The organism is Streptomyces sp. NPDC002467 (assembly GCF_042889825.1).
Lineage (GTDB): Bacteria > Actinomycetota > Actinomycetes > Streptomycetales > Streptomycetaceae > Streptomyces.
This window is the reverse complement of the sequence record NZ_JBIARJ010000009.1, coordinates 153218-209852: the sequence shown is the minus strand read 5'-3', so window position 1 is coordinate 209852 and position 56635 is coordinate 153218. Positions and strand designations below refer to the sequence as shown.

The following is a 56635-nucleotide window of genomic DNA, read 5'->3' as shown; positions in this document are numbered from 1 at the left end:
GGCCCGAAGATCTCCGTGCAGGCGCGCGACGCCATCGGCCGTACCTGGCAGATGTCGACCGTGCAGCTCGACTTCAACCTGCCGGAGCGCTTCAATCTGGAGTACACCGCGCCCGACGGCACCCGTCAGCGGCCGGTCATGATCCACCGTGCGCTGTTCGGCTCCATCGAGCGGTTCTTCGCCGTGCTGCTGGAGCACTACGCGGGCGCCATGCCGCCGTGGCTGGCCCCGGTCCAGGCGGTCGGCATCCCGATCGGCGACGGGCACGTGGAGTACCTCCAGGAGTTCGCCGCCGAGGCGAAGAAGCAGGGCCTTCGGGTCGAGGTGGACGCCTCCTCCGACCGCATGCAGAAGAAGATCCGCAACCACCAGAAGCTCAAGGTCCCGTTCATGATCATCGTCGGTGACGAGGACATGGCCGCGGGCACCGTCTCCTTCCGCTACCGCGACGGTTCGCAGGAGAACGGCATCCCGAAGGACGAGGCGCTGGCCAAGCTGGCCAAGGTCGTCGCGGACCGCGTCCAGGTCTGACGGACCCGCACGACCCGAGAAGGCCCCCGGAAAGTGATCACTTTCCGGGGGCCTTCTCCGTCCGTACCGGCAAGGTCATATGCTTGCCGCCATGACGAGTGAGCCGGAGCAGCAGAACGGCGTTGGCACGCATGACGGGTTCCAGCGCCTGTGGACCCCGCATCGGATGGCCTACATCCAGGGCGAGAACAAGCCCACCGGCCCCGAGGCCGGGGACGGGTGTCCCTTCTGCGGCATTCCGGAGATGTCGGACACGGACGGGCTGATCGTCGCCCGCGGCAAGCACGTCTACGCGGTGCTCAACCTGTACCCGTACAACGGCGGGCACCTCATGGTCGTCCCCTACCGGCACGTCGCCGACTACACCGACCTGGACGCCCCGGAGACCGCCGAGCTGGCGGACCTCACCAAGCGGGCCATGGTCGCGCTGCGCAAGGCCTCCGGGGCGCACGGCTTCAACATCGGCATGAACCAGGGCAGTGCCGCAGGCGCCGGCATCGCCGCGCACCTGCACCAGCACATCGTGCCCCGCTGGGGCGGGGACACGAACTTCATGCCGATCGTCGGTCACACCCGCGTCCTGCCGCAGCTCCTCGCGGACACCCGGCAGATGCTCGCGGACGCCTGGCCCACGGACTGACCCGCGGCGGGCGGCGGGGGAGCGCTCAGCCGGCGCGCGCCGCGCGCCACTCCTCCACTACGGCCTCGACGTCGTACTCGGTCAGGTTCAGCGGCGGGCCCTGCGGCGGCATGCGCAGGGCCGCGGCGATCTTCTCGTTGATCTCGGTGAGGATCGCCCGTACCCGCCGCTCGGAGCGGGCCGCGCGGGCCGCCTCCAGCGCGTCCTCGGCCTCCTTGCGCAGCGCCAGCGCGGGCGGCAGGGCGGCGAAGCCCTCGCGGTGCATCTTCCCCTTGATCCACCACATCTCGTCGTAGGGCGCCTCCAGGGAGGCCAGCGGCTTGCCGAAGCCCGGCAGCTCCTCGAACTCGCCGCGCTCGGCGGCCTCCCTGATCTGCCGGTCCACCCAGGATTCGATGTCCACGCCAGGCGGTTTGCGCTCCGTCATGCTGCCTCCTCCGGGGATCACTTCAGCCTAACCGGGTGTCCGGGCTACGCGTCGTAGACGTCCGCCTTGCGCGGGGCCGGCTCCTGGATCAGGCCGCTCATGATCGAGGAGCGGTTGGTGAAGCGGTCGATGTCGACGCCGTTCTCCTCCAGGACCTTGAACGTCGCGGCGTGGACCGCGCGCAGCACCGGGGCCACCGTGCGCAGCGCGTCGTCGGCCATGAAGCGGTGGCGCCACATCGAGCCGGCCCACACGTGCCGGATGCCGAAGGGTTCGGGCAGGACCAGCTTCCCGCCGAGGAAGTCCAGGATCGGCGGGAACCAGGTCAGCGGCGCCCGGACGGCCAGGCGTACGACCTCGCTGGTGTCCACCAGCGGCTGCGGGCGCTCGACGGTCTCCCAGAAGCGGATGCTCTTGGGGACCTCCACCACCGGGGCCTTCGACTTCGTCGTGAAGAGTCCGTGTACGGGGCCCAGCGCGTGCGCGGTGACGTCCACGCGCAGCGTCTTGTAGAGCACGGTGACGGTGACCAGCATGTTGATGACGAGCTGGCCGTCCCAGAGCGGGTACTGGATGCCCAGGTAGTGCCGGTTGCCGGAGCTGAACTGCTGCTCGTTGCAGATCCGGGTGATCTCGTGCGACTTGATCAGGAAGTTGTCGATGTTCTCGCCGGAGGGGCGGGCCACCTCGCCGGCGCCCTCGCCGATCGGCGTGACGATCCAGTGCTGGATGGCGGCCGTCGGGAAGCCACCGGTGTGCAGGGGGCCGCGCTCCAGCTTGCGGAGCTGGGTGTCGATCGCCCGAATCACGTCCCAGCTGCGGAAGGGGTGGATCTCGGCGCCCTCGCCGGTGGGCGCGAGTTCCTCGGCCATCTGCCAGCTGCCCCAGCGGGTGCCCATGCCGAGGATGCCCTTGGGGCCCGCGTAGAAGACCTGGTTGCTCCGGTCCTCGGCGGTCAGCTTGGCGAGCTGGTGGCGCAGGTCCTCGCGGGCCTTCTCGTCGGGGTTGCCGGGCACGGCCTCGGGGATCTTGGCGCCGATCCCGTCACCCGCCAGCAGGCCGTCCCAGCGGGAGCGCAGGTCGGCGGCGGTGGACTCGCACAGCCGGCGGGCGAGCAGCCAGCCCAGGGCCGGGGCGAGCACCATGCCGCGCAGGTAGAGGCCGAGGAAGCCGGTGAGCGGCAGCCGGAACATCAGGACCGCCACCACCAGGGCGATGCCGACCAGCACCGCGGTGCCCATCCACGAGGCGCGCTTGCCCTCGTTCTTGGCGAGCGTCTTGCGGAGCTGGAAGAGCCCCAGCCACAGCAGCAGGCCCGGCAGGAACAGCACACCGCAGACGAGCATGATCAGCCTGAGCTTGCCGTCGCGCTCCTTGCGGATGCGCGTCGCGGCCAGGCAGTGCTCGACGACCGTCTGCGGGTCGGCTCCGAAGGACTGGATGAGCGGCTTGCGGGCGGAGCCGAGGGTGCGGGCTTCCACGGCCCGGCAGAAGGCCTCGCCGAGGTTCGGCTCGAAGAGCGATATCTTGCCCGCCTTGACCGTGGCGGGGTGGTTCTCGCTGTTGGCGGTGAGGATCGTTGCGAGTTTCGTGTCGCCGCCGCCGTCGCGGTACGCGGCCGAGGCCAGCGCGTTGGTCGCCGCCGTCTGCCCGCCACCGCCCTGGAGAGGAATCTGCGCTCCGGGCCTGAAGTCGAATCCGTCGTCCGCCACCGCTGCCCCCACCCCATCGCTGTGCGTTCGTGCTCTTTGGTGCGCCGACGAGCCTATCGGCGGATCCCGCCCCATGGTCATGGGACAGGGAAATGCCGCCCACCGCAAGCGGGTTGGCGGGCGGCCCTTCCCGACGCTATGTCAGTTTGCTTCCCTTCTCGGTCTGTTCGCGAACCTTGTCCGCGATCTGCGGCGGCATCGGCTCGTGCCGGGCGTAGGCCCGGGCGAAGCGGCCCGTGCCGTGCGACACGGAGCGCAGTTCGACCGCGTACCGGCCGATCTCGATCTCGGGGATCTCGGCGCGGACCCGGGTGCGCCCGGGACCTGCCTGGTCGGTGCCCACGACCCTGCCCCGGCGGCTCGCGAGATCGCTCATGACCGGGCCGACGTACTCGTCCGGGACGAGGATCGCGAGCTCGGCGACCGGTTCGAGCAGCTCGATGCGGGCCTCGGCGGCGGCTTCGCGCAGGGCCAGCGCGCCGGCCGTCTGGAACGCGGCGTCCGAGGAGTCCACCGAGTGCGCCTTGCCGTCGAGGAGGGTGACGCGCACGTCGACCAGCGGATAGCCGGCGGCCACCCCGCGCGCGGCCTGCGTCCGTACGCCCTTCTCCACGGACGGGATGAACTGGCGGGGCACCGCGCCGCCGACCACCTTGTCCACGAACTCGATGCCGCTGCCCGGCGGGAGCGGCTCGACCTCGATCTCGCAGATCGCGAACTGGCCGTGGCCGCCGGACTGCTTGACGTGCCGGCCGCGCCCGGCGGCCTTGCCGCCGAAGGTCTCGCGCAGGCTCACCTTGTGCGGTACGGCGTCGACCTGGACGCCGTAGCGGGTGCGCAGCCGTTCCAGGGCGAGGTCCTGGTGGGCCTCGCCGAGGCACCACAGGACGACCTGGTGGGTGTGCGGGTTCTGCTCCAGCCGCATGGTCGGGTCCTCGGCGACGAGCCGGGCCAGGCCCTGGGAGAGCTTGTCCTCATCGGCCTTGCTGTGCGCCTCGATGGCGAGGGGGAGCAGCGGGTCGGGCATGGTCCAGGGTTCCATCAGGAGCGGGTCGTCCTTGGCGGAGAGGGTGTCGCCGGTCTCCGCGCGCGTGAGTTTGGCCACGCAGGCCAGGTCGCCGGCGATGCAGTGGTTCAGGACGCGCTGCTGTTTGCCGAAGGGGGAGCTGAGGGCGCCGATCTTCTCGTCGACATCGTGGTCCTCGTGCCCGCGGTCCTCCAGACCGTGGCCGCTGACGTGCACGGTCGCCTCGGGGCGCAGGGTGCCGGAGAAGACGCGTACGAGGGAGACGCGGCCGACGTACGGGTCGGAGGAGGTCTTGACGACCTCGGCGACGAGCGGCCCGTCGGGATCGCAGGTGACGGCGGGGCGGGGGGCGCCGTCGGGGGCGGTGACGTTCACGGCGGGGCGTTCCGGGGGAGTGGGGAAGCCGCCGGTGACCAGTTCGAGGAGTTCCACGGTGCCCAGGCCCTGCTTGCCCCCGTCGGCGGCGGGGGCCGCCATCAGGACGGGGTGGAAGGTGCCGCGGGCGACGGCCCGCTCCAGGTCGTCCACGAGGGTCTTGAGGTCGATGTCCTCGCCGCCGAGATAGCGGTCCATGAGGCTCTCGTCCTCGCTCTCGGCGATGATCCCCTCGATCAGGCGGGAGCGTGCGCCCTCGATGAGGGCGCGCTCCTGGGGATCCGGGTCGCGTTCCACGCGGGAGCCGGAGGAGTACTCGTACACGCGCTGGGAGAGCAGGCCGAGAAGGCCGGTGACGGGGGCGTGGCCGTCGGCTCCGGCGGGGCCGTGCAGGGGCAGGTAGAGGGGGATGACTGCATCGGGGTCGTCGGCGCCGAAGATCTCGCCGCAGACGGCCGTCATCTGCGTGTAGTCCGAGCGGGCCGCCTCCAGGTGGGTGACGACGATGGCGCGCGGCATGCCCACGGCCTCGCACTCGTCCCACACCATGCGGGTGGCCCCGTCGACGCCGTCCGAGGCGGAGACGACGAAAAGGGCCGCGTCCGCGGCGCGCAGACCGGCCCTGAGTTCTCCGACGAAGTCGGCGTATCCGGGGGTGTCCAGAATGTTGATCTTGATCCCGCCCCATTCGACGGGGACGAGGGAGAGCTGGACGGAGCGTTGTCGGCGGTGCTCGATCTCGTCGTAGTCGGAGACGGTCCCGCCGTCCTCGACGCGGCCCGCCCGGTTGACCGCTCCGGCGGTCAGGGCGAGGGCTTCGACCAGCGTGGTCTTGCCGGATCCACTGTGGCCGACCAGCACGACGTTCCGTATGGAGCTCGGCCGGTCGGCCGTCAGTGCCCTGCCGGCGGCTCCGGCTTGGTGTGATGTGGCTCCCATGATTCTCGTGCCTCCCGGTGGTGACGGTGAGGAGGTGGGTGTCCTTCGAGCTTTGCACCGCTGTCACACCGCGTCCATACGTCGTACCCGGGAGGGCCCCGCGGGGGGCCCGGGGAGCGGCGGGCGGTGCAACCGGAGGTAACCGGTGGGTGCGCGGCGTCCCGGGGGCGACGTGCCGGCTACGATGGGCCAGCCGGTGGCCGTGGTGGCCGCGCGGCCCAGCGACCCTCCGGGAAGGCCATGCTGAACAAGTACGCGCGTGCATTCTTCACGCGTGTTCTCACGCCATTCGCCGCTTTTCTGCTCCGGCGGGGGGTGAGCCCGGACGCGGTGACCTTGATCGGCACGGCCGGAGTGGTGGCCGGAGCGCTGGTCTTCTTCCCCCGGGGAGAGTTCTTCTGGGGAACCATCACCATCACCGTCTTCGTCTTCTCCGACCTGGTGGACGGGAACATGGCCCGCCAGGCCGGGATCTCCAGCCGCTGGGGCGCCTTCCTCGACTCCACCCTCGACCGCGTCGCGGACGCGGCGATCTTCGGCGGCCTCGCGCTCTGGTACGCGGGCTCCGGGAACGACAACGCGCTGTGCGCGGTCGCGATCTTCTGCCTGGCCAGCGGGCAGGTGGTCTCGTACACGAAGGCCCGCGGCGAGTCGATCGGGCTGCCGGTCGCCGTCAACGGGCTGATCGAACGGGCCGAGCGCCTGGTGATCTCGCTGGTCGCGGCCGGTCTGTCCGGACTGCAGACCTTCGGTGTGCCCTCCTGGATCGGGGTGCTCCTGCCGATCGCGCTGTGGATCGTGGCGGTGGGCTCGCTCATCACGCTGATCCAGCGCATGGTCACCGTACGCCGCGAGTCGGCGGAGGCGGACGCGGCCTCTCCCGCCGAGGGAGGTGCCGCCTGATGGGCAAGGCACAGGACAAGCTGGTCGACGCGGTGTACGGGCTCGGCTGGGCCGGCGTGAAGAAGCTGCCCGAGCCGGCCGCCGTGGCCCTCGGGCGCCGCATCGCCGACTACGCGTGGAAGCGGCGCGGCAAGAGCGTGCTGCGCCTGGAGTCGAACCTGGCCCGGGTGGTGCCCGACGCCACGCCCGAGCGGCTGCGCGAGCTTTCCCAGGCGGGGATGCGCTCGTACATGCGGTACTGGATGGAGTCCTTCCGGCTGCCGACGATGGACCCGAAACGGTTCGGCGAGGACGTCCAGCTCAAGGACGACCACATCCTGCGCGAGGCCATCGCCTCCGGGCGAGGGGTCATCGCGGCCCTCCCGCACCTGGCCAACTGGGACCTCGCCGGCGCGTGGGTCACCGGCCACCTCGGGGTCCCCTTCACCACGGTCGCCGAGCGCCTCAAGCCCGAGAGCCTCTACGACCGCTTCGTCGCCTACCGGGAGAGCCTGGGCATGGAGGTGCTGCCGCACAGCGGCGGCGCCGCCTTCGGCACCCTCGCCCGCCGGCTCCGCTCCGGCGGTCTGATCTGCCTGGTCGCGGACCGGGACCTGTCGGCCTCCGGGGTCGAGGTGGACTTCTTCGGTTCGACGGCGCGCATGCCGGCCGGGCCGGCGCTGCTGGCGCAGCAGACGGGGGCGGTACTGCTCCCGGTGACCCTGTACTACGGGGACTCGCCGAAGATGTACGGCCGGTTCCACCCCGCGGTGGAGGTGCCGAAGACCGGGACCCGGGCCGAGAAGACCGACGCCATGACGCAGGCGCTCGCGGACGCCTTCGCCGAGGGCATCGCCGAGCACCCGGAGGACTGGCACATGCTGCAACGGCTGTGGCTCGACGACCTGGAGGAGCGCCCGTAGTGAAGATCGGCATCGTGTGCCCGTACTCGTGGGACGTGCCGGGCGGCGTCCAGTTCCACATCCGCGATCTCGCGGAGCACCTGATCCGCCTCGGCCACGAGGTGTCGGTCCTGGCCCCGGCCGACGACGAGACCCCGCTGCCGCCCTACGTGGTCTCGGCCGGTCGGGCCGTCCCCGTCCCGTACAACGGCTCCGTCGCCCGTCTCAACTTCGGGTTCCTCTCCGCCGCCCGGGTGCGCCGCTGGCTGCACGACGGCACCTTCGACGTGATCCACATTCACGAGCCCGCCTCCCCCTCCCTGGGGCTGCTGTCCTGCTGGGCGGCGCAGGGGCCGATCGTGGCGACCTTCCACACCTCGAACCCGCGCTCGCGGGCGATGATCGCGGCCTACCCGATCCTCCAGCCGGCGCTGGAGAAGATCAGCGCGCGGATCGCCGTGAGCGAGTACGCGCGGCGCACCCTGGTCGAGCACCTGGGCGGGGACGCGGTGGTCATCCCCAACGGCGTCGACGTGGACTTCTTCGCCAAGGCCGACCCGAACCCCGAGTGGTCCGGACAGACCCTGGGCTTCATCGGCCGCATCGACGAACCCCGCAAGGGCCTGCCCGTCCTGATGGCGGCGTTCCCGAAGATCGTGGAGGCCTGCCCGGACGTACGCCTCCTGGTGGCGGGCCGCGGTGACGAGGAGGAAGCGGTGGCGTCCCTGCCCGCGGACCTCCGCGCCCGCGTCGAGTTCCTCGGCATGGTCTCGGACGAGGACAAGGCCCGGCTGCTGCGCAGCGTGGACGTGTACGTCGCCCCGAACACCGGCGGCGAGAGCTTCGGCATCATCCTGGTCGAGGCCCTCTCGGCGGGCGCGGCGGTCCTCGCCTCCGACCTGGACGCCTTCGCGCAGGTCCTGGACCAGGGCGGCGCGGGCGACCTCTTCGCCAACGAGAACGCGGCCGCCCTCGCGGAGGGCGCCATCGCCCTCCTGCGCGACCCGGCCCGCCGCGCGGAACTGAGCGCCCGCGGCTCGGCCCACGTCCGCCGCTTCGACTGGTCCACGGTCGGGGCGGACATCCTGGCGGTCTACGAGACCGTCACGGACGGCGCGGCGGCGGTGGCCACGGACGAACGCGTCCCGCTCCGCACCAGGCTGGGCTTCTCCCGCGACTCGTCCTCCTGACGGGCGGGAGGGCTCACCAGCCGGTGGCGGCGACCCGGTCCGGGCGGCCGTCGGGGGCGACGGTCACCTCGAAGACCCGGCCCTCCCCGGTGGTCATGCGGATCCGGTCGGGGGCCGTCCACACCGCCTCGCGCAGTCGGGCGCGCCCGCGAGGAGCACCCCGCAGAGCAGGACGGGTCGTGGCGGTCACTCCCTGATCCCCGGCACGATCGCCGCCGCGAACGCGGCCAAGGCGGTCCATCCCATGGCCACGGCGTGCTCGGAGGCATCGGCGCCCCACCCCACGGTCCCCCCGCGGAGGGCGGATGAGGGGCCCGGGCCCGCCGGGCGGTAGTGTCGCCGCCCGTGATCGAAACCCTTGTCTGGATTGCCCTCGCTCTCGGAGTGGTCGGGGTCTACCTCAGTTGGACCGCAGGGCGGCTCGACCGGCTGCACTCTCGCATGGACGCCTCGCGGGCCGCGCTCGACGCCCAGCTCGTACGGAGGGCCTCCGTGGTGCTGGAGGTGGCCACCTCCGGGGCACTGGATCCCGCGTCCTCCCTGGTGCTGTACGAGGCCGCGCACGCCGCGCGACAGGCCGACCAGGAGAACCGGGAGGTCGCCGAGAGCGAGCTCAGCCAGGCCCTGCGGGCGGTGTTCTCCGACGCCGACCAGGTGGAGGAGCTGAAGGCGGCCCCGGGGGGCGTGGCGGCCGCGGAGGAGCTGGCCGAGGCCGTGCGGCGGGTGCCCATGGCGCGCCGGTTCCACAACGACGCCGTACGGGCGGCGCGCGCCCTGCGCAGGCACCGCAAGGTGCGCTGGTTCCGGCTGGCGGGGCACGCCCCGTTCCCGCTCGCCTTCGAGATGGACGACGAGCCCCCGGCCGACCTCGCCGACCGGCCCGCGTAGCGGATCCGTACCGGGCCGCGACAGGCCGCAATGGACCGCAATGGACCAGTAGAGGAGCCACCTGCTCCATATTGGCCCTTGCAGTGGACTGGTCCCCCGGGGTTTCCTCTGCCAGTAGTACCCGCCCCCTTCCGAGTTCCCTTCGAGTGAGGTCAATCCGTGAGCACGCTTCCCACCACCCCCCAGTCCGCCGAGTCGGCCATCGGCACCTCGCGCGTCAAGCGAGGCATGGCCGAGCAGCTCAAGGGCGGCGTGATCATGGACGTGGTCAACGCCGAGCAGGCGAAGATCGCCGAGGACGCCGGCGCCGTGGCCGTCATGGCCCTGGAGCGGGTTCCCGCCGACATCCGCAAGGACGGCGGCGTCGCGCGCATGTCCGACCCCAACATGATCGAAGAGATCATCGAGGCCGTGTCCATCCCCGTGATGGCCAAGTCCCGCATCGGCCACTTCGTCGAGGCCCAGGTCCTGCAGTCCCTCGGCGTCGACTACATCGACGAGTCCGAGGTCCTGACCCCGGCCGACGAGGTCAACCACTCCGACAAGTGGGCGTTCACCACCCCCTTCGTCTGCGGTGCCACCAACCTGGGCGAGGCCCTGCGCCGCATCGCCGAGGGCGCGGCCATGATCCGCTCGAAGGGCGAGGCCGGCACCGGCAACGTCGTCGAGGCCGTCCGTCACCTGCGCCAGATCAAGAACGAGATCGCCAAGCTGCGCGGCTTCGACAACAACGAGCTGTACGCCGCCGCCAAGGAGCTGCGCGCCCCGTACGAGCTCGTCAAGGAAGTCGCCGAGCTCGGCAAGCTCCCGGTCGTGCTGTTCTCCGCCGGTGGCGTCGCCACCCCCGCCGACGCCGCGCTGATGCGCCAGCTCGGTGCCGAGGGCGTCTTCGTCGGCTCCGGCATCTTCAAGTCGGGCGACCCGGCCAAGCGCGCCGCCGCCATCGTGAAGGCCACCACCTTCTACGACGACCCGAAGATCATCGCGGACGCCTCCCGCAACCTGGGCGAGGCCATGGTCGGCATCAACTGCGACACGCTGCCCGAGGCCGAGCGCTACGCCAACCGCGGCTGGTAGTCCCGACATGACGAACACCCCCGTGATCGGTGTCCTGGCACTCCAGGGCGACGTACGGGAGCACCTGATCGCCCTGGCCGCGGCGGACGCCGTGGCCAGGCCGGTCCGGCGCCCCGAGGAGCTCGCCGAGGTCGACGCCCTGGTGATCCCCGGTGGCGAGTCCACGACCATGTCGAAGCTCGCCGTGCTGTTCGGCATGCTGGAGCCGCTGCGCGAGCGCGTGGCCGCGGGCATGCCCGTGTACGGCACCTGCGCCGGCATGATCATGCTCGCGGACAAGCTCCTGGACGGCCGTGAGGACCAGGAGACCCTGGGCGGCATCGACATGATCGTCCGCCGCAACGCCTTCGGGCGGCAGAACGAGTCCTTCGAGGCGAAGATCGATTTCGCCGGCATAGAGGGCGGTCCCGTCGAGGGCGTCTTCATCCGTGCCCCCTGGGTCGAGTCCGTCGGCGCCCCGGTCGAGGTGCTCGCCACGTACGACGGCCACACGGTCGCCGTGCGCCAGGGCAACGTGCTCGCGACCTCGTTCCACCCCGAGCTGACCGGCGATGATCGCGTTCACGCGTACTTCGTCGACATGGTGCGCGCGGGGCTGTGACCCGGTCCCGGTAGGATCGGACACGAACACTGTTGGTTACGCGAAGGAGACAGGCGGATGTCCGGCCACTCTAAATGGGCTACGACGAAGCACAAGAAGGCCGTGATCGATGCCAAGCGCGGCAAGCTCTTCGCGAAGCTGATCAAGAACATCGAGGTCGCGGCCCGTATGGGCGGTGCCGACATCGACGGCAACCCGACGCTCTTCGACGCCGTTCAGAAGGCCAAGAAGCAGTCGGTCCCGAACAAGAACATCGACTCCGCGGTCAAGCGCGGCGGCGGCCTCGAGGCCGGCGGCGCCGACTACGAGACGATCATGTACGAAGGCTACGGCCCGAACGGTGTCGCGGTGCTCATCGAGTGCCTCACCGACAACCGCAACCGCGCCGCCTCCGACGTCCGCGTCGCCATGACCCGCAACGGCGGCTCCATGGCCGACCCGGGCTCGGTCTCGTACCTGTTCAACCGCAAGGGCGTCATCCTCCTGCCCAAGGCCGAGCTCGCCGAGGACGACGTCCTGGACGCGGTCCTGGAGGCCGGTGCCGAAGAGGTCAACGACAACGGCGAGACCTGGGAGATCATCAGCGAGGCCACCGACCTGGTCGCGGTCCGCACCGCGCTCCAGGAAGCCGGCATCGACTACGACTCCGCGGACTCCAGCTTCGTCCCGACCATGCAGGTCGAGCTCGACGAAGAGGGCGCCCGCAAGATCTTCAAGCTGATCGACGCGCTCGAGGACAGCGACGACGTGCAGAACGTCTTCGCCAACTTCGACGTCTCGGACGAGGTCATGGAGAAGGTCGACGCCTGAGTCGACGGACTCGCGCTGACGACGGCGGGCCGACAGGACACACCCTGTCGGCCCGCCGTCGCATTGTCAGTGGGGGCGGATAGCCTGCACGGACGGATGAAGTGACCTGAATCAGGGGGTGCGGTGCGCGTACTGGGTGTGGACCCGGGGCTGACGCGGTGCGGCGTCGGAGTCGTCGAAGGCGTCGCCGGCCGTCCCCTGACCATGCTCGGGGTCGGGGTCGTACGGACGCCCGCGGACGCGGAGTTGGGACACCGGCTCGTCGCCATCGAGCAGGGCATCGAGGAATGGCTCGATGCGCACCACCCCGAAATCGTCGCCGTGGAGCGGGTGTTCAGCCAGCACAACGTCTCCACCGTGATGGGCACCGCCCAGGCCAGCGCCGTCGCCATGTTGTGCGCGGCGCGCCGAGGGATACCGGTCGCCCTGCACACCCCCAGCGAGGTCAAGGCCGCCGTCACCGGCAGCGGCCGGGCCGACAAGGCGCAGGTCGGGGCCATGGTGACCAGGCTCCTGCGGCTCGCCGAGCCGCCCAAGCCCGCCGACGCCGCCGACGCCCTCGCCCTCGCCATCTGCCACATCTGGCGGGCCCCCGCCCAGAACCGCCTCCAGCAGGCGGTCGCCCTGCACGCCTCCGGCTCGAAAGGCCGTAAGTAGATGATCGCCTTCGTCAGCGGCCCCGTCGCCGCGCTCACCCCCACCCTGGCCGTGATCGAGGTCGGGGGAGTGGGCATGGCCGTGCAGTGCACGCCGAACACCATCGCGGGCCTGCGGACGGGCGAGCCGGCCCGGCTGGCCACCTCGCTCGTCGTCCGGGAGGACTCCCTGACCCTGTACGGCTTCGCCGACGACGACGAGCGGCAGGTCTTCGAGCTGCTCCAGACGGCGAGCGGGGTCGGGCCCCGGGTGGCCCAGGCGATGCTCGGGGTGCACAGCCCGGACGCACTGCGGGCGGCCTTCGCCTCAGGGGACGCGAAGGCCCTGACGGCGGTGCCGGGCATCGGGCCGAAGGGCGCGCAGAAGCTGCTGCTGGAGCTGAAGGGCAAGCTGGGCGCGCCCGCCGTGGTCGGCGCCCAGCGTGCGCCGGTGGCGTCCGGGCCGGCGCCGTGGACGGAGCAGCTGGCGGCGGCGCTGATCGGGCTCGGCTACGCCTCCCGCGAGGCCGAGGACGCGGTGGACGCGGTGACCCCCCAGGCGGAGGCCGCCATCGCTGCCGGTGGCTCGGCCCCCGTGCCGCAGCTCCTGCGGGCCGCCCTCCAGTCCCTGAACCGGGCCCGCTGACGGCTCGCCGCTGCGCGGGGCCGTCCCCTACCCTCCCTTCCACCGTTCCCTGGGGCTCCGCCCCAGACCCCGGTCCTCAAACGCCGGACGGGCTGAAAATCCAGCCTCGCCGGCGTTTGAGGCGCGGGGTCCGGGGCGGAGCCCCGGGAAACGGCGAAAGGGCGGGGCGGGGAGCAGCTCCGCGCAGCGGGCCGCCCCCGCACCCCGGACAGACCACCGGAACGAACCAGAAGGCAGACTGACACCGTGAACTGGGATGACGAGAGCGACCGCATTGTCGCGCCCGCGGCGGACGGCGAGGACACCGCCGTCGAGGCGGCGCTGCGGCCCAAGGACCTCGGGGAGTTCGTCGGGCAGGAGAAGGTCCGCCAGCAGCTGGACCTCGTCCTCAAGGCAGCCAGGCAGCGCGGGGCCACCGCCGACCACGTCCTGCTCTCCGGCGCGCCCGGCCTCGGCAAGACCACCCTCTCGATGATCATCGCGGCCGAGATGAACGCGCCGATCCGCATCACCTCCGGCCCCGCCATCCAGCACGCCGGCGACCTCGCCGCCATCCTCTCCTCCCTCCAGGAGGGCGAGGTCCTCTTCCTCGACGAGATCCACCGCATGTCCCGGCCCGCCGAGGAGATGCTCTACATGGCCATGGAGGACTTCCGGGTCGACGTGATCGTCGGCAAGGGGCCGGGGGCCACCGCCATCCCCCTGGAGCTGCCGCCGTTCACCCTCGTCGGGGCGACCACCCGGGCCGGCCTGCTGCCGCCGCCGCTGCGCGACCGCTTCGGGTTCACCGGGCACATGGAGTTCTACGCCCCCGAAGAGCTGGAACGCGTCATCCACCGCTCCGCCGGACTCCTCGACGTCGAGATCGACACCGCCGGCGCCGCCGAGATCGCCGGCCGCTCCCGCGGCACGCCCCGCATCGCCAACCGCCTGCTGCGCCGGGTCCGCGACTACGCCCAGGTACGGGCCGACGGGGTGATCACCCGCGAGGTCGCCGGTACCGCGCTCCAGGTGTACGAAGTGGACGGACGCGGGCTCGACCGGCTCGACCGGGCCGTGCTGGAGGCGCTCCTCAAGCTGTTCGGCGGCGGGCCCGTCGGACTGTCCACCCTCGCCGTGGCCGTCGGCGAGGAGCGGGAAACCGTGGAGGAGGTCGCCGAGCCCTTCCTCGTGCGCGAGGGGCTGCTCGCGCGCACCCCCCGCGGGCGGGTCGCAACCCCCGCCGCATGGGCCCACCTGGGGCTTGTCCCGCCGCAGCACGGCGCCAGTGGATCAATCAGTGGATCAAGCGGACAACAGGGCTTGTTCGGGGCCTGACGGCGCGGAGGTTCGCCCCCTCAGGAACTGCGGTGCCATGCTGGGCGTTGTTCCATCGGTGCGGACTCGCCTAGACTCCGCCGATGCCGACCCTTCGGGTCGGTGTGCCCACCCCCGTAGAAAAGGCCGCCGTCCGCGTGCGGTCGTGCGAAGGAACTCCGTCCCGTGAGTCTCATTTCACTCCTCCCGTTCATCGTGATCATCGGTGCGATGTTCCTGATGACCCGCAACGCCAAGAAGAAGCAGGCCGAGGCCGCGCAGATGCGCGACCACATGACGCCCGGTACCGGGGTCCGCACCATCGGCGGCATGTACGCCACGGTGAAGGAGGTCGGCGACGACACCGTCACCCTCGAGGTGGCTCCCGGCGTCCACGCGGTCTACGCGAAGAACGCCATCGGCGCCGTCCTGGACGACGCGGAGTACAACCGCATCGTCCACGGCATCGGCGACGACCTGTCGGACACGCCGGTCGTCCCGGACGACGCTTCTTCCCTCACCGAGGCCCCGGCCGAGGACGAGGCGCCCAAGCTCGACCTGGGCAAGAAGGACGAGCCCAAGAAGGACGAGCCCAAGGACGGCAAGACCGACGGCGAGGCCGACGCGAAGTAGCGCGCGGCCGGGGACCGCGAAGGCGCCTGATCGGCGGCCGTCGCGGTCCTGGTCAGTGACCCACTTCTGCGGGGGGCAGGGGTCCCCACCACACATTTCGTGGCCGTCCGCGCGCTGACCCGGCGCGGGACGGTTGGACAGGGAGAAACGACAAGGTGGCAGCACCGAAGAAGGGCCAGCGGCCCACGGGGGCGCAGGGGAGGCCGGGGCGCGCCCTGGCGATCATCCTGATCGCGATGGTGGCGCTCACCGCGGGGATGTTCGTCTCCAAGCAGACGACTCCCCGACTCGGCATCGACCTCGCCGGCGGCACGAGCATCACGCTCAAGGCCAAGAGCGAGCCCGGCAAGCCGGACGCGATCAACGAGACCAACATGAACACGGCGGTCGGCATCATCGAGCGCCGCGTCAACGGTCTCGGCGTCTCGGAGGCCGAGGTCCAGACGCAGGGCCGCGACCACATCATCGTGAACATCCCCAAGGGGATGAACGAGAAGCAGGCCCGCGAGCAGGTCGGCACCACCGCCCAGCTGTACTTCCGCCCGGTCCTCGCCTTCGCGGACGGCGCTCCCGCCGCTCCCGAGGGCACGCAGAGCCCGAGCCCGTCCGCGAGCGGTTCCGGCGCTCCCAAGGCCGAGGGCAGCAAGTCCCCGTCGGCCACCCCGTCGTCCAGCGCCACTTCCCAGGGCCGCGCGGTCAGTGAGGCCCTCAAGGCCCCGGCCGCGACCCCCTCGCCCTCGGCGAGCGAGTCGAAGAAGGCAGACGACAACAAGGCCACCCCCTCCGCGTCGCCGTCGGCGACTCCGGGCGCCACTCCTCCGGGTGACGCGGCCGCCGCCGACCTCCAGGCCAAGTTCGCGGCGCTCGACTGCACCGACGAGAAGCAGCGCGCCGCCATCAAGGGCGCCAAGCCCGGCGAGCCCACGCTCGCCTGTGGCAAGCGCGGGAACGCCTGGGGCAAGTGGGTGCTCGGTCCGGCAGCCGTCGAGGGCAAGGACGTCAAGAGCGCCAAGGGAGTCATCGACCAGCAGGCAGGCGCCTGGATCGTCACGATGAACTTCAACGACAAGGGCGCCGACGCCTTCGCCAAGGTGACCGGCGAGCTGGCGGCCAAGCAGTCCCCGCAGAACCAGTTCGCGATCGTGCTCGACGGCGACGTCGTCTCCGACCCGTCCGTCAGCGGCGCGATCCTGGGCGGCAACGCCCAGATCTCCGGTGGCTTCAACCAGCAGTCCGCGCAGGACCTGGGCAACATGCTCTCCTACGGCGCCCTGCCGCTCTCCTTCAGCGAGGACAGCGTCACCACCGTCACCGCCGCCCTCGGCGGCGAGCAGCTGAAGGCCGGTCTGATCGCCGGCGCCATCGGTCTGCTCCTCGTGGTGATCTACCTGGTGATCTACTACCGGGGCCTGGCGCTCGTCGCGATCGTCAGCCTCATGGTCTCCGCGATCCTCACCTACACGATCATGGCGCTGCTCGGGAAGGGCATCGGCTTCGCGCTGAACCTGCCCGCCGTCTGCGGTGCCATCGTGGCGATCGGCATCACGGCGGACTCGTTCATCGTGTACTTCGAACGCATCCGCGACGAGATCCGCGAGGGCCGCACCCTGCGTCCGGCCGTCGAGCGCGCCTGGCCGCGTGCCCGGCGCACCATCCTGGTCTCCGACTTCGTGTCGTTCCTGGCGGCCGCGGTGCTGTTCATCGTCACCGTCGGCAAGGTGCAGGGCTTCGCCTTCACCCTGGGTCTGACCACCCTGCTCGACGTGGTCGTGGTGTTCCTCTTCACCAAGCCGATCATGACGCTGCTGGCCCGTACGAACTTCTTCGGCAGTGGCCACCCGTGGTCCGGCCTCGACCCGAAGCGGCTCGGCGCCAAGCCCCCGCTGCGCCGGTCCCGCCGTGCCGGCTCCGCCCCCGTCCCCGTCGACGCAAAGGAGGCGTGAGAGATGTCGAAGCTGGGAGATCTCGGCGCCAAGCTGTACCGCGGTGAGGTCGGCTACGACTTCGTCGGCAAGCGCTTTCTCTGGTACGGCGTTTCCATCCTGATCACCATCACGGCGATCGTGGCCCTGGCCGTTCAGGGCCTCAACATGGGCATCGAGTTCAAGGGCGGTGCCGTTTTCACCACCCCGAAGACGGCCGTCTCCGTCGCCAAGGCGACCGAGGAGGCGGAGAAGGCCTCGGGCCACGACGCGATCGTCCAGGAACTCGGCACCGGCGGCCTGCGCATCCAGATCTCCGGTCTGGACACCAACGCCGCGGCCGACGTGAAGAAGGCCCTCGCCACCGACCTCAAGGTCAACGAGGCGGACATCAACGCGGACCTGGTCGGCCCCAGCTGGGGCGAGCAGATCGCGAACAAGGCCTGGACGGGCCTCGCGATCTTCATGGTCCTCGTGGTGATCTACCTGGCCATCGCCTTCGAGTGGCGGATGGCGGTCGCGGCGCTGATCGCGCTGATCCACGACCTCACCATCACCGTCGGCATCTACGCGCTCGTCGGCTTCGAGGTCACGCCGGGCACCGTCATCGGTCTGCTCACGATCCTCGGTTACTCCCTCTACGACACCGTCGTCGTCTTCGACGGTCTCAAGGAGGGCTCGAAGGACATCACCAAGCAGACCCGCTACACGTACAGCGAGATCGCCAACCGCAGCATCAACGGCACCCTGGTCCGTTCGATCAACACCACGGTGGTCGCGCTGCTCCCCGTCGGCGCGCTGCTGTTCATCGGCGGCGGCTTCCTGGGCGCCGGCATGCTGAACGACATCTCGCTGTCGCTGTTCGTCGGCCTCGCGGCCGGTGCCTACTCGTCGATCTTCATCGCGACCCCGCTGGTCGTGGACCTGAAGGAGCGCGAGCCGGCGATGAAGGCCCTGAAGAAGCGGGTGCTCGCGAAGCGCGCGTCCGCGGCGGCCAAGGGCGAGTCCGCGGAGGAGGGCACCGACTCCGGCGACGAGCCGCAGGTCGTGGCCCAGGGCCGGTCGGGACGGCGCCGGTGACGGCGCCCCTGTCCGAGTCGGTACGGGAGCTGCTCCTCAGCCGCATCAAGGACGTGCCGGACTATCCGAAGCCGGGCGTGATGTTCAAGGACATCACCCCGCTGCTGGCGGACCCGAAGGCGTTCGCCGCGCTGACGGACGTCCTGGTGGAGCTGGCCGCGCGGTGCGGGGCGACGAAGATCGTCGGCCTGGAGGCGCGGGGGTTCATCCTCGCGGCTCCGGTGGCGGTCCAGGCCGGGATCGGCTTCGTGCCGGTCCGCAAGGCCGGGAAGCTGCCGGGGGCGACGCTGGCCCAGGCGTACGAGCTGGAGTACGGGACCGCGGAGATCGAGGTCCACGCGGAGGACCTGGCGGCGGGTGACCGGGTCATGGTCATCGACGACGTCCTGGCCACCGGTGGCACCGCCGAGGCCTCGCTGTCCCTGATCCGGCGGGCCGGGGCCGAGGTCGCCGGCGTGGCGGTCCTGATGGAGCTGTCGTTCCTTCCGGGACGGGCCAAGATCGCCGATTCCCTGGCGGGGGCTCCGTTGGACGCGCTGATCGTGGTCTGACCACCTTGTTCGCCGAGCGGCGGGTATCCGGGTTCGCCCCGGGTGCCCGCCGCTTCCGTCTGCGGCGCCGCTGCCGGGGGCCAGCCCCCGGACCCCCGCTCCTCAAACGCCGGAGGGGCTGGAATTGGCTGAGCTGCGTTCGCAAGTGCTGCCCGACAGGGGCTGATGCCGCCCTGCGGGCACTCCAGCCGCACCTGGCGGACGGCAGCAGCCGAAATCCAGCCCCTCCGGCGTTTGAGGAGCGGGGTCCGGGGCGGACCCCCGGCAGCGGACCCGCACCGGAATGGCCGAGGGGTGGGCGCGGGGAACGGGGGAGCGGAACCCTCGCTACGATGGGTTATCCGGACCGTACACGGGCACCGGATCCCGCTGAGGAGCGCTCTTGCCAGACGAGGTCCAGCCACTTTCCGCCGCGCAGCCCGACCCGCAGGCCGAGCAGGCCACGGCGGCATCCGCCACGCCCCCGCCGGCCCCGCCGGTCAAGCCCGCGCCGGTGAAGTCGGCCGGGTCCTCCAACCGGGTGCGTGCCCGCCTCGCCCGGCTCGGCGTCCAGCGGTCGAACGCGTACAACCCGGTGCTGGAGCCGCTGCTCCGCATAGTCCGCAGCAACGACCCCAAGATCGAGACGGCGACGCTGCGCCAGCTCGAACAGGCCTACCAGGTCGCCGAGCGCTGGCACCGCGGTCAGAAGCGCAAGAGCGGCGACCCGTACATCACCCACCCGCTCGCGGTGACCACCATCCTCGCCGAGCTCGGCATGGACCCCGCCACCCTCATGGCCGGTCTCCTGCACGACACCGTCGAGGACACCGAGTACGGCCTGGAGGACCTGCGCCGCGACTTCGGCGACGCCGTGGCCCTGCTCGTCGACGGCGTCACCAAGCTCGACCGGGTGAAGTTCGGCGAGGCCGCGCAGGCCGAGACCGTCCGCAAGATGGTCGTGGCCATGGCCAAGGACCCGCGCGTCCTGGTCATCAAGCTCGCCGACCGGCTCCACAACATGCGCACCATGCGCTACCTCAAGCGGGAGAAGCAGGAGAAGAAGGCCCGCGAGACCCTTGAGATCTATGCCCCGCTGGCGCACCGCCTGGGCATGAACACGATCAAGTGGGAGCTGGAGGACCTCGCCTTCGCGATCCTCTACCCCAAGATGTACGACGAGATCGTCCGCCTCGTCGCCGAGCGCGCGCCCAAGCGGGACGAGTACCTCGCCGTCGTCACCGACGAGGTGATGGTCGACCTCCGGGCCGCCCGGATCAAGGCCACCGTCACCGGCAGGCCCAAGCACTACTACAGCGTCTACCAGAAGATGATCGTCCGCGGCCGTGACTTCGCGGAGATCTACGACCTCGTGGGCATCCGCGTGCTGGTGGACACCGTCCGGGACTGCTACGCCGCCCTCGGCACCGTGCACGCGCGATGGAACCCGGTCCCCGGCCGGTTCAAGGACTACATCGCGATGCCCAAGTTCAACATGTACCAGTCGCTCCACACGACGGTCATCGGACCCAGCGGCAAGCCCGTCGAGCTGCAGATCCGCACCTTCGACATGCACCGCCGCGCCGAGTACGGCATCGCCGCGCACTGGAAGTACAAGCAGCAGACCGTCGCCGGCACCTCGAAGGTGCGCACCGACGTGCCCCAGGCCGCCAAGGGCAGCGCAGGCCAGGACACCGTCAACGACATGGCCTGGCTGCGGCAACTCCTCGACTGGCAGAAGGAGACCGAGGACCCGGGCGAGTTCCTCGACTCGCTGCGCTTCGACCTCTCCCGCAACGAGGTCTTCGTCTTCACGCCCAAGGGCGACGTCATAGCGCTCCCCGCCGGCGCCACGCCCGTGGACTTCGCCTACGCCGTCCACACCGAGGTCGGCCACCGGACCATAGGGGCCCGGGTCAACGGCCGCCTGGTCCCGCTGGAGTCCACCCTCGACAACGGCGACCTCGTCGAGGTCTTCACCTCCAAGGCCGAGGGCGCCGGACCGTCCCGCGACTGGCTGGGCTTCGTCAAGTCCCCGCGGGCCCGCAACAAGATCCGCGCCTGGTTCTCCAAGGAGCGCCGCGACGAGGCCATCGAGCACGGCAAGGACGCCATCGCGCGGGCCATGCGCAAGCAGAACCTGCCGATCCAGCGCATCCTCACCGGCGACTCGCTCGTCACCCTCGCGCACGAGATGCGCTACCCCGACATCTCCTCCCTGTACGCGGCCATCGGCGAGGGCCACGTGGCCGCGCAGGGCGTCGTCCAGAAGCTGGTGGCGGCCCTCGGCGGCGAGGAGGCCGCCAACGAGGACATCGAGGAGTCGATCCCGCCGGCGCGCGCCCGCAGCAAGCGGCGCAGCAACGCCGACCCGGGTGTCGTGGTCAAGGGCGTCGACGACGTGTGGGTCAAGCTGGCCCGCTGCTGCACCCCGGTTCCGGGCGACCCGATCATCGGGTTCGTCACCCGCGGCAGCGGCGTATCGGTTCACCGCGCGGACTGCGTCAACGTGGACTCCCTCTCCCAGCAGCCCGAGCGGATCCTGGAAGTCGAGTGGGCGCCCACCCAGTCCTCGGTCTTCCTCGTCGCCATCCAGGTGGAGGCGCTGGACCGGTCCCGGCTGCTGTCGGACGTCACCCGCGTCCTGTCCGACCAGCACGTCAACATCCTGTCGGCCGCCGTCCAGACCTCCCGCGACCGGGTCGCCACCTCGCGCTTCACCTTCGAGATGGGCGACCCCAAGCACCTGGGCCACGTCCTGAAGGCCGTTCGGGGTGTGGAGGGCGTGTACGACGTCTACCGTGTGACATCTGCAAGGAGGCCGTGACCGAGGCCGCCTGACCGCCGCTCTCTGACGCCACCCCGGGGGGACACGTGGCCGCCGTATTCCCGCGCGGGCTCGCCCAGCGCTTCGCACCGGTACGGCTGCTCGGCCAGGGTGGCATGGGCACCGTCTTCGAGGCCGAGGACACGGACCTGCGGCGCCGCGTCGCCGTCAAGGTCCTGTCGACGTACGGAACGGTGAGCGAGCGGGCGGCCGAGCGCTTCCGGGCCGAGGCCCGTGCCCTCGCCCGGATCAGGCACCCCAACGTGGTGGGCGTGTACGAACGGGGCATCGACGAGGGCACGCCCTACCTCGTGATGGAGTTCCTCGACGGCTCGGACGTCTCCGACCTGGTCGAGGCGGACCGCGCACTGCCCGTGGGCGAGGCCTGCCGGATCGCGGCCGACACCCTGGCCGGGCTGGGCGCCGCGCACCGCGAGGGCGTGCTCCACCGCGACGTGAAGCCGGGCAACATCCGGGTCACCGCCGACGGCCGGGTCGTCCTGTACGACTTCGGACTGGCCCGACTGAGCGGCGAGGAGGCCCTCACCGCCACCGGCGAGGACCTGATCGGCACGCCCCAGTACATGGCCCCGGAACGCATCACGGGCCGGCCGCCGCAGCCGGCCTCGGACGTGTACGGGGTCGGCGCCTGCCTGTACTTCATGCTGACCGGCACCAACCCGCTGGGTGACGCGGGCGACCTGTCGGTGCTCATGTTCCGTGCCGTCCACGAGGGCATGCCCTCGCTGCGCGACGCCGGACCCTACTTCCCGCCCGGACTCGCGGACGCGGTGGAGGCCCTCAGCGCCCTCGACCCGGCCGTCCGCACCTCCCGCGCCGACGCCGCCGAGGCCCTGATCCGGCCGTGGGCCGACGACCACGCCGTCGGCCGGGAGACCACGCCCCCGGACGACGACGCCAACGGCTGGGCCCTGCCCGCCCCGGTCGGGCACCCTTCCGTGCCGTCCGCCCGCGACGCGCAACCGGCGGCCGCGCCGTGGCGCGAAGCCGACGAGGCCACGCCGGTTCCCGTCACCGAGGCCCCCGAGTACGACTGGCACCGGGTCGACGTCCGGCCCGGCCACCGGCCCGCGCCCGAGAGCGGCGGCGTCGCCCTCAGCGAGGTCACCCGCGGCCTGGTGCGCAGCCGGATGACCGAGCAGACCGCGCTGTCCCGGCAGCGCGAGGCGGTAGGCCTGATCCAACGCGGGCGCTTGAACGAGGCGATGGACCGGCTCGGCGGTCTCGGCGCGTTCTGCGCCGAGACCCTGGGACACGGCCATCCGACCACCCTTGCCTGCAATTACTGGCAGGCCGTGTGCCTGGCCAGACAGGGCAAGGCGGCACAGGCACTGGAGCTTTTCGCGCGGGTCACCGCGCATCACGGACACGGGAGGGGCACAGGGGATGAGTGAGTACGCGTTACAGGTCGACCACCGCCGACCGGGGCAGGGTTCGGAGACCGAACTGCGGTCGCTGCTGCTCTGGCTGGGCGAGGACGAGTCGCTGCGCCGCACCGTACGCGGCCGGATCCGCAGCGGCGCGCCGGCGACGGCGGCCGGCGGCACGCCCATGGGGTCGCCCGGCTTCGACCTCCTCCAACTGACCGTCGGCAGCGGCCTGTCCGTCGCATCGCTGGTCTTCTCCGTGCTCCAGTGGCAGGCCTCGCGCCGCCGCCCGCCCGCCCTCACCGTGCGCCACGGCCCGTACGAGGTCACGCTCACCGGGGACGAGGCCGACGACCCCGAAGCCCTGCGCCGCATCGTCGCGGTGCTGGAGAACGGCAGCGGGCACGCGGACGGGGACCATGACGGGACTGCCTGACCCGGCGGCCTCGCGGGCGGTCCTCATCGGCAGCGCCGGATACCGGCACCTGGCGGCGCTCCCGGCCGTCGAGTCCAACGTGAAGGACCTGGCCTCGGAGCTCTGCGACGCGACCATCTGGGGGCTGCCCGAGCAGCACTGCACGCTCGTGCTCGACCCCCAGCACCCCGCGGAGCTGCTGGACCCGGTCACCCGCGCGGGGGAGGAGGCCACCGACACGCTGTTCGTCTACTACGCCGGACACGGCATGCGCGACGCGGCCACGGCCGACCTCTACCTCGCCCTCCAGGGCTCCCGCGAACACGTCGGCTACACCGCCGTCGCCTACCAGAACCTGCGGTCCGTCCTGCGCGAGTCCCAGGCCCGGCGCAAGGTGGTGATCCTCGACTGCTGCTTCAGCGGCCGCGCCGCCCTCACCCTCGCGGGCGACGGGGACGCCCTCGCCGCGCAGGCCGCCGTGGAGGGCGCGTACGTACTGACCGCCTCCCCGCGCGACCGGGTGGCACTCGCACCCGACGGCGAACGGCACACCGCGTTCACCGGCGAACTGCTGACCATCCTGCGCGAAGGGATCCGCGAGGGACCCGAACTGATCGACCTCGACACCCTCTGCCGCACGATGGCGCACCGGCTGCGCGGCAAGAACCGCCCGCTGCCCCAGCACGCCCAGGAGATGGGCATGGGCCGGCTCCGGCTCGTCCGCAACCGGGCCCGCGCCGTGAGGGACGGCGTCCCCGCCGGCCCAGTCCTCCAGGCCGACGTCCGCTCCGCCATGGTCGTCGCCGGACTCGGACTCGCCCGCGTCCTGCGCTCCGCCGGCCGCACCCGGGACGCACTGCCCGTGCTGCGGCTCGCGCTCCAGGAACGGGCGCCCGACGGCGAGGGGGACCTGCTCGCCGTCCAGCTCGAACTCTCCGACATGCTGGAGGAGACCGGCCAGACCCGCGAGGCCATGGAAGTGCTGGAACAGGCCTTCCAGCAGGCGCACCGGTTCTACGGTCCCGAGGCCGTCCAGGTGTGCCGCCGCCTCGCCGCACTCCTCCAGGAGTCCGGCAACCACATCCAGGCCTGCGAGGTCCTCGAACACGCGCTGGACCTGCTCCAGGACGGCAGCCGGGCCCTTCCCTGACCCCGTGGACGCCGGCTGACGCGAAACGGCCCCGGCACGGAATCCGTGCCGGGGCCGTTTCGAAAGGTGCGGTGACCGGTGTCAGCCGCCGAACTCCTCCAGGCCCTTCAGCGCCTGGTCCAGCAGGGCCTGGCGGCCCTCCAGCTCACGCGCCAACTTGTCGGCCTTCGCGTTGTTGCCCGCGGCGCGCGCCGCGTCGATCTGCGTGCGCAGCTTGTCGACCGCCGCCTGGAGCTGACCCGTCAGACCGGCCGCACGGGCCCGCGCCTCCGGGTTCGTACGGCGCCACTCGCCCTCCTCGGCCTCCTGGATCGCCCGCTCCACCGCGTGCATCCGGCCCTCGACCTTCGGCCGGGCGTCCCGCGGCACGTGGCCGATGGCCTCCCAGCGCTCGTTGAGGGAGCGGAACGCGGCACGGGCCGCCTTCAGGTCCGTGATCGGAACGAGCTTCTCGGCCTCCTCGGCCAGCTCCTCCTTCAGCTTCAGGTTCTCGGTCTGCTCGGCGTCGCGCTCCGCGAACACCTCGCCGCGGGCCGCGAAGAACACGTCCTGCGCACCGCGGAAACGGTTCCACAGGTCGTCCTCGGCCTCGCGCTGCGCCCGGCCCGCCGCCTTCCAGTCCGCCATCAGCTCGCGGTAGCGGGCGGCCGTCGGACCCCAGTCGGTCGACTTCGACAGCGACTCGGCCTCCGCGACCAGCTTCTCCTTCACCTTGCGCGCGTCCTCGCGCTGCGCGTCCAGCGAGGCGAAGTGGGCCTTGCGGCGCTTGGAGAAGGCCGAGCGGGCGTGCGAGAAGCGGTGCCACAGCTCGTCGTCCGACTTGCGGTCCAGCCGCGGCAGGCCCTTCCAGATGTCCACCAGCGCGCGCAGCCGCTCGCCGGCGCTGCGCCACTGGTCGCTCTGCGCCAGCTGCTCCGCCTCGACGACCAGGGCCTCCTTGGCCGTACGGGCCTCGTCCGCCTGCTTGGCCTTCTGGACCTTGCGCTCCTCGCGCCGCGACTCCACGGTCGCGACCAGCTTGTCCAGCCGTACGCGCAGGGCGTCGAGGTCGCCCACGGCGTGGTGCTCGTCGACCTGCGTCCGCAGGTGGTCGATGGCCGTCTGAGCGTCCTTGGCGGACAGATCAGTGGTCCGCACCCGCTTTTCGAGGAGGCCGATCTCGACCACCAGGCCCTCGTACTTGCGCTCGAAATAGGCCAGGGCCTCCTCAGGGGTGCCCGCCTGCCACGAGCCGACGACCTGCTCGCCTTCGGAAGTACGCACGTACACGGTGCCCGTCTCGTCGACTCGGCCCCACGGGTCGCTGCTCACAGCGCCTCCTCCACCTGATGCCCTCGAGGGGTCACCCCCGGGCATCGTCCACAGTTTCCTGGGGCGGGCAGCGCCCGCCCTGCACAACGCCAACATAGGCGACCGCCGGGCCGGCTGTCCGCATCCCGCACGACGGAATATCGGCGTACGGGGGAAGCCGGCCGGGCCGATGCCGCGTTCCGTCAGTTCTGGGTGACGGTGCCCTTCTCGATCTTCACCTCGTTCTTCGGTGCCCCGTCCTGGCCGCCGTCGACCGTACCGGCCTTGGCGATCTCGTCGAGGACCTTCATGCCCGCGGCGTCGATCTTGCCGAAGGGGGTGTACGAAGGCGCCAGCGGGCTGTCCTTGTAGACCAGGAAGAACTGGCTGCCGCCCGAGCCGGGCCGGCCGGTGTTGGCCATGGCCACCGTGCCCGCCGGGTAGACGACCTGACCCTGGTCGTTCGGCTTGCCCAGCGAGTCCAGGTTCTCGTCCGGGATGTTGTAGCCGGGGCCGCCCATGCCGGTGCCCTGGGGGTCACCGCACTGGAGCACGAAGATCCCGCCGGACGTCAGCCGGTGGCACTTCGTGTTGTCGAAGAAGCCCTTGTCGGCGAGCGACTTGAACGAGTTCACGGTCTGCGGGGTCTTCGCCGCGTCCATCGTGAAGGCGATGTCGCCCGCGCTCGTCTTGAGGGCGAAGGTGTACTTCGCCTTCTGGTCGATCGCCATCGGCGGGGACGGGGACTGCTTGGGCGACGGCGCCGCGGACGGGGTCGCCGACGGCTCCGCCGCCGTCTTCTTCTTGTCGCCGTCGAAGACGCCGCCCACGATGAGGCCGACCAGCGTCGCCACGACCACGGCCACCGCCGCGCCGATCACCGCCATGCGCCGGCGGCTCTTCTGGCGGGCCTCGGCCCGGCGCTTCTGCTGGCGCTCGTACTTCTCCCTGGCGAGCTGTCGCCGCCGCTGATCGCTCGTGACCACCGGGTCGTCTCCTTGTGCGTCTCTGGTACCGCTGTCCGGGCTGGGATAGCCCGTACCGTATATGGGTTAGCTGTGTGATGAAGGGCGCCGGTAGGCTCTGATCAGCAGCATTCCGATCTGCAAGCTCCCGCCGGACGACGATTGAGGACGAACGTGCTGATTGCCGGGTTCCCCGCCGGGGCCTGGGGGACCAACTGTTACGTGGTCGCCCCCGCCGCCGGTGAGGAGTGCGTCATCATCGACCCGGGCCACCAGGCCACCCAGGGTGTCGAGGAGACGCTGAGGAAGCATCGGCTCAAGCCCGTCGCGGTCGTGCTGACCCATGGCCACATCGATCATGTGGCCTCGGTCGTCCCGGTGTGCGGAGCACACGACGTACCGGCCTGGATCCACCCCGAGGACCGCTACATGATGAGCGACCCGGAGAAGGCCCTGGGCCGTTCCATCGGGATGCCGCTCATGGGCGAGCTGACCGTGGGGGAGCCGGACGACGTCCGCGAGCTGACCGACGGCGCCGGCCTGAAGCTGGCCGGCATGGACTTCTCCGTGGCGCACGCGCCGGGGCATACCAAGGGGTCGGTGACCTTCCGGATGCCCGAGCTGGCCGACGTCCCGCCGGTCTTCTTCTCGGGCGACCTGCTCTTCGCCGGCTCCATCGGACGCACCGACCTGCCCGGCGGCTCCCACGCCGAGATGCTCGAGTCGCTGGCCCGCGTGTGCCTGCCGCTCGACGACTCGACCGTGGTGCTGTCCGGCCACGGTCCCCAGACCACCATCGGCCGCGAGCGCGCGACCAACCCGTACCTGCGGGAGGTCGCCGCCGGCCTGGCAGCGGACCCGACGGCCGCTCCACGACGAGGAATGTGACGAGAGTTTCGTGGCTACTTTCAAGGCCCCCAAGGGCACGTACGACCTGATCCCGCCGTACTCGGCCAAGTACCTGGCGGTCCGCGAGGCCATTTCCGCTCCGCTGCGGAAGGCCGGTTACGGCTACGTCGAGACGCCCGGCTTCGAGGACGTGAACCTCTTCGCCCGTGGTGTCGGTGAGTCCACCGACATCGTGACGAAGGAGATGTTCACCCTCACGACGAAGGGCGGCTCCGAGCTCGCCCTGCGCCCGGAAGGCACCGCCTCCGTCCTGCGCGCGGCACTGGAGGCGAGCCTGCACAAGCAGGGCAACCTGCCGGCCAAGCTCTGGTACTCCGGCTCGTACTACCGATACGAGCGCCCGCAGAAGGGCCGCTACCGCCACTTCTCGCAGGTCGGCGCCGAGGCGATCGGTGCCGAGGACCCGGCCCTGGACGCCGAGCTGATCATCCTGGCCGACCAGGCGTACCGCGCGCTCGGCCTGCGCAACTTCCGGATCCTGCTGAACTCGCTGGGCGACAAGGAGTGCCGCCCGGTGTACCGGGAGGCGCTGCAGGCGTTCCTGCGTGGGCTGGACCTGGACGAGGAGACCGTCCGCAGGGCCGAGATCAACCCGCTGCGCGTCCTCGACGACAAGCGGACCGACGTCCAGAAGCAGCTCGTGGGCGCGCCCATGCTGCGCGACTACCTGTGCGACGCCTGCAAGGCGTACCACGAGGAGGTCCGTGAGCTGATCACGGCCGCCGGGGTCGCCTTCGAGGACGACGAGAAGCTGGTGCGCGGCCTGGACTACTACACCCGCACCACCTTCGAGTTCGTCCACGACGGTCTCGGCTCCCAGTCCGCGGTCGGCGGCGGCGGCCGCTACGACGGCCTGTCCGAGATGATCGGCGGACCGGCCCTGCCGTCCGTCGGCTGGGCGCTCGGCGTCGACCGCACGGTCCTCGCCCTGGAGGCGGAAGGCGTGGAACTGGACATCCCGGCTACGACGGACGTCTTCGCCGTGGCGATCGGCGCCGAGGCGCGTCGCCTGCTGTTCGGTGCGGTCACCGAGCTGCGCAGGGCCGGGGTGGCGGCGGACTTCTCGTACGGGGGCAAGGGCCTCAAGGGTGCGATGAAGGACGCCAACCGCTCGGGCGCGCGGTTCACGGTGGTCGCCGGTGAGCGTGACCTCGCCGAGGGCGTCGTCCAGCTCAAGGACATGGAGTCCGGCGAGCAGGCGGCCGTTCCGGTCGCCGAGCTGGTCGCCACCGTCCGGGCCCGCCTGGCCTGACGTACACCGTCGGAAGGGCGGGTGCGGGGGTTCCGCTGCGCGGAGCTGTCCCCGCCCCGCCCTTTCTCCCCCAGCTACCGCTGGGAGGTGCCCCCGGTTTCCCGGGGCTCCGCCCCGGACCCCGCGCCTCAAACGCCGGCGGGGCTGAAATGGGGCGGCCTCAGCCGTCGCGCCGGTTCTTCCACCGGAAGGTCAGCAGGCACAGCACCAGACCGCCGACCACCCAGGCCCCCAGGACGAGGGCGGTCTTCCCGTACTCCCAGGCGCCCGCCTGTTCGATGACGGCGGCGGAATCCGGCAGGAACACGCCCCGCAGCCCCTGGCACATCCACTTCAGCGGGAACAGCGCGCCGATGTTCAGCAGCCAATCGGGGATCTGGTTGACCGGGATGAAGACGCCGGAGATGAACTGCAGGATCAGGAACGGCAGGACCACCACGGAACTGGCGCTCTTCCCGGACTTGGGCAGGCTGCTGATGGCGATCCCCAGCAGGGCGCAGCCGGCCAGCCCCAGGACGAAGATCCACGCGAAGGTGAGCCACTTCGAGACCGAGGTGGGAAGGTCGAGCCCGAAGAGGGTGGAGCCGACGAGCAGCAGGATCGCGGTCTCGGCCAGCCCGGTGGCGAGCACCATCCAGACCTTCCCGAGGAAGTACGCGGCCGGGGGCATCGGGGTCCCGCGCAGCCGGCGCAGCACCTTCTCGTCCCGTTCGACGGCGATGGAGATGCCGAGCGACTGGAAGCTCGTGGACATGATGCCGGCGGCGACCATGCCCGCCGCGTAGATCTGGGAGGCGGTCACCCCGGTGCCCTCGAACTCCTCGCCGAAGATCGACGCGAAGAGGGCGAGGAAGACGATGGGGAAGGCGAAGGTGAAGATCACCGCGTCCCGCTGGCGGACGAACTGCTTGATCTCCAGGGCGCCCCGGCTGAGGCCAAGGGACCAGGCGCCGGGGAGCGCGGACTTGGCGGTCGTGCTCATCGGGCTTCCTCCTGAGGGGCGGCTTCGGGCGTCCCGGCCTGCGCGGGCACGGTGAGCTGGCCCGTGAGGCGGAGGTAGACGTCCTCCAGGGTCGGGCGGGTCACCCTCAGGCCCGGGACCTCGCCGTCGAAGCGGGCCGCGAGCTCGCCGACCGTACGGGTGGGCGTCTCGGTCGACACGCTCCTCGGGGCGCCGTCGGGGTCGGTCCACTCGACGGTGGCGCCGGTGCCGAAGCGGGCGCGGAGTCCCGCGGGGTCGCCCTCGGCGACGACCTTGCCGCGCGCGACGACCGCGAGGCGGTCGGCGAGTGCCTCGGCCTCCTCCAGGTAGTGGGTGGTGAGCACGATGGTCGTGCCCCCGTCCGCCAACTGCCGGATCAGGTCCCAGAACTGGCGGCGGGCCGCCGGGTCGAAGCCCGTGGTCGGCTCGTCGAGGAGCAGCAGCTCCGGGTCGCCGATGACGCCGAGCGCCACGTCCAGGCGCCGCCGTTGGCCGCCGGAGAGGCCCTTCACCCGCTGGTCGCGCTTCTGCTCCAGGCCGACGAGGGCGATGACCTCCGCCGGGTCGCGCGGTGCCGGGTAGTAGCGGGCGAAGTGCTCCACCGTCTCCCGCACCGTGAGTTCGGCGGGAGCCGACTCGTCCTGCCAGACGATCCCGATCCGTGAACGCCAGGTCCGGCCGCCGGTCGCCGGGTCGGCGCCGAGGACGGTCACCTCCCCGCCGTCCCGCTCCCGGTGACCCTGGAGGATCTCCACCGTGGTGCTCTTTCCCGCCCCGTTGGGGCCGAGGATGCCGAAGACCTCGCCCTGCCGGATCGTCAGATCCAGCCCGTCCACCGCGGTGACTTCGCCGTACTGTTTGCGAAGCCCCCGTACTTCCACCGCGTTCTGTGTCATGTCCCACATGGTGTGGCGGAATCCGCGATGCCGGTCCCCCCGTGCACGGGTCCTTATCCCCGTCGAACGGTGGACACCCGGGGCGGTACGGCACAATGACCCGTGCTTGTTGACCTTGCAGATGTGGAGCGGGCGGTATGACGGCACGAGGCACGGACGCGGACACCTCCCCGAGGACCACCATCGGCGGCAGCCGGGCGCTCGCCCTGCTGCTGGTGATCACGGGGGCCCTGGGGCTGCTCGCCGCCTGGGTGATCACGATCGACAAGTTCAAGCTGCTGGAGGACCCGAACTTCACCCCGGGCTGCAGCCTGAACCCGATCGTCTCCTGCGGCAACATCATGAAGAGCGAGCAGGCGGCCGTCTTCGGCTTCCCGAACCCGATGCTCGGACTGGTCTGCTACGGCATCGTGATCTGCGTCGGCATGAGCATCCTGGCCGGCGCCCGGTTCAGCCGCTGGTACTGGCTGACCCTGAACGCGGGCATGCTCTTCGGCGTCGTCTTCTGCGGCTGGCTGATGTACCAGTCGCTGTACAACATCAACTCGCTCTGCCTGTGGTGCTGCCTGGCCTGGGTCGCGACGATCTTCATGTTCTGGTACGTCACCGCGCACAACGTGCGCGAGGGGATGCTGCCCGCTCCGGGCTGGCTGAGGGCCTTCCTCGACGAGTTCGCGTGGGTGCCGCCCGTACTGCACGTCGGGATCATCGGAATGCTGATCCTGACCCGCTGGTGGGACTTCTGGACCTCCTGAGGCCCGTAAGGAGTGTCGGCGGCCTCGCATAGGCTTCCTGTGTGGAACCAGACCTCTTCACCGCCGCTGCCGAAGACCGCCAGGAGAAGGACCCGTCGAGCTCTCCGCTCGCCGTCCGCATGCGCCCGCGCACCCTGGACGAGGTCGTCGGCCAGCAGCACCTCCTGAAGCCCGGCTCCCCGCTGCGGCGACTGGTGGGGGAGGGCGCCGGCGGACCGGCCGGTGCCTCGTCGGTGATCCTCTGGGGGCCGCCCGGCATCGGCAAGACCACCCTCGCGTACGTGGTCAGTCAGGCCACGCAGAAGCGCTTCGTGGAGCTGTCCGCCATCACGGCCGGCGTGAAGGAGGTCCGAGCCGTCATCGAGGGCGCGAAGCGCGCGGCCGGCGGATACGGCAAGGAGACCGTCCTCTTCCTCGACGAGATCCACCGCTTCAGCAAGGCGCAGCAGGACTCGCTCCTGCCCGCGGTGGAGAACCGCTGGGTGACGCTGATCGCCGCGACGACGGAGAACCCGTACTTCTCGATCATCTCCCCGCTGCTGTCGCGCTCGCTGCTGCTGACCCTGGAACCGCTGACGGACGGGGACCTGAGCGGGCTGATGCGGCGCGCGCTGACGGAGGAGCGGGGCCTCGGCGGAGCGGTGAGCCTGCCGGCGGACGCCGAGGCGCACCTGCTGCGGATCGCCGGTGGCGACGCGCGGCGGGCGCTGACCGCGCTGGAGGCCGCGGCCGGGTCGGCGATCGCCAAGGACGAGGCCGAGATCACCCTGCAGACGGTGGAGGAGGCCGTCGACCGGGCGGCGGTCCGCTACGACAAGGACGGCGACCAGCACTACGACGTGGCGAGCGCGCTGATCAAGTCGATCCGCGGCTCGGACGTGGACGCGGCGCTGCACTACCTAGCGCGGATGATCGAGGCGGGCGAGGACCCGCGGTTCATCGCGCGCCGCCTGATGATCTCGGCGAGCGAGGACATCGGCCTCGCGGACCCGACGGCCCTGCCGCTCGCGGTGGCCGCGGCCCAGGCGGTGGCGATGATCGGCTTCCCGGAGGCCGCGCTGACGCTGTCCCACGCCACCATCGCGCTGGCGCTGGCCCCGAAGTCGAACACCGCCACGACCGCGATCGGGGCGGCGCTGGCCGACGTCCGCGCCGGGCTGGCGGGGTCCGTGCCGACGCACCTGCGGGACGGGCACTACAAGGGCGCGGCGAAGCTGGGGCACGCGGTGGGGTACGTGTACCCCCACGACGTGCCGGGCGGGATCGCGGCGCAGCAGTACGCGCCGGACGAGGTCCACGGGAAGCGGTACTACGAGCCGACCCGTTACGGGGCCGAAGCCCGCTACGCGGACGTGGTGGAGAAGGTCCGGGAGCGGTTGCGCGGGGCGTGAGGCTGCGGCGCCGCTGCCGGGGCTCCGCCCCGGACCCCGCGCCTCAAACGCCGGCGGGGCTGGATTTCCGCTCGGCGGGGCTGGATTTCCCAGCTCCGCCGGCGATTGAGGCGGGAACGGTGGAAGGGCGGGTAGGGGACCGGCCGCGCAGCGGCAGACGTGTCGGCCGGGCCGGATCGGCGGCCCCGGCCTAGGCTCCCCGCATGGAAGCCCGGATTCCGCTGATCGTCGCCGCGGCGGGACTACTGCTCGGCGGGTGTCACCACGACGTCCCGCAGCGAGCGGCGCCATTCGCCCGGGTACCACTCGTCGGCGCCGGATTCCCCCCAAGCGCCGCCACCGCCAAGGCCCACCTGGCGAAGCTCACGGTCGAGTGGGGCAGGAACTGGGAGACGTACAAGAGGGAGGAGTTCGGCCGTACCTGGTCGGACGAGACCGACGCCGTCGGCGGCCGCAACGGGTGCGACACCCGGGTTATCTCTATGCTTCGCGCCATGGTTGAGCTGTTCTCGCAGGGTACGTGGGGGATCGTTGACTGTGCGTACTGAGAGGCACATGAGTCACAGGTCAATCTCGGCGGCTGCGACAGGGCGGACCGACAGCCGGCCCTCTTGGCCCTGAGGCGCCTCGGCATAGGATGTCGGCGAACGCGGCACACTCAACGTTTCGCCGCATCTCGGAAGAAGACCCATGGACGACGTCGTCGCCCGCATTCACACCAAGCTGTCCGCAGCGTGCTCGGAGCCGGTCCCTCGTCCGCGGACCTTCGTACGAGCACCTGGCGGCCGACGGCTCGGTCCCCCGCTCAGCGAGCAGCGCGTGGCCGCCTTCGAAGCGGTCCACGGCGCCCGCCTTCCCTCCGCGTATCGCACGTTCCTACGCGAAGTCGGCAACGGAGGCATAGGCCCCGACTACGGCCTTCTGCCGCTGACCCGCTGGAACGTCCGTGACATCCCTGATGCCCGCCAACAACTGGGGCAGCCTTTTGCCCTGGATCCGACCGGCGGTATACCCCAGCAGTGGTCGCTCTGCGCTGATCAGGTTGATCCGTACGCGGGCACCCATCCTGTTGTCCACCGGGGCTGCCTGGAGATGACATTGCTGGTCATCACCGGGCCCGCCCGAGGCAGACTCCTGGACGCCAACCTCGGAGACTTGGCCACGCCACCGACGTTCCTCCCCCAGCCGGACTTCCTCAGCTGGTACGAGCACTGGCTCGACGGTCTGCCTGAAGACGGGCTTGCCCCCGACCTCCGCGGCCAACACCAAGGCAGCTATGAGGAACTCGTCGATCAGCTGACCGGCTCGGATTCTGCCTGCGAGCGAGGTACAGCCGCCTACACACTGGGCGGTCGTCTCCCTCTTGCCAGTGGTGCCCGAGACGCGTTGCTGGCGGCCCTCGCCGGTGATCCTGACCGCGGAGTTCGTATGGAGGCAGCAAAGACACTGGCAGAGCTGTACAGCGGGTCAGCTGAGGCACTTGCGCAGGCACTGAGCGATCCGGACCACTGGGTCAGACGACGCGCCTTGGTCTATCTGCTGCAGGTCACCCACGATGAGCCTGCCTACGGCTCGGCAGCCCGGGCGCTCCTGCACGACGAGAACCCAAACGTCCGGATGGCAGCGGCCGACCTCCTCGGCCGCGCCGGATGGGCCTCGTAGGGGTCAGCGTGGGGACACAGACCGCATGGCGCGCCTGAGTCCCGCCCTGGCGGCTGTGAGATCGTCCTCGGTCTCCAGCAGACGTCCCTCCATGGCCGCCAGTTGGTCCCGGGTGCTTGTCAATTCCGCGCTCAGGGATGCGTTGTCACGCTCCAGCTGCTGGACGCGTTCCACCAGCCGATTGCGGTCGACCTCCTCGATTTCCGCTCCCAAGGACAGCCGGACACGTTCTCGGAGTCGGTCCCGTTCCTTCCTGAGGTCCCTGATCTCGTCCCGTGCCAGCGCGAGCTCCGTTTGCAGGCCAGCGGGTGACACCTGGTGCCTGCCCGGAGCAGGAGGTCTCTGCAGACCCTGTTCGCGCTGGGTGGCGATGCCGCTCTGGACGGCGTCGCGTACTTGGGGCTGGTTGTAGACGAACCATGTGGACACCGATGCGTCTCGGGCCACCTGGGCGGTGGTGATCCGTCTGCCCGCTCTGAGAAGACTGCGTACCGCGTCGAGCGCGCGCGCAGTCTTGGCCTCGCTGTCCTGGGTGCGGCTGGCGCGCAGGCGCTCGACCCGTGCGTCCCGGCCGTTGGTTTCGGCGGGGGTCGTTCGCTTCATTGGGGGCTCCGCGTCGTCAGCGCTTGCACGGGGATGAAGGCTGCGGCCGAGCGCGCCTTGCGCAGTTCCCGTGAGGCCGACTCGACGATCGCCCGTTCCTCGGCGGGCATGGCGTCGAGCCTTCGCCGCATCTCGATGGCCGACTTCGAGTAGGCGCGGATCTGGTCGTCGAGGTTGCGGACGACCCAGTCGGCGGCTTCCATGGCCGAGGCTGCCTCCTTGTCGGCCCGCAGGTCCGCGATCTGCTGTTCAAGGGCAGGAAGGTAGGAGGGATCCGGCCGGTAGAAGTCGCAGCCGGCGCACTGGAAGCGGATGCGGCAGTGCCCGCCTCCGGCTTTGACGTTGCTCGGCTCGGTGCAGCCGCCGTACGGGACACCGACGCTCTCCACTTCGTAGGCCAGGGGATCCCCGAAGCCGCGGGATTCGCCGTGCCGATCGACGGCGAGCGCCGCGACCGTTCTGACAGCCTCCTGCTTTCTGCTGAGGGAGACCTTGTAGTAGCCCATCGTGACGTCCAGCGATCGGTGGTCCATGAGTTCCCGGAGGACATCGGGACGGGTCCCGGCGTCCGCATGGCGCTGGGCGTACGCGTGGCGGAAGCCGTACGGGACGATCTGGGTGCGGTCGTAGGAGAGAGGATCACCGTCGTCGTTCAGGCGCTCGTCCACGATGTCCGGGATCAGTTCGTCCACCCAGTCGCGGAAGATCCTGTTGCAGAACTGTGCGGAGGTCAGGTGACCACGACGAGGCCGGTTGCGTTGTCCCGGAGAAGGAAACAGCCACTGGGTGCATGCCGGGACGGCCGGGAGACGGTCGAGTTGCCTTTGCCAGGCCTCGATCGCCTGGGCGGTGCTCGCGGAGACCGGGAGGCGGCGGCCGTGTCGGCGTCGCTTGTGGTTGTCGTAGATCAAGGTCGGCTTGCCGTCGATCCACTCCAGGCAGTCGCGGCGCAGGCTGGTGACCTCGCCCGGGCGGCGGCCGGTGTCCTGGAGAATCCCGTAGACCACCTGGTACATCCGCGCGAAGTCGGCGGCTGTCCAGCCGCCGCTCTCGTACGCGGTCGAGGTGCCCAGCAGGGCGATGTGCGCGTCGAGCTGGGCGATGACGTGTTCGGGAACGGCCCGTCCGATGTCGTCCTCGGAGTCTTCCACTGCGGCGATGTTGTGGAAGCGGGGGTTGAGGGCGAAGCCCCCGGGTACGTGGTCCATCATCCCGGCCTGGCGCGCGAACTCGAGGAACGTGTGCCAGGAGCGGAGAAGAGCCCTGCGGTGACTGGTGGAGTAGTCGTGACCATCCTCGGGACGCTTCGTGATGCGGAACATGTCCACGACGGAGTTCATGTCCGCCATCGACAACCGCTCGGGCACCTCGCCGTCCGGGCGGTGCGCCAAGGCAGCGGAAGCGATCGCTGCCGCGTACACGGTCTGCCTCAGGTCGAGGACGCACGGCCGAGCCGTACGGCCGTACTCCTTGAGCAGTTCACGAAGCCACTGCTGGCGGACAGGGCGGAAGTCGATGACCCCATGGACTGCAACGTACTTTCGCCCGCGCCCGGCAGTGAGCCCTACCAGAGCGCTTTCCCACACGTCACCGGTGGTGGGGTCGGTACCCTCGAACTCGACACGGGCGCGGCGCGCATGGAGCAGGATGCCGTTGAGCACGCCTGCCGTAGCAGCCGGCAGCCTTGAGACGAAGTCCTCACCCAGGTTCAGGAGTGAGTCAAGTCCTGAGGGCAGTCGGGCCACGAGATGGCGGACGCGTTGGGGAACCAGGTTGATTCCGGCGGCATCACGTTGCTGGAGGCCGTAGAGCATCTCTTGGCGCACGTCCGGGGCCACTCTGGCCAGCGAGAACTGTGACACTCCGGGCTGGACGCCGTCGGTGACGTTGGGTCGGCGCAGGGATGACACCGGGGCGTGCGTCGAAGTCCGCCGGAGTGCCCTGGAGGTGGCGGGCCTTCTTGCACGCCTCGCAACGGCTGCCGTTGCTCCCCACATGAGTGGTGCAGGCCATCACGGCACATTCGAAAACACTGGTCGCCGGATTGCTCAGGTCTGCTGTGAACAGCGCTCTACTGACATCCCACTCGCTCGTCCGCCATGCGGGAGCGAGAAGCCTGGAGAGCCAGTCGGACCACTCGGGACCGCTACGGTCGCGTGGTGCGACAACGGCGAGGGCGACGGCAGGCGTCATCGGGCGACCTCTGGGTTGAGACGGTCGACAGCGGCACGCAGATCCTCGTCCTGGGCGTGCAGATAGACGGCGGTGCTTGCCGAGGACGCATGTCCCAGCAGGGTCTGCACGACATCAGGGGCGACTCCGCCCCGGATCCACTGAGTCGCCGCCGTGTGCCGCATCATGTGCGGGCGGGCCCGGAACCCGCAGCGCTTCCCGATCCGCTCGATGACCTGCTTGGCGTTGGAGTAGGTCATCGGGCGGCCCGCATAGCCGCCGGCGAGATTGACGAACACGTAGTCGCAGTCGGCGGCTTCGCTCACCCCCTCTCGCTCGGCGAGGTGTTCGCGATACCGGTGAACCGCCCCCTGTGCCAGCGGCACCATCCGATGGCGGCCGGCTTTCGCGCGGGCTCCGTTCTCGTTGTCCTGGCGTGGTCGCACGTGCAGGTGGGCGCCACGAGTCCGGCACCCGAGGTGCGTGGAGTCCGGGAGCAGATGCATATCCTCCCGCCGCAGTCCGAGCGCCTCTCCGATCCGGAGGCCGCCTGTCACGAGAACGGTCAGCAGCAGCCGGTCGCGGGCGGTGTGTGCGGATTGGAGGATCTGACCCACCTGAGGTTCGGTGAGAGTGGCAGGTGCCAGCTCGATTTCTGGCGCTTTCAGGACGCGGGCCTTCACCATCAGGTGCTGGCCACCCTCGCCCGGGTCGAAGCCGCTCGGGGCGTGGGCGAGGAAGCGAGGTTCGCTGAGCCGGGCGGCCACCTCATGGGCCACGTGGCCCTGCACGGCGCAGAAGCGCAGGAACTCGCACACCGCCGTGAGCGTGGCGTTGACCGTCTTGCCGGACGGCAGCTGCCCCCGTCGGGTCGGCGTCTGCTCGACATGGAACTTGAACAAGGCCATGTCCCCGAGCCGAGCGGTCTTCCAGTCGATACCCCGCTCCGCACACCATGTGAGGAATCGACCGACCCGGGGGACGTACGCGCGCTGGGTCTGTGGCGAGCGGCCCGCCCCGCGCAGGTACAGGGCGAACTCCCGAGCCTCGGGATGGAGGCGGTACGTCTGCTGGTCCACCAGGAGCCAGGTCACCTCGCCGGTGGTGGGAGAGACGGCCTTCTCCGTACGTAACGTCATGGCAACTGTGCTCTTCCGTCGATGTCGCTCATGTGCCTCATGGTGTGACTGATAACGGCGAGCCACAGGTGAGGGTTACGCCTGTCCCTCATGTGCATCGAGAGCAGGAAGGAAGTGCAGATAACCCGGGACGACGTGCTGCGGCGGGACCTGAGCGAGCTGCGCGAGGGCGACCGCAACCCCTGCGTGGTGCTCTCCGGGCTGCTGCGCGACCCGTACACCGGCAAGGAGCTCCCCTACACCTACCGCCGCGCCTCGCAGATCCAGACCGACCACGTCGTCGCGCTCGGCGCGGCCTGGCGGGCCGGGGCGTACGGATGGACCCCGCAGCGCAGGCTGGAGTACGCCAACGACCTCGACGTACTGCTCGCCGTCGACAAGCAGACCAACCAGGACAAGGGCAGCAGGACCGCCGACAAGTGGAAGCCGCCGCGCCGCGCGTACTGGTGCGAGTACGGGCGCCGCTACACCGGCGTCAAGGCCAGGTACGGCCTGTCCGTGACCCCGCCCGAGAAGCTCGCGCTGGAGGAGTTGCTCGCCGACTGCCCCCCGTGAGGACGGCTCAGTGAGAGGCCGCCGAGAACAGCGTGCGCATCGCCCGGCGCAGGCCGCAGACGTCCGCCACGGGCTCCGGGAAGTCGAAGCGGGCGTCGAAGGAGCCGGCCGGGGAGTCCGTGAAGCGGACGCGCAGGCCCAGCCGGTCCAGGGCGAGCGGGACGGCCCTCATGCCGTCCGCCTCCCGAGGGCCCAGCAGGCCGGACAGTCCGCCGAGCCGGTCGCCGTGGGCGGCGTGCAGGTGCTGGAGGAGCTCCGCCTCGTGGCCGACCAGGGGGTCCGGCTCGGCCGCGGCGAGGTCGTCGGGGTCCACGTGCTCGGCGCCCCACAGGTCGTCCACCGAGATCTCGCCGACCTCCAGACGGAGCAGCATCCACGCCGGGCGTCCGGAGTGCGGCGCGTCCTGGGACTCCACGAGGCCGAGCAGTTCGCCGACCGGCTGCCGTTCCGCCAGCAGCGCCGCGCACACCGCGCGGTCGTCCCCGCGCACCGGGGTCAGCCACCCGGCCAGCCAGGCACGGCCTCGGATACGATGTGGCACGGACACCGGCGCCACATCCGTGATCTCGATCACGGCGGTGAGGTCGTCGTCCTGGGCGTGAGCGGCAGCCCTGGCAGCCGCGGATTCCCCGGATACAAGGAGAATCACGTCCCCGTCCGGGGTGACGGTCCGTGCGACCGGCATCCCTGTCCCAAACTCCTCGGAAGCGTGCGCGTCACGAGCACCGATCAGCGTGAGGGATACTGAGGCGTTGGACTCTACGAGGGTTCGTACGCGTTCGGCTCCGGTGAGCTGCCGAACGCCTTCCCTGGGACGCGGCTGACCTTGCCTATCGTCGGCGCAAGCGGATTCTGTTTCGTTGGAATCCGAACTGCGGCGCGCACTGGGCAGGGGGATCCCATGTGGTCGAGACATTACGTCCTCCTCGCTAAGGTAAGCCTCACCTAACTTACATGGAGGTAGGTTCCCCGTGAACCAGAAGCGACCCAAGGTCAAGAAGTCGCGTGCCCTCGGCATTGCGCTGACCCCGAAGGCCGTCAAGTACTTCGAGGCTCGCCCCTACCCGCCGGGCGAGCACGGCCGTGGCCGCAAGCAGAACTCGGACTACAAGGTCCGTCTGCTCGAGAAGCAGCGTCTGCGCGCTCAGTACGACATCTCTGAGCGTCAGATGGCCCGCGCGTACGACCGCGCCAAGAAGGCCGAGGGCAAGACGGGCGAGGCGCTGGTCGTCGAGCTCGAGCGTCGCCTCGACGCCCTGGTCCTGCGTTCGGGCATCGCCCGCACCATCTACCAGGCCCGCCAGATGGTCGTTCACGGCCACATCGAGGTCAACGGTGGCAAGGTCGACAAGCCGTCGTTCCGTGTCCGCCCGGACGACGTCGTGACCGTGCGCGAGCGCAGCCGCGAGAAGGTTCCGTTCCAGGTCGCCCGTGAGGGTGGCTACGCAGGCGAGGGCGAGACCCCCCGTTACCTGCAGGTCAACCTGAAGGCCCTGGCCTTCCGCCTGGACCGCGACCCGAACCGCAAGGAAATCCCGGTCATCTGCGACGAGCAGCTCGTCGTCGAGTACTACGCCCGCTGATCTTCCGGCAGGCGTAGCCCTCACAGGCTGGTGGAAACCCGCCGTCCCCTCCGGGGGGCGGCGGGTTTTCCGCTTTCCCGGCCGGAGCCCGTCTCCCCGGTCAGCCCGTCCAGCGCGCGCCCCACCAGCGCCTCTCGGCTCAGCATCCGGCCGTCGGCCGCGTGCGCCGCGTAGCGCTCGGCCCCCAGCGCCTCGCCGGCCCGCTCCTGGCACATCAGCCGCGGTGCGTTGAAGTACCCCGAGCCGAAGAGCCGCAGCCCCACCCCGTCCCACAGCGGCTCGGCCGCCCCCTGGAGCACCGCGGCCTCGGCCGCGTCGCCCTCCGAGACGGTCACCAGGGCCAGCAGTTCCAGCGCCAGCACCAGCCCCACCAGATCGTGGAAGGCGTGGTTGATCTCCACGCACTCGGTGAGCAGCCGCCGCGCCTCCGCCGTCGCCCCCGTGTCCAGGGCCGCGTACGCGAGCACGTACAGGGCGTACGCCTTCGTCCAGCGCTCCCCGCGTTCCTCGCAGATCTCCCGGACCTCCTCGCACAGGGACAGCGCGCCCGCCGGCTCCCCCTGGAACGCCAGCGCCATGCCCAGCTCCACCTGGCACATCAGTACGTTGCTGTTCAGCTCGCCCGCGTCCCGGTAGCGCTCCAGCGCCGAGCCCAGCAGTTCCCCGGCCCGCTCCATGTCGTCCGACACCAGCGCCAGGCAGCCGAGCCGGTGCACCGCGTAGGCCGAGGCCAGGGCGTTGCCGCTGCGGGCCGCGCCGTCCCGGCACTCGTACAGGGCGCTCGTGGCGGCCACCGCGTCCCCCTGGAGGGCGCACACGTAGCCCAATACCCACAGCGCCTTCAGCCGCGAGGGCTCGTACCCGTCCGCGGTCCCGCCCCGGCCCTCCAGGCTCCGGTCCAGCCAGTGCCTGCCCTCGGTCAGCCGGCCGCAGCCCGCCCAGTAGAACCACAGGGTGCCCGCCAGGTACTGGCCCAAGTGCGCCTCGTCCGGCTCGTCCAGGCAGCACTCCAGGGCGAGCCGCAGGTTCGGCAGCTCCGCCTCCACCAGGGCGGCCACCTCCTCCTGGCGGGGGCTGAACCAGTCCGTCTCGCACCAGGTCGCCAGACCCATGTACCAGTCCCGGTGCCGCCGCCGCAGCCGCCCGGTGTCACCCGTCGACTCCAGCCACCCCGCTCCGTACGCCCGTACGGTCTCCAGCATCCGGTAGCGGACCCCGGTCGGGCACTCCTCCCGGACCAGGAGGGACTGCGCCAGGAGCTCCCCGACCAGATCGAGCACGCTGTCCACCGGCAGGTCGGGGCCCGCGCACACGTACTCGGCGGCATCGAGGTCGAACTGCCCGGCGAAGACCGAGAGCCGCGCCCACAGCAGCCGCTCCGCGGGCGTGCACAGCTCGTGGCTCCAGCCGATGGCGGTGCGCAGTGTCCGGTGCCGGGGGAGCACCCCGCGCGCGCCGCCCGTCAGCAGCACGAACCGGTCCTCCAGGCGGGCCAGGACCTGCGCGGGGGACAGCGCGCGCAACCGGGCCGCCGCCAGCTCCAGGGCGAGCGGGATCCCGTCGAGGCGGGCGCAGAGCTCGGCCAGCGCCGCCCGGTCCGCCCCGGTCACCCGGAACGCGGGGTCCGCCGCCGAGGCCCGCGCGGTCAGCAGGGCCAGCGCCGCCTCCCCGTCGAGCGGGGCCAGCGGGAACGCCAGCTCCCCGTCCAGGGCCAGCGGGCGCCGCCCGGCCGCGAGCACCCGCAGACCGGGGGAGCGGCGCAGCAGCTCCCGTACCAGCTCGGCCGTCTCGTCGACGAGCTGCTCGAAGCCGTCCAGGACCAGGAGCAGCCGCCGTCCGGCCAGGTGCTCGGCCAGCACGGTCCGGGGCGGCCGGGTGGTGTGGTCGGTCAGCCCGAGCGCCTCGGACAGGGCGATCTCCAGCAGCGCGGGATCCCGTACGGCCGCCAGCTCGGCCAGCCAGACCCCGTCGCAGTAGCGTTCCTGCGGCGCTCCGCCGTCCGGCCCGGCGGCGGCCCGGGCCGCGGCGATCACCAGCCGGGACTTGCCCACCCCGCCCACCCCGGTCACGGTCACGAGCCGGGAGGAGTCCAGAAGCCGCCCCAGTGCGTCGAGTTCGGCACCCCTGCCGATGAACCCGCCCAGCTCCGAGGGAAGATTGCCCCACGTCTTCTGTCGCATGGGACACGGAGGGTACTGGCCCGGATGCGCTGCGTACAAGATGATCACGCCAGTCCCCGAATTCCGGTACTGCCGGGGATCTCGGGCGCGATAGGGTCGGAGGGCGAATCTTTTTGCAGTTCAAGTCCAGACGAGAGTGCGGTGTGACGTGTCCGGTGGAGAGGTGGCCGGGATCCTCGTGGCCGTCTTCTGGGCGATCCTGGTCTCCTTCCTGGCCGTGGTGCTGGTGAGACTGGCCCAGGTGCTCAAGGCGACCACCAAGCTGGTGGCCGAGGTCACCGACCAGGCCGTCCCGCTGCTGGCGGACGCCTCCACCACCGTCCGCTCCGCGCGCACCCAGCTCGACCGGGTGGACGCCATCGCGAGCGACGTCCAGGAGGTCACCTCCAACGCCTCCGCGCTCTCCTCCACCGTGGCGACCGCCTTCGGCGGGCCGCTGGTCAAGGTCGCGGCCTTCGGTTACGGCGTCCGCAAGGCGCTGGGCAAGACCCCGCAGGACGCGCCGCAGAAGACGTCCCGACGTAACGTGATCGTTGGCCGTACCGTGCCGGCGCCGCGCCGCCGGAAGCAGAAGGGCTGAGACCTCCGATGTTCCGCCGAGCCTTCTGGTTCACCGCCGGCGCGGCCGCCGGCGTGTGGGCCACCACCAAGGTCAACCGCAAGCTGAAGAAGCTGACGCCGGAGAGCCTCGCCGCCCAGGCCGCCGACAAGGCAGTGGAGGCGGGACACCGCCTCAAGGACTTCGCCCTCGACGTCAAGTCGGGAATGACGCAGCGCGAGGACGAGCTGAACGACGCGCTGGGACTGCACCAGGATCCCGACCGGCCCGACAACGTCACCGCCCTGCCCGGGCCGCGGCGGATGCGGGCCATCCAGAACGACAAGACCACCCCCCTGAAGTTTTCGTACAACCGGAATGAGGACCACTGATGGAGTCGGCTGAAATCCGCCGCCGCTGGCTGAGCTTCTTCGAGGAGCGCGGTCACGCCGTTGTCCCTTCGGCGTCGCTCATCGCGGACGACCCGACTCTGCTGCTGGTCAACGCGGGCATGGTCCCCTTCAAGCCGTACTTCCTCGGTGAGACCAAGCCCCCGGCCCCCCGTGCCACCAGCGTGCAGAAGTGCGTCCGCACGCCGGACATCGAAGAGGTCGGCAAGACCACCCGCCACGGCACGTTCTTCCAGATGTGCGGCAACTTCTCCTTCGGCGACTACTTCAAGGAAGGCGCCATCAAGTACGCCTGGGAGCTGCTCACCAGCTCCGTGGCGGACGGCGGCTACGGCCTGGAGCCGGAGAAGCTCTGGATCACCGTCTACCTCGACGACGACGAGGCCGAGACGATCTGGCGCGACGTGATCGGCGTCCCCGCCGAGCGCATCCAGCGCCTGGGCAAGAAGGACAACTTCTGGTCCATGGGCGTCCCGGGTCCCTGCGGCCCGTGCTCCGAGATCAACTACGACCGCGGCCCGGAGTTCGGCGTCGAGGGCGGCCCGGCCGTCAACGACGAGCGCTACGTGGAGATCTGGAACCTGGTCTTCATGCAGTACGAGCGCGGCGCCGGCGACGGCAAGGAAGACTTCCCGATCCTCGGCGACCTGCCGTCGAAGAACATCGACACCGGTCTCGGCCTCGAACGCCTCGCGATGATCCTGCAGGGCGTGCAGAACATGTACGAGACCGACACCCTGCGCGTGGTCATGGACAAGGCCACCGAGCTGACCGGTGTGCAGTACGGCGCGGCCAAGGACACCGACGTGTCCATGCGCGTGGTCGCAGACCACATCCGCACCTCCGTCATGCTCATCGGCGACGGCGTCACCCCCGGCAACGAGGGCCGCGGCTACGTGCTGCGCCGCATCATGCGCCGCGCCATCCGCAACATGCGCCTCATGGGCGCCACCGGCCCGGTGGTCCAGGAACTCGTCGACGTCGTGATCAACACGATGGGGCAGCAGTACCCGGAGCTCGTCACCGACCGCAAGCGCATCGAGACCGTCGCGCTCGCCGAAGAGGCCGCCTTCCTGAAGGCCCTCAAGGGCGGCACGAACATCCTCGACACCGCCGTCACCGAGACCAAGGCCGTCGGCGGCAAGGTCCTCTCCGGCGAGAAGGCGTTCCTGCTCCACGACACCTGGGGCTTCCCGATCGACCTCACCCTGGAGATGGCCTCCGAGCAGGGCCTGTCCGTGGACGAGGCCGGCTTCCGCCGCCTGATGCAGGAGCAGCGCGACCGCGCCAAGGCCGACGCCAAGGCCAAGAAGACCGGCCACGCCGACGTCTCCTCCTACCGCGAGATCGCCGACAACGCCGGCGCCACCGAGTTCACCGGCTACGCCACCACCCAGGGCGAGTCCACCATCGTCGGCCTCCTGGTCAACGGCGTCTCCGCGCCCGCCGCCTCCGAGGGCGACGAGGTCGAGGTCGTCCTCGACCGCACCCCCTTCTACGCCGAGGGCGGCGGCCAGCTCGCCGACCAGGGCCGCATCAAGCTCGACTCCGGCGCGATCATCAACGTCCGCGACGTCCAGCAGCCGGTCCCCGGCGTCTCCGTGCACAAGGGCTCCGTCCAGGTCGGCGAGGTGACGGTGGGCGCCTCCGCGTACGCCGCCATCGACATCAACCGCCGCCGGGCCATCGCCCGCGCCCACTCGGCCACCCACCTGACCCACCAGGCGCTGCGCGACGCCCTCGGCCCGACGGCCGCCCAGGCCGGTTCCGAGAACTCGCCCGGCCGCTTCCGCTTCGACTTCGGTTCCCCGAACGCCGTCCCCGGCTCGGTCCTGACCGACGTCGAGCAGAAGATCAACGACGTGCTCTCCCGCGAGCTGGACGTCACCGCCGAGGTCATGAGCATCGACGAGGCGAAGAAGCAGGGCGCCATCGCCGAGTTCGGCGAGAAGTACGGCGAGCGCGTGCGCGTCGTCACCATCGGCGACTTCTCCAAGGAGCTGTGCGGCGGCACGCACGTCGGCAACACCAGCCAGCTCGGCCTGGTGAAGCTGCTCGGCGAGTCCTCCATCGGCTCCGGCGTGCGCCGCGTCGAGGCCCTCGTCGGCGTGGACGCGTACAACTTCCTCGCCAAGGAGCACACGGTCGTCGCCCAGCTCCAGGAGCTGGTCAAGGGCCGTCCGGAGGAGCTGCCGGAGAAGATCGCCTCCATGCTCGGCAAGCTGAAGGACGCCGAGAAGGAGATCGAGAAGTTCCGCGCGGAGAAGGTCCTCCAGGCCGCCGCCGGTCTCGCCCAGAACGCGCAGGACATCCACGGCGTCGCCCTCGTCGTCGGCCAGGTGCCGGACGGCACGGGCGCCGACGACCTGCGCAAGCTGGTCCTCGACGTCCGCGGCCGCATCCCGGGCGACCGTCCGGCCGTGGTCGCCCTCTTCACCGTGGCGAACGACCGCCCGCTGACGGTCATCGCCACCAACGAGGCGGCCCGCGAGCGCGGCCTCAAGGCCGGTGACCTGGTGCGCACGGCCGCCAAGACCCTCGGTGGCGGCGGTGGCGGCAAGCCGGACGTCGCCCAGGGCGGCGGCCAGAACCCGGCCGCCGTGCCCGAGGCCATCGCCGCGGTCGAGCGTCTCGTCGTAGAGACGGTCTGACGATGACACTGCGCCGCGGCCGCCGGCTCGCCATCGACGTCGGGGACGCCCGGATCGGGGTCGCCTCGTGCGACCCCGACGGGGTGCTCGCCACACCGGTGGAAACCGTCCCGGGCCGGGACATCCCCTTCGCCCACCGGCGGCTGCGGCAGCTCGTCGAGGAGTACGAGCCCCTCGAAGTCGTGGTCGGCCTCCCCCGCTCGCTCAGCGGGCGGGAGGGGCCGGCCGCGGCCAAGGTTCGGGCCTTCGCGAACGAACTCGCCAAGGGCATCAAGCCGGTGACGGTCCGTCTGGTGGACGAGCGGATGACCACGGTCACCGCCGCCCAGGGGCTGCGGGCTTCCGGGAAGAACGCCAAGAAGGGCCGGTCGGTCATCGACCAGGCGGCCGCTGTGGTGATCCTCCAGAACGCTCTTGAGACCGAACGGGTATCAGGTAATCCGCCTGGTGAGTGCGTCGAAGTGGTTGTCTGATCGCGGTACGGTAACGTTCCGCGCGATGAGACGGCATTCGAACAGCCGTCGCTTTCGTCTCGCGGCTCTAGGGGACCGATGACTGAGTATGGACGGGGCCACGGCTCCGAACCGTGGCATCCCGAGGACCCCCTGTACGGGGACCAGGGATGGACCGGGCACCAGACCCAGCAGGGACAGGTGCCCTACGGCGGCGAGCAGCAGCAGTACGCGCAGGACCCGCAGTACCAGCAGCAGTACCCGCAGCAGCAGTACCCCGCGCAGCAGCAGGGCTATGCCCCGCAGTACCCGCAGCAGGCCCAGCAGCCGCAGCACGTCCAGCACCCGCAGCAGGCCCAGCACCCCCAGTACCCGCAGCAGCCCCAGCAGCCCCAGCAGCCGGTGTACGACGCCCAGGGCTGGGACACCGGCCAACAGCAGTACGTCGCCACGGCCCCGGCCGATCCCTACGCCGGCGTGGACCCGTACGCTCAGCAGGCCGCCGCCGGCTACCCGGGTGAGAACCCGGACCTCTACACGACGGCCGACGCCTACCCGCCGCCGCAGCCCCCGAACCTGCGCCACCTCGAACCGCAGCTCCCCGAGCAGCAGGACGAGGAGCCGGAGGACACGTTCTTCGCCGGTGGGGGCGACGCCGAGGACGGCGACGACACCGGTGGCGGCGGCGGGCGCCGCGGCGGCCGCTCCAAGGGCGGCAAGGGCGGCAAGCCCAAGAAGCGCAGCGGCGCGGCCTGCCTGATCGCCTCTCTCGTCATCGTGGGCGTGCTCGGCGGCGGCGGGTACTACGGCTACACCTTCATCAAGGACAAGTTCGGCGCCGCGGAGGACTTCGTTGGCGAAGGCACCAGCGAGATCGTCGACGTCGACATCCCCAAGGGCGCCGGCCTCGGACAGATGGGCCGGATCCTCAAGGAAGCGGGCGTGGTCGCCAGCGCCCAGGCCTTCGTCGACGCCGCGGGTGCCAACCCCAGGGGCAAGTCCATCCAACCCGGTCAATACCCGATGCAGAAGAAGATGTCGGGTGCGGCCGCCGTCGCGCTGATGCTCGACCCCAGCAAGCTGAAAGTCATCACCGTCACCGAGGGCATGCGCAACACCAAGGTGTACGAGGCGATCGACAAGAAACTGGAAAAGCCCGCGGGCACCACCGAGGGCATCGCCCAGCGAGAGGCCAAGAACCTCGGACTGCCGGCCTGGGCCGCCAACAACCCGAAGATCAAGGACCCGCTCGAAGGCTTCCTGTACCCGACGCGCTACGACCTCAGCAAGGACAGCACCCCCGAGTCCCTGCTCAAGCAGATGGTCAAGAACGCGTCCGACAAGTACACGGAGCTGGGCGTCGAGGGCAAGGCCAAGGAGCTGGGCCTGGAGAACCCGCTCCAGGTGATCACGGTCGCCAGCCTCGTCAACGCCGAGGGCAAGAACCACGACGACTTCCGGAAGATGTCCGAGGTGGTCTACAACCGCCTCAAGAAGACCAACGACGTCACGAACCAGAAGATCGAGTTCGACTCGACGTACAACTACGCCAAGGGCCAGAGCGAGATCAACTTCAACCTCAAGGAAGCCCAGGCGTTCAACAACCCCTACAACACGCACTTCATCAAGGGACTGCCCGTCGGCCCGATCGGCAACCCGGGCATGGACGCGCTGACCGCTACGCTCAACCCGGATCATGGCGGCTGGATGTTCTTCGTGTCGGTCGACGGCAACACGACGACCTTCACCAAGACGTACGACGAGCACCTCAAGCTCGTCGCCGAGTTCCAGGAACGGCAGAAGCAGAAGAACGGCGGATAGCAGGACATGTCTCACATAAGGGCCGCGGTGCTGGGTTCGCCCATCGAGCACTCCCTCTCACCGGTGCTGCACCGCGCCGCCTACCAGGAGCTCGGCCTCGACGACTGGTCCTACGACCGCTTCGAGATCGACGAGGCCGCGCTCCCCGGGTTCGTCTCCGGACTCGGCCCCGAGTGGGCCGGGCTGTCGCTGACCATGCCGCTGAAGCGGGCGATCATCCCGCTGCTCGACGGGATCAGCGACACCGCCGCCTCCGTCGAGGCGGTCAACACGGTCGTCCTCACGAAGGACGGCCGCCGCCTCGGCGACAACACCGACATCCCCGGGATCGTCGCCGCGCTCCACGAGCGCGGCGTCGAGAAGGTCCCCTCGGCCGCCATCCTCGGTGCCGGGGCTACCGCTTCTTCGGCGCTCGCCGCCCTCTCCCGGATCTGCACGGGCGAGGTCACGGCGTACGTCCGCTCCGACGCCCGGGCCGACGAGATGCGCGGCTGGGGCGAGCGGCTCGGCGTGACCGTCCGCACGGCCGACTGGTCCGACGCCGCCGAGGCGTTGTCGGCGCCGCTGGTGATCGCGACCACCCCGGCCGGTACGACGGACGCCTTGGCCGCCTCCGTACCCGAAGGGGCGGGCACCCTCTTCGACGTCCTGTACGACCCCTGGCCGACCGCCCTCGCGGCCGCCTGGGACCGCCGGGGCGGCAAGGTCGTCGGCGGACTGGACCTGCTCGTCCACCAGGCCGTGCTCCAGGTCGAGCAGATGACCGGCCGCGCCCCGGGCCCGCTCGCCGCGATGAGGGCCGCCGGAGAACGGGCACTGGCCGCCCGTTAGGCTGCCCGCCTGCGTATTCGATCACGGGGGCGGCTTTGGAAGAGATGGGTGCCGGGCAGATGCTGGCGTCGAAGTGGGACATCGTCCCCAGCCTGCTCGGCGGCATGCTCAGAGTGCTGCTCGGCAACGTCCTCCCGGGCTGGGCCAAGGCGATCATCCTCGGAATCATCGGTTCCGTCGCCCTGTGGACGGCGATCACGTGGCTCCGCCGCCGCTCCACCCGGGCCACCTGACGGACAAGGCGTCCGATTGCTGGACCGGGGCCCGTAAAACCCCCTCGGACGTGGGAGGATCGGGTACGGCGGGTCAGGGCCGCGCACCCGATCGCGCCATCGCTGTACCAGGCGCGAGCATGAGGAGCATCGTTGAGCAGGTTGCGTTGGCTGACCGCCGGGGAGTCGCACGGACCGGCGCTGGTAGCGACGCTGGAGGGGCTTCCCGCCGGCGTTCCGGTCACCACTGAGCTGGTGGCCGACCACCTGGCCCGTCGCCGGCTCGGTTATGGGCGTGGCGCCCGCATGAAGTTCGAGCAGGACGAGATCACCTTCCTGGGCGGTGTCCGGCACGGGCTTTCGCTGGGTTCCCCCGTCGCCGTCATGGTCGGCAACAGCGAGTGGCCCAAGTGGGAGACGGTCATGTCGGCCGACCCGGTCGACCCCTCGCTGCTGAAGGACACCGGCCGCAACGCGGCGCTGACGCGTCCGCGGCCCGGTCACGCCGACCTCGCCGGAATGCAGAAGTACGGCTTCGACGAGGCCCGGCCGATCCTGGAGCGCGCGAGCGCCCGTGAGACGGCCGCCCGCGTCGCCCTCGGCGCGATCGCCCGGTCCTTCCTCAAGGAGGTCGCGGGCATCGAGATCGTGTCGCACGTGGTGGAGCTGGCCGCGGCCAAGGCGCCGTACGGCGTCTACCCGACCCCCGCCGACGTGGAGAAGCTCGACGCCGACCCGGTGCGCTGCCTCGACGCCGACGCGAGCAAGGCGATGGTCGCCGAGATCGACCAGGCCCACAAGGACGGCGACACCCTCGGTGGCGTGGTCGAGGTCCTGGCCTACGGCGTGCCCGTCGGCCTCGGCTCGCACGTCCACTGGGACCGCCGCCTCGACGCCCGCCTCGCCGGCGCGCTCATGGGCATCCAGGCCATCAAGGGCGTCGAGGTCGGCGACGGCTTCGAGCTCGCCCGCGTGCCCGGCTCCAAGGCCCACGACGAGATCGTCTCCACCCCCGAGGGCCTCAAGCGGACCTCCGGTCGCGCCGGCGGCACCGAGGGCGGTCTGACCACCGGCGAGCTGCTGCGCGTCCGCGCCGCGATGAAGCCCATCGCGACCGTGCCGCGCGCCCTGGCCACCGTGGACGTCGCCACCGGTGAGGCGACGGTGGCCCACCACCAGCGCTCCGACGTGTGTGCCGTCCCGGCCGCCGGCATCGTCGCCGAGGCGATGGTCGCCCTCGTGCTGGCCGACGCCGTCGTCGAGAAGTTCGGCGGCGACTCGGTCCCCGAGACCCGGCGCAACGTGCAGTCGTACCTCGACAACCTGCAGATCCGGTGACGGGCGGACCGCTCGTCGTTCTCGTCGGCCCCATGGGCTCCGGCAAGTCCACCGTCGGAGGCCTGCTCGCCGACCGGCTCGGCGTCCCCTACCGGGACACCGACGCGGACATCGTCGCCGCCCAGGGCCGCGAGATCTCCGACATCTTCGTCGACGAGGGCGAGCCGTACTTCCGTGAGCTGGAGAGGGAGGCGGTCGCCGCCGCCCTCGCCGGCCACACGGGGGTCCTCGCCCTCGGCGGCGGCGCCGTCCTCGACGAGGGCACCCGCGCGCTGCTGACGGGCCTGCCCGTCGTCTATCTCTCGATGGACGTCGAGGAGGCCGTGCGGCGCGTGGGCCTCGGCGCCGCGCGCCCGCTGCTCGCCGTCAACCCGCGCCGCCAGTGGCGCGAGCTGATGGAGGCCAGACGCCACCTGTACACCGAAGTCGCGCGCGTCGTGGTGGCCACCGACGACCGCACCCCCGAAGAGGTCGCCCAGGCGGTCCTCGACGCTCTGGAGTTGAAGGACGTATGACGGACCAGGTGACGCGGATCCAGGTCGGCGCGAGCGCCGGCCACGACGCGTACGAGGTGCTGGTCGGACACCAGCTCCTCGGTGAGCTCGGCGCCCTCGTGGGCACGAAGGCCCAGCGGGTCGCCGTGATCCACCCCGAGGCGCTGGCCTCGACCGGTGAGGCACTGCGCGACGACCTCGCCGAGCAGGGCTACGAGGCCATCGCCATCCAGGTGCCGAACGCCGAGGAGGCCAAGACCGCCGAGGTGGCCGCGTACTGCTGGAAGGCGCTCGGCCAGTCCGGCTTCACCCGCACCGACGTCATCGTCGGCGTCGGCGGGGGAGCCACCACCGACCTCGCGGGCTTCGTCGCGGCCACCTGGCTGCGCGGGGTGCGCTGGATCGCCGTACCGACCACCGTCCTCGCGATGGTGGACGCGGCGGTCGGCGGCAAGACCGGCATCAACACGGCCGAGGGCAAGAACCTGGTGGGCTCCTTCCACCCGCCGGCCGGTGTGCTGTGCGACCTGGCGGCGCTGGAATCCCTTCCGGTCAACGACTACGTCAGCGGTCTCGCCGAGATCATCAAGGCCGGATTCATCTCCGACCCGAAGATCCTCGAACTGATCGAGGAGGACCCGCAGGCGGCCCGTACGCCGGCCGGCCCGCACACCTCCGAGCTGATCGTGCGGTCGATCCAGGTCAAGGCCGACGTGGTCTCCAGCGACCTCAAGGAGTCGGGGCTCCGCGAGATCCTCAACTACGGCCACACCCTCGCGCACGCCATCGAGAAGAACGAGCGCTACAAGTGGCGGCACGGCGCGGCCGTGTCCGTCGGCATGGTCTTCGCCGCCGAGCTGGGCCGCCTCGCGGGCCGTCTCGACGACGCGACGGCGGACCGGCACAAGGCGGTCCTCGCCTCGGTCGGCCTGCCGCTGACCTACCGCGGCGACCAGTGGCCCAAGCTGCTCCAGACCATGCAGGTCGACAAGAAGTCGCGGGGCAACCTACTGCGCTTCATCGTCCTGGACGGGCTGGGCAAGCCGACCGTCCTGGAGGGCCCCGACCCGGCGCACCTGATCGCCGCGTACGGAGAGGTGTCGGCGTGAGCCGCCGCGTGTTCGTCCTGAACGGGCCGAACCTGGGCCGGCTCGGCTCCCGCGAGCCCGACGTGTACGGGGCCACCTCGTACACGGGGCTGGTCGAGAGCTGCCGCTCGCTGGGCGAGGAACTCGGCTTCGACGTCGAGGTCCGCGAGACCAACGACGAGGGCGAGATCGTACGGTGGCTCCACGAGGCGGCGGACGGCAAGATCCCGGTCGTGATCAACCCGGGTGCCTTCACGCACTACTCGTACGCCATGCGGGACGCGGCGGCGCAGCGCACCGCGCCGCTGATCGAGGTGCACATCTCGAACCCGTACGCGCGTGAGGCGTTCCGGCACACCTCGGTGATCGCGGCGGTGGCGACCGGTACGGTGGCGGGCTTCGGCCTCGGTTCGTACCGGCTGGCACTGCGCGCGCTGGCGGAGGAAGTCTCGCTCTGACGGTACGCGTGGGAGGCCGGGCCTCCGCCGTCATATAACGTTCTCGCATCAGTCGCCTGAACGAGACGGAGTGGCAGCGGATGCACCAGGGAACGGGCGGCGGCGCGGGCTGGGGGCAGGCGGGGCACCCCCCGCCGACGCCCCCGCAGCCTCCGATACCTCCGGCGCACGGCTGGCCCGGCTCGGCGCCCCCGCAGCCGGGCCTCCCCCCGCACCCCGCGCACCCGGGCCAGCACCCGCCGGTCCCGGGCGCGCACGCGCAGGTCCCGCCGCCGCCCGTGCCGGAGGCGACCGGGCACATCCCGCTCCCGCCGGCCGCGCCGCGCACCGGCGGGGCCGTGCTCGCCGTGCTGCTGATCGGCCCGGCAGGGGCGGGCAAGACCACCGTGGCCCGGCACTGGGCGAGCACCCGGCCCGTGCCGACCGCGCACGTCAGCCTCGACGACGTCCGCGAGTGGGTCCGCTCGGGCTTCGCCGATCCGCAGGCGGGCTGGAACGAGCACTCCGAGGCCCAGTACCGCCTCGCCCGCCGCACCTGCGGCTTCGCCGCCCGCAACTACCTGGCCAACGGGATCTCCTGCATCCTCGACGACGCCGTGTTCCCCGACCGGCCCGTGGTCGGCCTCGGCGGCTGGAAGCGGCACGTGGGCCCGGCCCTGCTCCCGGTGGTGCTGCTGCCGGGGCTGGAGATCGTCCTGGAACGCAACGCGGCCCGCTCCGGCAACCGGCGGCTCTCCGACGAGGAGGTCGCACGGATCCACGGGCGCATGGCGGGCTGGTACGGCTCCGGCCTGCCGATCATCGACAACTCGCACCTGGACGTCGAGGGCACGGCCCGTGCGTTGGACGAGGCCTTGGCGCGCGCGCTGGCCTAGCCGTTGTCCATGGGTGCGGCGCCGCGTCCTGGGGCGCTGCCCCAGCCCCGCGCCTCAATCGCCGGCGAGGCTGGTTTGCCTCCGGCGGCGCCTCAAACGCCGGCGGGGCTGGATTCGGCCGGCGCCGGCTTGCAGGTGCGCGCGGCGCAGCCTTTGCCGGGCGGGCCGGATTGCCCGCAGGGCAATTCCAGCCCCGCCGGCGTTTGAGGCGCGGGGGCTCGGGGGCGGAGCCCAGCGGCGGCGCACCGGCACGACCGCGGAGCCCAGCGGCGGCGCACCGGCGCATACGGACGCGCTCACCAGGCCGGAGGCGCCCGGCGCTCGTACGCTCGAAGACATGTCAGACGTGTACGCCGCACGCCGCGGCCTGCTCCGTGACCGCTGCGCCGCCGCGGGAAACGCCGCCGCGCTGATCACGCGTCCGGCGAACGTCCGCTACCTCTCCGGGGCGTCCCCGCACGGCGCCGTGCTCTTCGTCGGGCCGGTCGAGGACGTGCTGTTCTGCGCCGCCCCGCCCACAGGTGAGGTCGACGAGGGCCGCGTCGACGAGGGCCTCAGGCTCTCCGTCCTGGCGAGCCCCGGCGGGGACCCGGCCGTCGCCGCCGCGGACATGGCCGCGGCCGTCCGCGCCGACTCCCTCGCGGTGGAGGAACACCACCTCACCGTCGGCCGGCACCGCGCCCTGCGCTCCGTGGCGCCGAAACTGCGCCTGGCCGACCTCGGGACGGCCGTGGAGCAGCAGCGCCTCGTCAAGGACGAGGAGGAGATCACCTGCCTGCGGATCGCCGCCGAGATCGCCGACCAAGCCCTCGGGGAGCTGCTGGAGTCCATCCTCGTCGGCCGCACCGAACGGCATCTCGCCCTGGAGTTGGAGCGGCGCCTCGTCGACCACGGTGCCGACGGCCCCGCCTTCCCGACCTCCGTGGGCACCGGCCCGCACTCCGGCCGCTCCCGGCACCGCCCCTCCGACCGCAGGGTCGAGGAGGGCGACTTCCTCTCCGTCTGCCTGGGCGCCAACTACCGCGGCTACCGGTGCGAGATCGGCCGTACCTTCGTGATCGGCACCACGCCCGCCGACTGGCAGATCGAGCTGTACGACCTCGTCTTCCGGGCCCAGCGGGCCGGACGGGAGGCCCTGCTGCCCGGTGCCGCGTACCGGGAGGTGGACCACGCGGCGCGTTCCGTACTGGACTCCGCGGGCCACGGGGAAGCCCTCGCTCCGTGGACCGGACACGGGGTCGGTCTCGAAATCGACGAGGACCCGCAGCTTGCACCTACGGCAATGGGTAAACTGGACGCTTGCGTGCCGGTCACCGTCGAACCGGGGGTTCACCTCCCGGGCCGGGGAGGTGTCCGGATCGATGACACGCTCGTCGTACGCCCCGAGGCGGACGGCGGTCCCGAGCTACTCACCATTACGACCAAGGAGCTGCTCGCGCTCTAGCCCGCACCGCCGGGTAGTGCGCGCCTCCCTGGTCTTCCAGTGCAGGAGATTCCGCAACCGTGGCTTCCACGAACGACCTCAAGAACGGCATGGTGCTCAAGCTCGACGGTGACCAGCTCTGGTCCGTCGTCGAGTTCCAGCACGTCAAGCCCGGCAAGGGCCCGGCCTTCGTGCGCACCAAGCTCAAGCACGTGCTCTCCGGCAAGGTCGTCGACAAGACGTTCAACGCCGGCACGAAGGTCGAGACGGCCACCATCGACCGCCGTGACATGCAGTTCTCGTACATGGACGGCGACTACTTCGTCTTCATGGACATGCAGACCTACGACCAGCTGATGGTCGACCGCAAGGCCGTCGGCGACGCCGCCAACTTCCTCATCGAGGGCTTCACCGCCTCCGTGGCCCAGCACGAGGGCGAGGTGCTCTACGTCGAGCTCCCGGCCGCCGTCGAGCTGACCATCGAGCACACCGACCCGGGCGTCCAGGGCGACCGCTCCACCGGCGGCACCAAGCCCGCCAAGCTGGAGACCGGCCACGAGATCCAGGTCCCGCTCTTCGTCACCACCGGCGAGAAGATCAAGGTCGACACCCGCACCAGCGCCTACCTCGGCCGGGTGAACGGCTAACCGTGGCTGCCCGGAGCAACGCGCGCAAGCGCGCTTTCCAGATCCTGTTCGAGGCCGACCAGCGCGGTGTGCCCGTGCGCGAGGTCCTCGCGGACTGGATCCGCCACTCGCGGTCGGACGACCGGCAGCCGCCGGTCAGCGCCTTCACGATGGATCTCGTCGAGGGTTACGCCGACAAGGTGAACCGCATCGACGACCTGATCGTCACGTACGCCGTGGACTGGGAGCTCGACCGCATGCCGGTCGCGGACCGGAACATCCTGCGGCTCGGTGCCTACGAGCTGATCTGGGTGGACGACACCCCGGACGCCGTGGCCATCGACGAGGCCGTCCAGCTGGCCAAGGAATTCTCGACGGACGACTCGCCCGCGTTCGTCAACGGGCTGCTGGCCCGGTTCAAGGACCTGAAGCCGAGCCTGCGCCGGGGCGAATAGCCCCCGGCGGGTTCGGTCGGATCGAGCGGAGGGGGCCGCCTGGCAAAGCCCGACCCACCCACCGAATGGAACGCCGACCAGGCACCGTGGTCGCTGGGCGACCAGG

The 56635-nt window shown here is 70.9% G+C and carries 56 protein-coding genes (1 of these 56 only partly in view); 43 read left to right on the top strand and 13 right to left on the bottom strand.

Annotated elements, in window-relative coordinates; translation table 11 throughout:
- Together thrS and ACFYYJ_RS20555 are read left to right on the top strand one after the other, a co-directional pair.
- Positions 1-531 carry the end of a threonine--tRNA ligase gene (thrS, locus tag ACFYYJ_RS20560; RefSeq protein WP_385129393.1) on the top strand. Its footprint begins 1446 nt before the window's first position, so only the last 531 of its 1977 coding nucleotides appear in the window; its start codon lies beyond the left edge, outside the window; its stop codon occupies positions 529-531.
- Between the two features lie 79 nt (positions 532-610).
- Positions 611-1171: an HIT family protein gene (locus ACFYYJ_RS20555; protein ID WP_384588629.1), complete on the top strand. Its 561-nt coding sequence runs from the start codon at positions 611-613 to the stop codon at positions 1169-1171.
- 25 nt (positions 1172-1196) lie between these two features.
- Here the strand turns inward: ACFYYJ_RS20555 and ACFYYJ_RS20550 are convergent, their stop codons facing one another.
- From ACFYYJ_RS20550 to ACFYYJ_RS20540, 3 genes are all read right to left on the bottom strand, one after another.
- Positions 1197-1598 (bottom strand): DUF1992 domain-containing protein, encoded by a 402-nt coding sequence (locus ACFYYJ_RS20550; protein ID WP_385129391.1) that lies wholly within the window; start codon positions 1596-1598, stop codon positions 1197-1199.
- Between the two features lie 44 nt (positions 1599-1642).
- On the bottom strand, positions 1643-3310 hold the full coding sequence (locus ACFYYJ_RS20545) for a hypothetical protein (protein ID WP_389134260.1): 1668 nt from the start codon (positions 3308-3310) through the stop codon (positions 1643-1645).
- A gap of 136 nt (positions 3311-3446) precedes the next feature.
- Positions 3447-5651, bottom strand: coding sequence for an elongation factor G-like protein EF-G2 (locus ACFYYJ_RS20540; protein WP_385129388.1), 2205 nt, complete (start codon positions 5649-5651; stop codon positions 3447-3449).
- Between the two features lie 240 nt (positions 5652-5891).
- Between ACFYYJ_RS20540 and pgsA the strand changes: the two genes are divergently transcribed.
- From pgsA to ACFYYJ_RS20525, 3 genes are read left to right on the top strand one after another with little or no spacing between them, the layout of a single operon-like run.
- Positions 5892-6554 carry a phosphatidylinositol phosphate synthase gene (gene pgsA / locus ACFYYJ_RS20535; protein WP_385129386.1) on the top strand — a complete coding sequence of 221 codons (663 nt, stop codon included), beginning with the start codon at positions 5892-5894 and terminating at the stop codon, positions 6552-6554.
- Positions 6554-7456: a phosphatidylinositol mannoside acyltransferase gene (locus tag ACFYYJ_RS20530; RefSeq protein ID WP_385129385.1), complete on the top strand. Its 903-nt coding sequence runs from the start codon at positions 6554-6556 to the stop codon at positions 7454-7456. Before pgsA ends, ACFYYJ_RS20530 begins: the two co-directional genes overlap by 1 nt.
- A complete protein-coding gene (locus ACFYYJ_RS20525) occupies positions 7456-8625 on the top strand; it encodes a glycosyltransferase family 4 protein (RefSeq protein ID WP_385365950.1) in 1170 nt (389 codons plus the stop codon). The genes ACFYYJ_RS20530 and ACFYYJ_RS20525 overlap by 1 nt, the downstream gene beginning before the upstream one ends.
- A gap of 13 nt (positions 8626-8638) precedes the next feature.
- On the opposite strand, the gene ACFYYJ_RS20520 is transcribed toward ACFYYJ_RS20525, so the two are convergent.
- Positions 8639-8815 carry a hypothetical protein gene (locus ACFYYJ_RS20520; protein WP_389134255.1) on the bottom strand — a complete coding sequence of 59 codons (177 nt, stop codon included), beginning with the start codon at positions 8813-8815 and terminating at the stop codon, positions 8639-8641.
- A 155-nt stretch (positions 8816-8970) separates the two neighbouring features.
- Between ACFYYJ_RS20520 and ACFYYJ_RS20515 the strand changes: the two genes are divergently transcribed.
- The 15 genes from ACFYYJ_RS20515 to ACFYYJ_RS20445 all read left to right on the top strand — a co-directional run bounded on the left by ACFYYJ_RS20515 (position 8971) and on the right by ACFYYJ_RS20445 (position 24523).
- A complete protein-coding gene (locus ACFYYJ_RS20515; RefSeq protein WP_385129381.1) occupies positions 8971-9513 on the top strand; it encodes a hypothetical protein in 543 nt (180 codons plus the stop codon).
- A 159-nt stretch (positions 9514-9672) separates the two neighbouring features.
- Complete coding sequence (gene pdxS, locus ACFYYJ_RS20510; protein ID WP_365033999.1) at positions 9673-10590, top strand: pyridoxal 5'-phosphate synthase lyase subunit PdxS; 918 nt, start codon at positions 9673-9675, stop codon at positions 10588-10590.
- 7 nt (positions 10591-10597) lie between these two features.
- Positions 10598-11191, top strand: coding sequence for a pyridoxal 5'-phosphate synthase glutaminase subunit PdxT (pdxT, locus tag ACFYYJ_RS20505; protein ID WP_384588658.1), 594 nt, complete (start codon positions 10598-10600; stop codon positions 11189-11191).
- Between the two features lie 57 nt (positions 11192-11248).
- Positions 11249-12001 (top strand): YebC/PmpR family DNA-binding transcriptional regulator, encoded by a 753-nt coding sequence (locus tag ACFYYJ_RS20500; protein ID WP_385129379.1) that lies wholly within the window; start codon positions 11249-11251, stop codon positions 11999-12001.
- Between the two features lie 123 nt (positions 12002-12124).
- On the top strand, positions 12125-12658 hold the full coding sequence (gene ruvC / locus ACFYYJ_RS20495; RefSeq protein ID WP_385129377.1) for a crossover junction endodeoxyribonuclease RuvC: 534 nt from the start codon (positions 12125-12127) through the stop codon (positions 12656-12658).
- Entirely contained in the window at positions 12659-13282 is a 624-nt protein-coding gene (gene ruvA / locus ACFYYJ_RS20490; protein ID WP_389134249.1) for a Holliday junction branch migration protein RuvA, read from the top strand.
- Positions 13283-13528: 246 nt separating this feature from the next.
- Complete coding sequence (ruvB, locus tag ACFYYJ_RS20485) at positions 13529-14599, top strand: Holliday junction branch migration DNA helicase RuvB (RefSeq protein ID WP_389134246.1); 1071 nt, start codon at positions 13529-13531, stop codon at positions 14597-14599.
- Positions 14600-14764: 165 nt separating this feature from the next.
- On the top strand, positions 14765-15211 hold the full coding sequence (gene yajC, locus ACFYYJ_RS20480; protein WP_389134243.1) for a preprotein translocase subunit YajC: 447 nt from the start codon (positions 14765-14767) through the stop codon (positions 15209-15211).
- A 155-nt stretch (positions 15212-15366) separates the two neighbouring features.
- Positions 15367-17154, top strand: a complete 1788-nt coding sequence (secD, locus tag ACFYYJ_RS20475) for a protein translocase subunit SecD (RefSeq protein ID WP_389134240.1) — start codon at positions 15367-15369, stop codon at positions 17152-17154.
- A 3-nt stretch (positions 17155-17157) separates the two neighbouring features.
- Positions 17158-18213 (top strand): protein translocase subunit SecF, encoded by a 1056-nt coding sequence (gene secF, locus ACFYYJ_RS20470; RefSeq protein ID WP_385132782.1) that lies wholly within the window; start codon positions 17158-17160, stop codon positions 18211-18213.
- Positions 18210-18764, top strand: coding sequence for an adenine phosphoribosyltransferase (locus tag ACFYYJ_RS20465; protein ID WP_389134237.1), 555 nt, complete (start codon positions 18210-18212; stop codon positions 18762-18764). The genes secF and ACFYYJ_RS20465 overlap by 4 nt, the downstream gene beginning before the upstream one ends.
- 382 nt (positions 18765-19146) lie before the next feature.
- Positions 19147-21570, top strand: a complete 2424-nt coding sequence (locus tag ACFYYJ_RS20460; protein ID WP_385132788.1) for a RelA/SpoT family protein — start codon at positions 19147-19149, stop codon at positions 21568-21570.
- A 47-nt stretch (positions 21571-21617) separates the two neighbouring features.
- A complete protein-coding gene (locus tag ACFYYJ_RS20455) occupies positions 21618-22985 on the top strand; it encodes a serine/threonine-protein kinase (protein WP_389134234.1) in 1368 nt (455 codons plus the stop codon).
- Positions 22978-23394 carry a hypothetical protein gene (locus ACFYYJ_RS20450; protein ID WP_385132793.1) on the top strand — a complete coding sequence of 139 codons (417 nt, stop codon included), beginning with the start codon at positions 22978-22980 and terminating at the stop codon, positions 23392-23394. The genes ACFYYJ_RS20455 and ACFYYJ_RS20450 overlap by 8 nt, the downstream gene beginning before the upstream one ends.
- The gene (locus tag ACFYYJ_RS20445; protein WP_385132795.1) at positions 23378-24523 is read left to right on the top strand and encodes a caspase family protein; all 1146 of its coding nucleotides are present in this window, start codon (positions 23378-23380) and stop codon (positions 24521-24523) included. Before ACFYYJ_RS20450 ends, ACFYYJ_RS20445 begins: the two co-directional genes overlap by 17 nt.
- 81 nt (positions 24524-24604) lie before the next feature.
- On the opposite strand, the gene ACFYYJ_RS20440 is transcribed toward ACFYYJ_RS20445, so the two are convergent.
- On the bottom strand, positions 24605-25834 hold the full coding sequence (locus tag ACFYYJ_RS20440) for a DUF349 domain-containing protein (protein ID WP_385132797.1): 1230 nt from the start codon (positions 25832-25834) through the stop codon (positions 24605-24607).
- Between the two features lie 182 nt (positions 25835-26016).
- Positions 26017-26799, bottom strand: a complete 783-nt coding sequence (locus ACFYYJ_RS20435) for a peptidylprolyl isomerase (RefSeq protein WP_385366768.1) — start codon at positions 26797-26799, stop codon at positions 26017-26019.
- 153 nt (positions 26800-26952) lie between these two features.
- Between ACFYYJ_RS20435 and ACFYYJ_RS20430 the strand changes: the two genes are divergently transcribed.
- Together ACFYYJ_RS20430 and hisS are read left to right on the top strand one after the other, a co-directional pair.
- Complete coding sequence (locus ACFYYJ_RS20430; protein ID WP_385132802.1) at positions 26953-27666, top strand: MBL fold metallo-hydrolase; 714 nt, start codon at positions 26953-26955, stop codon at positions 27664-27666.
- 10 nt (positions 27667-27676) lie between these two features.
- Positions 27677-28939 (top strand): histidine--tRNA ligase, encoded by a 1263-nt coding sequence (gene hisS / locus ACFYYJ_RS20425; RefSeq protein ID WP_385366769.1) that lies wholly within the window; start codon positions 27677-27679, stop codon positions 28937-28939.
- Between the two features lie 160 nt (positions 28940-29099).
- Here hisS and ACFYYJ_RS20420 read toward each other — a convergent pair whose 3' ends face one another.
- The gene (locus ACFYYJ_RS20420) at positions 29100-29921 is read right to left on the bottom strand and encodes an ABC transporter permease (protein WP_385132808.1); all 822 of its coding nucleotides are present in this window, start codon (positions 29919-29921) and stop codon (positions 29100-29102) included.
- Positions 29918-30817: an ABC transporter ATP-binding protein gene (locus ACFYYJ_RS20415; RefSeq protein WP_389134229.1), complete on the bottom strand. Its 900-nt coding sequence runs from the start codon at positions 30815-30817 to the stop codon at positions 29918-29920. The genes ACFYYJ_RS20420 and ACFYYJ_RS20415 overlap by 4 nt, the downstream gene beginning before the upstream one ends.
- A gap of 137 nt (positions 30818-30954) precedes the next feature.
- Between ACFYYJ_RS20415 and ACFYYJ_RS20410 the strand changes: the two genes are divergently transcribed.
- The 4 genes from ACFYYJ_RS20410 to ACFYYJ_RS20395 all read left to right on the top strand — a co-directional run bounded on the left by ACFYYJ_RS20410 (position 30955) and on the right by ACFYYJ_RS20395 (position 34625).
- Entirely contained in the window at positions 30955-31572 is a 618-nt protein-coding gene (locus ACFYYJ_RS20410) for a vitamin K epoxide reductase family protein (RefSeq protein WP_385132813.1), read from the top strand.
- A 41-nt stretch (positions 31573-31613) separates the two neighbouring features.
- The gene (locus ACFYYJ_RS20405) at positions 31614-32963 is read left to right on the top strand and encodes a replication-associated recombination protein A (RefSeq protein ID WP_389134227.1); all 1350 of its coding nucleotides are present in this window, start codon (positions 31614-31616) and stop codon (positions 32961-32963) included.
- Positions 32964-33166: 203 nt separating this feature from the next.
- Positions 33167-33511 carry a hypothetical protein gene (locus ACFYYJ_RS20400; protein ID WP_389134225.1) on the top strand — a complete coding sequence of 115 codons (345 nt, stop codon included), beginning with the start codon at positions 33167-33169 and terminating at the stop codon, positions 33509-33511.
- A gap of 142 nt (positions 33512-33653) precedes the next feature.
- The gene (locus ACFYYJ_RS20395; protein WP_389134223.1) at positions 33654-34625 is read left to right on the top strand and encodes a HEAT repeat domain-containing protein; all 972 of its coding nucleotides are present in this window, start codon (positions 33654-33656) and stop codon (positions 34623-34625) included.
- A 3-nt stretch (positions 34626-34628) separates the two neighbouring features.
- Here ACFYYJ_RS20395 and ACFYYJ_RS20390 read toward each other — a convergent pair whose 3' ends face one another.
- The 3 genes from ACFYYJ_RS20390 to ACFYYJ_RS20380 all read right to left on the bottom strand — a co-directional run bounded on the left by ACFYYJ_RS20390 (position 34629) and on the right by ACFYYJ_RS20380 (position 38479).
- A complete protein-coding gene (locus ACFYYJ_RS20390) occupies positions 34629-35228 on the bottom strand; it encodes a DUF6262 family protein (RefSeq protein WP_389134221.1) in 600 nt (199 codons plus the stop codon).
- Complete coding sequence (locus tag ACFYYJ_RS20385; RefSeq protein ID WP_389134219.1) at positions 35225-37138, bottom strand: tyrosine-type recombinase/integrase; 1914 nt, start codon at positions 37136-37138, stop codon at positions 35225-35227. The genes ACFYYJ_RS20390 and ACFYYJ_RS20385 overlap by 4 nt, the downstream gene beginning before the upstream one ends.
- 279 nt (positions 37139-37417) lie before the next feature.
- Entirely contained in the window at positions 37418-38479 is a 1062-nt protein-coding gene (locus tag ACFYYJ_RS20380; RefSeq protein WP_389134216.1) for a tyrosine-type recombinase/integrase, read from the bottom strand.
- Between the two features lie 150 nt (positions 38480-38629).
- Here ACFYYJ_RS20380 and ACFYYJ_RS20375 point away from each other — a divergent pair, with 150 nt between their 5' ends.
- Positions 38630-39094 carry an HNH endonuclease family protein gene (locus ACFYYJ_RS20375; RefSeq protein ID WP_389134214.1) on the top strand — a complete coding sequence of 155 codons (465 nt, stop codon included), beginning with the start codon at positions 38630-38632 and terminating at the stop codon, positions 39092-39094.
- 7 nt (positions 39095-39101) lie between these two features.
- Here the strand turns inward: ACFYYJ_RS20375 and ACFYYJ_RS20370 are convergent, their stop codons facing one another.
- Positions 39102-40010: a DUF2470 domain-containing protein gene (locus tag ACFYYJ_RS20370; RefSeq protein ID WP_389134211.1), complete on the bottom strand. Its 909-nt coding sequence runs from the start codon at positions 40008-40010 to the stop codon at positions 39102-39104.
- 55 nt (positions 40011-40065) lie between these two features.
- On the opposite strand from ACFYYJ_RS20370, the gene rpsD reads away from it, so the two are divergent.
- On the top strand, positions 40066-40677 hold the full coding sequence (rpsD, locus tag ACFYYJ_RS20365; RefSeq protein WP_150520470.1) for a 30S ribosomal protein S4: 612 nt from the start codon (positions 40066-40068) through the stop codon (positions 40675-40677).
- 20 nt (positions 40678-40697) lie between these two features.
- On the opposite strand, the gene ACFYYJ_RS20360 is transcribed toward rpsD, so the two are convergent.
- Positions 40698-42857 (bottom strand): ATP-binding protein, encoded by a 2160-nt coding sequence (locus tag ACFYYJ_RS20360; RefSeq protein WP_389134208.1) that lies wholly within the window; start codon positions 42855-42857, stop codon positions 40698-40700.
- 148 nt (positions 42858-43005) lie between these two features.
- Between ACFYYJ_RS20360 and ACFYYJ_RS20355 the strand changes: the two genes are divergently transcribed.
- The 15 genes from ACFYYJ_RS20355 to nusB all read left to right on the top strand — a co-directional run bounded on the left by ACFYYJ_RS20355 (position 43006) and on the right by nusB (position 56529).
- A complete protein-coding gene (locus ACFYYJ_RS20355) occupies positions 43006-43437 on the top strand; it encodes a DUF948 domain-containing protein (protein WP_376659570.1) in 432 nt (143 codons plus the stop codon).
- An 8-nt stretch (positions 43438-43445) separates the two neighbouring features.
- A complete protein-coding gene (locus tag ACFYYJ_RS20350) occupies positions 43446-43787 on the top strand; it encodes a DUF6167 family protein (protein WP_385133076.1) in 342 nt (113 codons plus the stop codon).
- Complete coding sequence (gene alaS / locus ACFYYJ_RS20345) at positions 43787-46456, top strand: alanine--tRNA ligase (protein WP_385133073.1); 2670 nt, start codon at positions 43787-43789, stop codon at positions 46454-46456. The genes ACFYYJ_RS20350 and alaS overlap by 1 nt, the downstream gene beginning before the upstream one ends.
- Positions 46457-46458: 2 nt before the next feature.
- Positions 46459-46929, top strand: coding sequence for a Holliday junction resolvase RuvX (ruvX, locus tag ACFYYJ_RS20340; RefSeq protein WP_150256582.1), 471 nt, complete (start codon positions 46459-46461; stop codon positions 46927-46929).
- Between the two features lie 78 nt (positions 46930-47007).
- Positions 47008-48729: an endolytic transglycosylase MltG gene (gene mltG / locus ACFYYJ_RS20335; protein WP_389134204.1), complete on the top strand. Its 1722-nt coding sequence runs from the start codon at positions 47008-47010 to the stop codon at positions 48727-48729.
- Between the two features lie 6 nt (positions 48730-48735).
- Positions 48736-49560, top strand: a complete 825-nt coding sequence (locus tag ACFYYJ_RS20330) for a shikimate dehydrogenase (RefSeq protein WP_389134201.1) — start codon at positions 48736-48738, stop codon at positions 49558-49560.
- Positions 49561-49595: 35 nt separating this feature from the next.
- Entirely contained in the window at positions 49596-49793 is a 198-nt protein-coding gene (locus ACFYYJ_RS20325) for a hypothetical protein (RefSeq protein ID WP_385133064.1), read from the top strand.
- A 132-nt stretch (positions 49794-49925) separates the two neighbouring features.
- Complete coding sequence (aroC, locus tag ACFYYJ_RS20320; RefSeq protein ID WP_365172663.1) at positions 49926-51110, top strand: chorismate synthase; 1185 nt, start codon at positions 49926-49928, stop codon at positions 51108-51110.
- Positions 51107-51625 carry a shikimate kinase gene (locus ACFYYJ_RS20315; protein ID WP_385133061.1) on the top strand — a complete coding sequence of 173 codons (519 nt, stop codon included), beginning with the start codon at positions 51107-51109 and terminating at the stop codon, positions 51623-51625. Before aroC ends, ACFYYJ_RS20315 begins: the two co-directional genes overlap by 4 nt.
- Positions 51622-52713: a 3-dehydroquinate synthase gene (gene aroB / locus ACFYYJ_RS20310; RefSeq protein WP_384748850.1), complete on the top strand. Its 1092-nt coding sequence runs from the start codon at positions 51622-51624 to the stop codon at positions 52711-52713. Before ACFYYJ_RS20315 ends, aroB begins: the two co-directional genes overlap by 4 nt.
- Positions 52710-53150, top strand: a complete 441-nt coding sequence (gene aroQ, locus ACFYYJ_RS20305; RefSeq protein ID WP_385133059.1) for a type II 3-dehydroquinate dehydratase — start codon at positions 52710-52712, stop codon at positions 53148-53150. The genes aroB and aroQ overlap by 4 nt, the downstream gene beginning before the upstream one ends.
- A gap of 80 nt (positions 53151-53230) precedes the next feature.
- Positions 53231-54025 carry an AAA family ATPase gene (locus ACFYYJ_RS20300; RefSeq protein ID WP_385133056.1) on the top strand — a complete coding sequence of 265 codons (795 nt, stop codon included), beginning with the start codon at positions 53231-53233 and terminating at the stop codon, positions 54023-54025.
- A 337-nt stretch (positions 54026-54362) separates the two neighbouring features.
- Positions 54363-55469, top strand: coding sequence for an aminopeptidase P family protein (locus ACFYYJ_RS20295; protein WP_385133053.1), 1107 nt, complete (start codon positions 54363-54365; stop codon positions 55467-55469).
- A gap of 59 nt (positions 55470-55528) precedes the next feature.
- Positions 55529-56095 carry an elongation factor P gene (gene efp / locus ACFYYJ_RS20290; protein WP_384737236.1) on the top strand — a complete coding sequence of 189 codons (567 nt, stop codon included), beginning with the start codon at positions 55529-55531 and terminating at the stop codon, positions 56093-56095.
- A gap of 2 nt (positions 56096-56097) precedes the next feature.
- The gene (gene nusB, locus ACFYYJ_RS20285) at positions 56098-56529 is read left to right on the top strand and encodes a transcription antitermination factor NusB (RefSeq protein ID WP_384759241.1); all 432 of its coding nucleotides are present in this window, start codon (positions 56098-56100) and stop codon (positions 56527-56529) included.
- The last annotated feature ends 106 nt before the right edge of the window (positions 56530-56635 follow it).

Bases quoted from the DNA above. Each gene is read 5' to 3' on its own strand.
- ruvA (WP_389134249.1), top strand. From the start codon at position 12,659: ATGATCGCCTTCGTCAGCGGCCCCGTCGCCGCGCTCACCCCCACCCTG.
- ACFYYJ_RS20555 (WP_384588629.1), top strand. From the start codon at position 611: ATGCTTGCCGCCATGACGAGTGAGCCGGAGCAGCAGAACGGCGTTGGC.
- ruvX (WP_150256582.1), top strand. From the start codon at position 46,459: ATGACACTGCGCCGCGGCCGCCGGCTCGCCATCGACGTCGGGGACGCC.
- ACFYYJ_RS20540 (WP_385129388.1), bottom strand. From the start codon at position 5,651: ATGGGAGCCACATCACACCAAGCCGGAGCCGCCGGCAGGGCACTGACG.
- ACFYYJ_RS20330 (WP_389134201.1), top strand. From the start codon at position 48,736: ATGTCTCACATAAGGGCCGCGGTGCTGGGTTCGCCCATCGAGCACTCC.
- ACFYYJ_RS20420 (WP_385132808.1), bottom strand. From the start codon at position 29,921: ATGAGCACGACCGCCAAGTCCGCGCTCCCCGGCGCCTGGTCCCTTGGC.
- ACFYYJ_RS20295 (WP_385133053.1), top strand. From the start codon at position 54,363: ATGTCAGACGTGTACGCCGCACGCCGCGGCCTGCTCCGTGACCGCTGC.
- ACFYYJ_RS20395 (WP_389134223.1), top strand. From the start codon at position 33,654: ATGGACGACGTCGTCGCCCGCATTCACACCAAGCTGTCCGCAGCGTGC.
- ACFYYJ_RS20400 (WP_389134225.1), top strand. From the start codon at position 33,167: ATGGAAGCCCGGATTCCGCTGATCGTCGCCGCGGCGGGACTACTGCTC.
- ACFYYJ_RS20415 (WP_389134229.1), bottom strand. From the start codon at position 30,817: ATGACACAGAACGCGGTGGAAGTACGGGGGCTTCGCAAACAGTACGGC.
- ACFYYJ_RS20375 (WP_389134214.1), top strand. From the start codon at position 38,630: ATGTGCATCGAGAGCAGGAAGGAAGTGCAGATAACCCGGGACGACGTG.
- ACFYYJ_RS20550 (WP_385129391.1), bottom strand. From the start codon at position 1,598: ATGACGGAGCGCAAACCGCCTGGCGTGGACATCGAATCCTGGGTGGAC.
- secF (WP_385132782.1), top strand. From the start codon at position 17,158: ATGTCGAAGCTGGGAGATCTCGGCGCCAAGCTGTACCGCGGTGAGGTC.
- pgsA (WP_385129386.1), top strand. From the start codon at position 5,892: ATGCTGAACAAGTACGCGCGTGCATTCTTCACGCGTGTTCTCACGCCA.
- ACFYYJ_RS20500 (WP_385129379.1), top strand. From the start codon at position 11,249: ATGTCCGGCCACTCTAAATGGGCTACGACGAAGCACAAGAAGGCCGTG.
- aroB (WP_384748850.1), top strand. From the start codon at position 51,622: ATGACGGACCAGGTGACGCGGATCCAGGTCGGCGCGAGCGCCGGCCAC.
- ACFYYJ_RS20350 (WP_385133076.1), top strand. From the start codon at position 43,446: ATGTTCCGCCGAGCCTTCTGGTTCACCGCCGGCGCGGCCGCCGGCGTG.
- pdxT (WP_384588658.1), top strand. From the start codon at position 10,598: ATGACGAACACCCCCGTGATCGGTGTCCTGGCACTCCAGGGCGACGTA.
- ACFYYJ_RS20390 (WP_389134221.1), bottom strand. From the start codon at position 35,228: ATGAAGCGAACGACCCCCGCCGAAACCAACGGCCGGGACGCACGGGTC.
- alaS (WP_385133073.1), top strand. From the start codon at position 43,787: ATGGAGTCGGCTGAAATCCGCCGCCGCTGGCTGAGCTTCTTCGAGGAG.
- mltG (WP_389134204.1), top strand. From the start codon at position 47,008: ATGACTGAGTATGGACGGGGCCACGGCTCCGAACCGTGGCATCCCGAG.
- ACFYYJ_RS20530 (WP_385129385.1), top strand. From the start codon at position 6,554: ATGGGCAAGGCACAGGACAAGCTGGTCGACGCGGTGTACGGGCTCGGC.
- ACFYYJ_RS20410 (WP_385132813.1), top strand. From the start codon at position 30,955: ATGACGGCACGAGGCACGGACGCGGACACCTCCCCGAGGACCACCATC.
- ACFYYJ_RS20360 (WP_389134208.1), bottom strand. From the start codon at position 42,857: ATGCGACAGAAGACGTGGGGCAATCTTCCCTCGGAGCTGGGCGGGTTC.
- ACFYYJ_RS20450 (WP_385132793.1), top strand. From the start codon at position 22,978: ATGAGTGAGTACGCGTTACAGGTCGACCACCGCCGACCGGGGCAGGGT.
- ACFYYJ_RS20370 (WP_389134211.1), bottom strand. From the start codon at position 40,010: ATGTCTCGACCACATGGGATCCCCCTGCCCAGTGCGCGCCGCAGTTCG.
- ACFYYJ_RS20300 (WP_385133056.1), top strand. From the start codon at position 53,231: ATGCACCAGGGAACGGGCGGCGGCGCGGGCTGGGGGCAGGCGGGGCAC.
- ACFYYJ_RS20445 (WP_385132795.1), top strand. From the start codon at position 23,378: ATGACGGGACTGCCTGACCCGGCGGCCTCGCGGGCGGTCCTCATCGGC.